At 73.4% G+C, this 56,709-nt stretch carries 52 protein-coding genes (2 of these 52 only partly in view); 28 read left to right on the top strand and 24 right to left on the bottom strand.

Translation table 11 applies throughout. From position 1 onward, the window contains the following. The 6 genes from BUE44_RS19325 to BUE44_RS19300 all read left to right on the top strand — a co-directional run. Positions 1-710, top strand: partial view of a glutamate ABC transporter substrate-binding protein gene (locus BUE44_RS19325; protein ID WP_073500129.1) — the 3' portion only. It extends 214 nt beyond the left edge of the window; only the last 710 of its 924 coding nucleotides appear in the window; its start codon lies beyond the left edge, outside the window; the stop codon is at positions 708-710. A gap of 19 nt (positions 711-729) precedes the next feature. Further along, the gene (locus BUE44_RS19320; protein ID WP_073500127.1) at positions 730-1,374 is read left to right on the top strand and encodes an amino acid ABC transporter permease; all 645 of its coding nucleotides are present in this window, start codon (positions 730-732) and stop codon (positions 1,372-1,374) included. Next, positions 1,371-2,213 carry an amino acid ABC transporter permease gene (locus BUE44_RS19315; RefSeq protein ID WP_073500125.1) on the top strand — a complete coding sequence of 281 codons (843 nt, stop codon included), beginning with the start codon at positions 1,371-1,373 and terminating at the stop codon, positions 2,211-2,213. The genes BUE44_RS19320 and BUE44_RS19315 overlap by 4 nt, the downstream gene beginning before the upstream one ends. Before the next feature lie 172 nt (positions 2,214-2,385). Further along, positions 2,386-4,224: a transketolase gene (locus BUE44_RS19310; RefSeq protein WP_073500300.1), complete on the top strand. Its 1,839-nt coding sequence runs from the start codon at positions 2,386-2,388 to the stop codon at positions 4,222-4,224. Between the two features lie 156 nt (positions 4,225-4,380). Then, positions 4,381-5,340: an SGNH/GDSL hydrolase family protein gene (locus BUE44_RS19305; RefSeq protein ID WP_235002266.1), complete on the top strand. Its 960-nt coding sequence runs from the start codon at positions 4,381-4,383 to the stop codon at positions 5,338-5,340. A 47-nt stretch (positions 5,341-5,387) separates the two neighbouring features. Beyond that, complete coding sequence (locus tag BUE44_RS19300) at positions 5,388-6,140, top strand: ZIP family metal transporter (RefSeq protein WP_073500123.1); 753 nt, start codon at positions 5,388-5,390, stop codon at positions 6,138-6,140. Here the strand turns inward: BUE44_RS19300 and BUE44_RS19295 are convergent. The 3 genes from BUE44_RS19295 to BUE44_RS19285 form a co-directional block, all read right to left on the bottom strand. Then, the gene (locus tag BUE44_RS19295) at positions 6,109-6,870 is read right to left on the bottom strand and encodes a hypothetical protein (RefSeq protein WP_073500121.1); all 762 of its coding nucleotides are present in this window, start codon (positions 6,868-6,870) and stop codon (positions 6,109-6,111) included. The genes BUE44_RS19300 and BUE44_RS19295 overlap by 32 nt on opposite strands. A gap of 65 nt (positions 6,871-6,935) precedes the next feature. Next, positions 6,936-7,493, bottom strand: a complete 558-nt coding sequence (locus BUE44_RS19290; RefSeq protein WP_073500118.1) for an isochorismatase family protein — start codon at positions 7,491-7,493, stop codon at positions 6,936-6,938. Beyond that, entirely contained in the window at positions 7,490-7,990 is a 501-nt protein-coding gene (locus BUE44_RS19285; protein ID WP_073500116.1) for a MarR family winged helix-turn-helix transcriptional regulator, read from the bottom strand. The genes BUE44_RS19290 and BUE44_RS19285 overlap by 4 nt, the downstream gene beginning before the upstream one ends. Before the next feature lie 135 nt (positions 7,991-8,125). Between BUE44_RS19285 and BUE44_RS37530 the strand changes: the two genes are divergently transcribed. Continuing rightward, positions 8,126-9,442 carry a hypothetical protein gene (locus BUE44_RS37530; protein WP_073500114.1) on the top strand — a complete coding sequence of 439 codons (1,317 nt, stop codon included), beginning with the start codon at positions 8,126-8,128 and terminating at the stop codon, positions 9,440-9,442. A gap of 51 nt (positions 9,443-9,493) precedes the next feature. Here the strand turns inward: BUE44_RS37530 and BUE44_RS37915 are convergent, their stop codons facing one another. The 5 genes from BUE44_RS37915 to BUE44_RS37525 all read right to left on the bottom strand — a co-directional run bounded on the left by BUE44_RS37915 (position 9,494) and on the right by BUE44_RS37525 (position 12,213). Next, complete coding sequence (locus BUE44_RS37915) at positions 9,494-9,661, bottom strand: hypothetical protein (protein WP_200804460.1); 168 nt, start codon at positions 9,659-9,661, stop codon at positions 9,494-9,496. 52 nt (positions 9,662-9,713) lie between these two features. Beyond that, the gene (locus BUE44_RS19275) at positions 9,714-10,070 is read right to left on the bottom strand and encodes a PRC-barrel domain-containing protein (RefSeq protein ID WP_073500112.1); all 357 of its coding nucleotides are present in this window, start codon (positions 10,068-10,070) and stop codon (positions 9,714-9,716) included. 67 nt (positions 10,071-10,137) lie between these two features. Further along, complete coding sequence (locus tag BUE44_RS19270) at positions 10,138-10,647, bottom strand: DoxX family membrane protein (RefSeq protein ID WP_073500110.1); 510 nt, start codon at positions 10,645-10,647, stop codon at positions 10,138-10,140. A gap of 53 nt (positions 10,648-10,700) precedes the next feature. After that, a complete protein-coding gene (locus tag BUE44_RS19265; RefSeq protein ID WP_073500108.1) occupies positions 10,701-11,477 on the bottom strand; it encodes a bestrophin-like domain in 777 nt (258 codons plus the stop codon). 25 nt (positions 11,478-11,502) lie between these two features. After that, a complete protein-coding gene (locus BUE44_RS37525) occupies positions 11,503-12,213 on the bottom strand; it encodes a hypothetical protein (protein WP_159450272.1) in 711 nt (236 codons plus the stop codon). Between the two features lie 367 nt (positions 12,214-12,580). On the opposite strand from BUE44_RS37525, the gene BUE44_RS19255 reads away from it, so the two are divergent. The 5 genes from BUE44_RS19255 (at position 12,581) to BUE44_RS19235 (ending at position 18,772) form a co-directional block, all read left to right on the top strand. Beyond that, positions 12,581-13,423, top strand: a complete 843-nt coding sequence (locus BUE44_RS19255; RefSeq protein ID WP_073500103.1) for a nitrilase-related carbon-nitrogen hydrolase — start codon at positions 12,581-12,583, stop codon at positions 13,421-13,423. A 4-nt stretch (positions 13,424-13,427) separates the two neighbouring features. Then, positions 13,428-14,783, top strand: coding sequence for an aspartate aminotransferase family protein (locus tag BUE44_RS19250; protein WP_073500101.1), 1,356 nt, complete (start codon positions 13,428-13,430; stop codon positions 14,781-14,783). Further along, complete coding sequence (gene hydA / locus BUE44_RS19245) at positions 14,780-16,186, top strand: dihydropyrimidinase (RefSeq protein WP_073500098.1); 1,407 nt, start codon at positions 14,780-14,782, stop codon at positions 16,184-16,186. Before BUE44_RS19250 ends, hydA begins: the two co-directional genes overlap by 4 nt. 26 nt (positions 16,187-16,212) lie before the next feature. After that, a complete protein-coding gene (locus BUE44_RS19240) occupies positions 16,213-17,226 on the top strand; it encodes a TIGR03842 family LLM class F420-dependent oxidoreductase (protein ID WP_073500096.1) in 1,014 nt (337 codons plus the stop codon). Positions 17,227-17,341: 115 nt separating this feature from the next. Next, on the top strand, positions 17,342-18,772 hold the full coding sequence (locus BUE44_RS19235) for a phytoene desaturase family protein (RefSeq protein WP_073500094.1): 1,431 nt from the start codon (positions 17,342-17,344) through the stop codon (positions 18,770-18,772). Between the two features lie 93 nt (positions 18,773-18,865). Here the strand turns inward: BUE44_RS19235 and BUE44_RS19230 are convergent, their stop codons facing one another. Next, a complete protein-coding gene (locus BUE44_RS19230; protein WP_073500092.1) occupies positions 18,866-19,174 on the bottom strand; it encodes a hypothetical protein in 309 nt (102 codons plus the stop codon). Between the two features lie 326 nt (positions 19,175-19,500). Between BUE44_RS19230 and BUE44_RS19225 the strand changes: the two genes are divergently transcribed. Beyond that, complete coding sequence (locus BUE44_RS19225) at positions 19,501-19,971, top strand: SCP2 sterol-binding domain-containing protein (RefSeq protein ID WP_073500090.1); 471 nt, start codon at positions 19,501-19,503, stop codon at positions 19,969-19,971. Between the two features lies 1 nt (position 19,972). On the opposite strand, the gene BUE44_RS19220 is transcribed toward BUE44_RS19225, so the two are convergent. Next, positions 19,973-20,476, bottom strand: a complete 504-nt coding sequence (locus BUE44_RS19220) for an NUDIX domain-containing protein (protein ID WP_073500088.1) — start codon at positions 20,474-20,476, stop codon at positions 19,973-19,975. Positions 20,477-20,598: 122 nt separating this feature from the next. On the opposite strand from BUE44_RS19220, the gene BUE44_RS19215 reads away from it, so the two are divergent. Continuing rightward, on the top strand, positions 20,599-21,750 hold the full coding sequence (locus tag BUE44_RS19215) for a glycerate kinase (protein ID WP_073500086.1): 1,152 nt from the start codon (positions 20,599-20,601) through the stop codon (positions 21,748-21,750). Positions 21,751-22,093: 343 nt separating this feature from the next. On the opposite strand, the gene pssA is transcribed toward BUE44_RS19215, so the two are convergent. From pssA to BUE44_RS19170, 9 genes are all read right to left on the bottom strand, one after another. Further along, on the bottom strand, positions 22,094-22,945 hold the full coding sequence (pssA, locus tag BUE44_RS19210) for a CDP-diacylglycerol--serine O-phosphatidyltransferase (RefSeq protein WP_073500084.1): 852 nt from the start codon (positions 22,943-22,945) through the stop codon (positions 22,094-22,096). Beyond that, positions 22,932-23,579, bottom strand: a complete 648-nt coding sequence (locus BUE44_RS19205; protein ID WP_073500082.1) for a phosphatidylserine decarboxylase — start codon at positions 23,577-23,579, stop codon at positions 22,932-22,934. The genes pssA and BUE44_RS19205 overlap by 14 nt, the downstream gene beginning before the upstream one ends. A gap of 181 nt (positions 23,580-23,760) precedes the next feature. Then, positions 23,761-24,975, bottom strand: a complete 1,215-nt coding sequence (locus BUE44_RS19200; protein WP_073500080.1) for an acyl-CoA dehydrogenase family protein — start codon at positions 24,973-24,975, stop codon at positions 23,761-23,763. A 3-nt stretch (positions 24,976-24,978) separates the two neighbouring features. After that, positions 24,979-25,485: a MaoC family dehydratase gene (locus BUE44_RS19195; protein WP_073500078.1), complete on the bottom strand. Its 507-nt coding sequence runs from the start codon at positions 25,483-25,485 to the stop codon at positions 24,979-24,981. 2 nt (positions 25,486-25,487) lie between these two features. Beyond that, complete coding sequence (locus tag BUE44_RS19190; protein WP_073500076.1) at positions 25,488-27,491, bottom strand: protein meaA; 2,004 nt, start codon at positions 27,489-27,491, stop codon at positions 25,488-25,490. Next, positions 27,491-28,936: a crotonyl-CoA carboxylase/reductase gene (gene ccrA / locus BUE44_RS19185; RefSeq protein WP_073500074.1), complete on the bottom strand. Its 1,446-nt coding sequence runs from the start codon at positions 28,934-28,936 to the stop codon at positions 27,491-27,493. The genes BUE44_RS19190 and ccrA overlap by 1 nt, the downstream gene beginning before the upstream one ends. A gap of 377 nt (positions 28,937-29,313) precedes the next feature. Next, positions 29,314-30,105 (bottom strand): TetR family transcriptional regulator, encoded by a 792-nt coding sequence (locus tag BUE44_RS19180; RefSeq protein ID WP_073500072.1) that lies wholly within the window; start codon positions 30,103-30,105, stop codon positions 29,314-29,316. Between the two features lie 91 nt (positions 30,106-30,196). Continuing rightward, positions 30,197-31,933: a 3-hydroxyacyl-CoA dehydrogenase family protein gene (locus BUE44_RS19175; protein ID WP_407640037.1), complete on the bottom strand. Its 1,737-nt coding sequence runs from the start codon at positions 31,931-31,933 to the stop codon at positions 30,197-30,199. Positions 31,934-32,428: 495 nt separating this feature from the next. Further along, complete coding sequence (locus BUE44_RS19170) at positions 32,429-33,526, bottom strand: Rv2578c family radical SAM protein (RefSeq protein ID WP_073500070.1); 1,098 nt, start codon at positions 33,524-33,526, stop codon at positions 32,429-32,431. Between the two features lie 125 nt (positions 33,527-33,651). Between BUE44_RS19170 and BUE44_RS19165 the strand changes: the two genes are divergently transcribed. Both BUE44_RS19165 and BUE44_RS19160 read left to right on the top strand, forming a co-directional pair. Then, complete coding sequence (locus tag BUE44_RS19165) at positions 33,652-34,110, top strand: SRPBCC family protein (protein WP_073500068.1); 459 nt, start codon at positions 33,652-33,654, stop codon at positions 34,108-34,110. A 317-nt stretch (positions 34,111-34,427) separates the two neighbouring features. Further along, complete coding sequence (locus BUE44_RS19160; protein ID WP_407640036.1) at positions 34,428-36,782, top strand: MFS transporter; 2,355 nt, start codon at positions 34,428-34,430, stop codon at positions 36,780-36,782. A 24-nt stretch (positions 36,783-36,806) separates the two neighbouring features. Here BUE44_RS19160 and BUE44_RS19155 read toward each other — a convergent pair whose 3' ends face one another. Then, complete coding sequence (locus BUE44_RS19155) at positions 36,807-38,411, bottom strand: MFS transporter (protein ID WP_235002262.1); 1,605 nt, start codon at positions 38,409-38,411, stop codon at positions 36,807-36,809. A 355-nt stretch (positions 38,412-38,766) separates the two neighbouring features. Here BUE44_RS19155 and BUE44_RS19150 point away from each other — a divergent pair, with 355 nt between their 5' ends. The 7 genes from BUE44_RS19150 (at position 38,767) to BUE44_RS19120 (ending at position 48,672) form a co-directional block, all read left to right on the top strand. Next, positions 38,767-41,274 (top strand): SpoIIE family protein phosphatase, encoded by a 2,508-nt coding sequence (locus BUE44_RS19150; RefSeq protein WP_073500064.1) that lies wholly within the window; start codon positions 38,767-38,769, stop codon positions 41,272-41,274. Positions 41,275-41,351: 77 nt separating this feature from the next. Beyond that, positions 41,352-42,074, top strand: a complete 723-nt coding sequence (locus BUE44_RS19145; RefSeq protein WP_073500062.1) for a class I SAM-dependent methyltransferase — start codon at positions 41,352-41,354, stop codon at positions 42,072-42,074. 29 nt (positions 42,075-42,103) lie between these two features. Next, the gene (locus tag BUE44_RS19140) at positions 42,104-42,940 is read left to right on the top strand and encodes a M55 family metallopeptidase (protein WP_073500060.1); all 837 of its coding nucleotides are present in this window, start codon (positions 42,104-42,106) and stop codon (positions 42,938-42,940) included. Beyond that, positions 42,933-44,300, top strand: coding sequence for a M20/M25/M40 family metallo-hydrolase (locus BUE44_RS19135; RefSeq protein ID WP_073500058.1), 1,368 nt, complete (start codon positions 42,933-42,935; stop codon positions 44,298-44,300). The genes BUE44_RS19140 and BUE44_RS19135 overlap by 8 nt, the downstream gene beginning before the upstream one ends. Then, on the top strand, positions 44,297-46,291 hold the full coding sequence (locus tag BUE44_RS19130; protein ID WP_073500056.1) for a prolyl oligopeptidase family serine peptidase: 1,995 nt from the start codon (positions 44,297-44,299) through the stop codon (positions 46,289-46,291). Before BUE44_RS19135 ends, BUE44_RS19130 begins: the two co-directional genes overlap by 4 nt. Before the next feature lie 313 nt (positions 46,292-46,604). Then, the gene (locus BUE44_RS19125; RefSeq protein WP_073500054.1) at positions 46,605-47,543 is read left to right on the top strand and encodes a S66 peptidase family protein; all 939 of its coding nucleotides are present in this window, start codon (positions 46,605-46,607) and stop codon (positions 47,541-47,543) included. Between the two features lie 70 nt (positions 47,544-47,613). Next, a complete protein-coding gene (locus tag BUE44_RS19120) occupies positions 47,614-48,672 on the top strand; it encodes an NAD-dependent epimerase/dehydratase family protein (protein ID WP_073500052.1) in 1,059 nt (352 codons plus the stop codon). Between the two features lie 197 nt (positions 48,673-48,869). On the opposite strand, the gene BUE44_RS19115 is transcribed toward BUE44_RS19120, so the two are convergent. Together BUE44_RS19115 and BUE44_RS19110 are read right to left on the bottom strand one after the other, a co-directional pair. Beyond that, complete coding sequence (locus tag BUE44_RS19115) at positions 48,870-50,015, bottom strand: sensor histidine kinase (RefSeq protein ID WP_073500050.1); 1,146 nt, start codon at positions 50,013-50,015, stop codon at positions 48,870-48,872. Then, entirely contained in the window at positions 50,008-50,778 is a 771-nt protein-coding gene (locus tag BUE44_RS19110) for a response regulator transcription factor (RefSeq protein WP_073500048.1), read from the bottom strand. Before BUE44_RS19110 ends, BUE44_RS19115 begins: the two co-directional genes overlap by 8 nt. A gap of 124 nt (positions 50,779-50,902) precedes the next feature. Between BUE44_RS19110 and BUE44_RS19105 the strand changes: the two genes are divergently transcribed. The 3 genes from BUE44_RS19105 to BUE44_RS38580 are packed head-to-tail and all read left to right on the top strand — an operon-like array spanning position 50,903 to position 53,003. Next, positions 50,903-51,604, top strand: coding sequence for a glycosyltransferase family 2 protein (locus BUE44_RS19105; protein ID WP_200804459.1), 702 nt, complete (start codon positions 50,903-50,905; stop codon positions 51,602-51,604). Beyond that, the gene (locus BUE44_RS38585) at positions 51,601-52,290 is read left to right on the top strand and encodes a TIGR04282 family arsenosugar biosynthesis glycosyltransferase (RefSeq protein WP_235002260.1); all 690 of its coding nucleotides are present in this window, start codon (positions 51,601-51,603) and stop codon (positions 52,288-52,290) included. The genes BUE44_RS19105 and BUE44_RS38585 overlap by 4 nt, the downstream gene beginning before the upstream one ends. Next, the gene (locus BUE44_RS38580; protein ID WP_073500043.1) at positions 52,287-53,003 is read left to right on the top strand and encodes a methyltransferase domain-containing protein; all 717 of its coding nucleotides are present in this window, start codon (positions 52,287-52,289) and stop codon (positions 53,001-53,003) included. The genes BUE44_RS38585 and BUE44_RS38580 overlap by 4 nt, the downstream gene beginning before the upstream one ends. A 124-nt stretch (positions 53,004-53,127) precedes the next feature. On the opposite strand, the gene BUE44_RS19090 is transcribed toward BUE44_RS38580, so the two are convergent. Both BUE44_RS19090 and BUE44_RS19085 read right to left on the bottom strand, forming a co-directional pair. Next, positions 53,128-53,547, bottom strand: a complete 420-nt coding sequence (locus BUE44_RS19090; protein WP_235002258.1) for a hypothetical protein — start codon at positions 53,545-53,547, stop codon at positions 53,128-53,130. Next, complete coding sequence (locus BUE44_RS19085) at positions 53,544-54,641, bottom strand: molybdopterin-dependent oxidoreductase (RefSeq protein WP_073500296.1); 1,098 nt, start codon at positions 54,639-54,641, stop codon at positions 53,544-53,546. The genes BUE44_RS19090 and BUE44_RS19085 overlap by 4 nt, the downstream gene beginning before the upstream one ends. Before the next feature lie 342 nt (positions 54,642-54,983). Between BUE44_RS19085 and BUE44_RS19080 the strand changes: the two genes are divergently transcribed. Then, complete coding sequence (locus BUE44_RS19080) at positions 54,984-56,384, top strand: glycosyltransferase 87 family protein (protein WP_079189871.1); 1,401 nt, start codon at positions 54,984-54,986, stop codon at positions 56,382-56,384. A 143-nt stretch (positions 56,385-56,527) separates the two neighbouring features. After that, a protein-coding gene (locus BUE44_RS19075) for a M14 family zinc carboxypeptidase (RefSeq protein WP_235002256.1) crosses the window boundary here: on the top strand, positions 56,528-56,709 show its 5' portion. It continues 1,048 nt past the right edge of the window; the window shows 182 of its 1,230 coding nt (coding positions 1-182); its start codon is at positions 56,528-56,530; its stop codon lies beyond the right edge, outside the window.

The raw sequence follows: 56,709 nt of genomic DNA, 5'->3' as shown, positions 1-56,709 counted from the left end.
TCGTCGGCGTCAAGGACGACCAGCCCTACCTCGGCGAGCGCGACCCCGCCACGGGGGCGTACTCCGGTTTCGACATCGAGATCGCCAGGATGGCGGCCGCCTCGCTCGGCTTCCCGGCCGACCGCATCACCTTCAAGGCCATCGCCTCGGCCAACCGGGAGACGGCGCTGGGCAACGGGCAGGTCGACTTCTACGTCGGCACCTACACCATCAACGCGCTGCGCAAACGCCAGGTGGGCTTCGCCGGGCCGTACTACCTGGCCGGCCAGGGCCTGCTGGTGCGCACCGACGAGCACGACATCAACGGGCCGCGCGACCTGAAGGGCAAGAAGGTCTGCTCGGCCGCGGGTTCCAGTTCCATCCAGCGCATCGAGGCCGACTACCCCGACGCGACACCGGTCACCTACGACACCTACTCGGTGTGCGTGGACAACCTGCTCACCTACCAGGTCGACGCGGTCACCACCGACGACTCGATCCTGCTGGGCTACGCCGCCAAGGCCCCCAAGGAGATGAAGGTGGTCGGCAGGCCGTTCTCCAAGGAGCCCTACGGCATCGGCCTGTCCAAGGGGGACACCGCGCTGCGGCTCGCGCTGGACGACGCCATCGTCGCGCACGAGCGCAACGGCGACTGGAAGCGGGCCTACGACGCCACCCTCGGCCTGTCAGGGGTGCCCGCGCCCACCCCGCCGCCGGTCGACCGCTACTGAGGGGACGAGGGAGCGACGCGTGAACGTGCTGACCGACAACTTCTCGCTCTACGGAAAGGGCCTGTGGGGCACCGTCCAGCTCACCCTGCTGGCCGGCGCCCTCGCACTGGCCGTCGGGGTGCTGATCGCCGGCTTCCGGGTCTCACCGGTGAAGGCGCTGCGGGTGTTCGGCACCGCGTGGGTGACGGTGCTCCGCAACACCCCGCTGACCCTGCTGTTCTTCGCGGTGCTGCTCGGCCTGCCGCGGTTCGGCGTCGTGCTGCCCTTCATGGTCTTCGCGGTGCTGGCCCTCGGCGCGTACACCTCGGCCTTCATCTGCGAGGCGGTGCGGGCCGGCATCAACACCGTGCCGCTCGGCCAGGGGGAGGCGGCCCGCAGCCTCGGGATGACCTTCACCCAGACGCTGTCGCTGGTGGTGCTGCCGCAGGCGGCCCGCTCGGTGATCCCGCCGATCGGCTCCACCCTGATCGCGCTGGCCAAGAACTCCGCGATCGCCGGCTCCTTCTCGGTCACCGAACTGCTCGGCACCTACAAGCCGCTCAACGAACGCGGCTACGGGATCGTGTGGACCTTCGTGTGGATCGCGGTCGGCTACCTCATCGTCACGCTCACCCTGGCCGGCGTCTTCGGCCTGCTGGAGAGGAAGCTGGGGGTGGCCCGGTGACCGCGGGCAGCGCCCTCTACGACATCCCCGGCCCCAAGGCGCTGGCCAGGCACCGGCTGTACGCCTGGATCACCACCGCGGTGCTCGTCGCGCTGGTCGGCTTCGTCGTCTACAAGCTGGTGGACACCGGGCAGTTCTCGGCCGTGAAATGGCGCCCCTTCACCTACCAGGGCATCCAGCGGCTGCTGCTGACCGGCCTCGCCAACACCCTCAAGGCCTTCGGCTGGGCCGCGCTCGCCTCGCTGGTCTTCGGGGTGGTCTTCGCCGCCGGGCGGCTCTCGGACCACCGGGTGGTGCGCTGGACGAGCACGCTGGTGGTGGAGTTCTTCCGGGCGATGCCGCTGCTGGTGATGATCTTCTTCATCTTCATCGCGCTCAAGCTCGACCCGATGCTCGCGCTGATCATCGGTCTGACCCTCTACAACGGCTCGGTGCTCGCCGAGGTCTTCCGCGCCGGGGTGAACGCGGTGCCGCGCGGCCAGCGGGAGGCCGCCTACGCGCTCGGGATGCGCAAGACCCAGGTGATGCCGTACGTGCTGGTGCCGCAGGCGGCCAGGGCGATGCTGCCGGCGATCATCAGCCAGCTGGTGGTGGCGCTGAAGGACACCTCGCTGGGCTACCTCATCACTTACCAGGAGTTCCTCTACTCGGGGAAGCTGATCGCCACCAACCTGGACTACGACCTGCCCTTCATCCCGGTGGTGATGGTGATCGCCCCCGTCTACATCGGCATGTGCGTGCTGCTGTCCTGGTCCGCCAACCGGATCGCCAGGCACGAGCGGCGCAGTCCCAAGGCCAAGGGCGTCACGGTGACGACGGCGCTGCCCGAGGAGATCTGAGTCCCGCCTGTCCCGATGCCGGCTTACCGGGGGTAAGCCGGCGGTGTGCGACCGGTGGGGCGTGATCCCGGTTTGTCCCGCGCGGGGTCGGGCACCCGCTCCGGTGGGACGGATCCGACCCCGCGAGGAAAGAGACGGCGCCATGAAAGACACGATCACCCACGCCTCGGCCATGAGCGACACCGACATCGTCGAGCTGGGCCAGCAACTGCGGGTGGACTCCGTGCGGGCGGCCGCGGCGGCCGGCTCCGGGCATCCCACCTCGTCGATGTCCGCCGCCGACCTGATGGCCGTGCTGCTCGCCCGGCACCTGCACTACGACTTCGACCGGCCCGACCACCCCGGCAACGACCACCTGATCCTCTCCAAGGGCCACGCCTCCCCGCTGCTCTACTCCGCCTACAAGGCGGCCGGCGCCATCAGCGACGAGGAGCTGCTCACCTTCCGCAAGTTGGGCAGCCGCATGGAGGGCCACCCCACGCCCCGGCTGCCGTGGGTCGACGTGGCCACCGGGTCGCTCGGCCAGGGCCTGCCCGTCGGCGTCGGTGTCGCCCTCGCCGGCAGCCGGCTGGACCACCTGCCGTACCGCACCTGGGTGATCTGCGGGGACAGCGAGATGGCCGAGGGCTCGGTGTGGGAGGCCTTCGAGCACGCCGGCATCGAGGGCCTCGACCACCTCACGGTGATCATCGACGTCAACCGGCTCGGCCAGCGCGGCCCCACCCGGCACGGTTGGGACCTGGACGCCTACGCGCGCAGGATCCGTGCCTTCGGCTGGCACACCGTGGAGATCGACGGCCACGACATCGCGGCCATCGACGAGGCCATGACCACCGCCGCCACCACCCGCGGCGCCCCCACCGCGATCATCGCCCGTACGCGCAAGGGCCGTGGCGCCAGCGAGGTCGAGGACCGCGAGGGCAAGCACGGCAAGCCGCTGTCCGACCCGGACGCCGCCATCCGCGAACTCGGCGGGGTGCGCGACCTGCGGGTGCACGTCCAGTCACCGCCCGACGTCGAGCCGCCCGCCCGCGGTGGCGGCGACCCGCACACCGCGCTGCCGCGCTACGAAACCGGCGGAGACCCGGTGGCCACCCGTACCGCCTTCGGCGAGACGCTCGCCGCGCTCGGCTCGCTGCACGACGACGTCGTGGTCCTGGACGGCGAGGTCGGCGACTCCACCAAGGCCCAGCTCTTCTCCGCCGACCACCCCGAGCGCTACATCGAGTGCTACATCGCCGAGCAGCAGATGATCGCCACCGCCGTCGGGGTCGGGGTGCGCGGCTGGACCGCCTACGCGTCCACCTTCGCGGCCTTCCTGACCCGGGCCCACGACTTCCTGCGGATGGCCGCGATCAGCCGCTCGGCGATCAACGTGGTCGGCACCCACGCGGGCGTCTCGATCGGCGAGGACGGGCCGTCCCAGATGGCGCTGGAGGACCTGGCGATGATGCGGGCCATCCACGCCACCACCGTGCTCTACCCCTGCGACGCCAACCAGACCGTCCAGCTGGTCACCGCGATGGCGGACCAGCCCGGCATCACCTACCTGCGGGCCACCCGCGGTGACAGCCCGGTCATCTACGGGCCCGGCGACGCCTTCCCGGTCGGCGGCAGCAAGGTGCTGCGCTCGCACCCCGACGACCAGGTCACCCTGATCGGCGCCGGCGTCACCGTCCACGAGGCGCTGGCCGCCGCCGACCAGCTGGTCGCCGACGGCATCAGGGCCCGGGTGATCGACCTCTACTCGGTCAAGCCGGTCGACACGCAGACGCTGCGGACCGCTGCCGCGGACACCGGCCGCTTCGTGATCGCCGAGGACCACCACCCCGAGGGCGGCCTCGCCGACGCGGTCATGGGGTCCTTCGGCAACGGCCACCCCACCCCGCTGCACACCCGGCTCGCCGTCCACACCATGCCGGGCTCCGCGACGCCCGCCGAGCAACTGGACGCGGCGGGCATCGACGCGTCCGCGATCGCGGCCGCCGCCCGCAAGCTCGTCGCCACCTGACCGCCCCGCGGAGGCCAGCCCTGCGCACGCCCCTTCGTACGCCCCGCTCGAACGAGAAGTGACGCCCGGGTAACTTTGCGGCGTCCGGCCCATTGACACCGCTCCCCACGGCCCCGAGCCTGATCGACGTCAGCGTCGACGCAGGGGAGGGGCCACATGGCCGCCAGGTTTGGCATGGGCAGCAGCAGGAGCGGGGTACGGGGCGCGGGGGTGCGCCGCAGGGCGGTGGGGCTGGGGGCGGCGGCGCTCGGCGGAGCCCTCGCGCTGACCGCCGCGGCCGTCACCCCGGCCGCCGCCCACCCCGCCGGGCACCAGGGCGACGGGCACGGCAAGGCCGTCCACTACGTGGCGCTCGGCGACTCGTACACCTCGGGCCCCGCCATACCGACCCAGGTCGACGCGAACTGCGCCAGGTCGAACGAGAACTACCCGTCCCTGGTCGCCGCCGCCGGGCGGTACGCGAGCTTCACCGACGTCAGCTGCGGCGGCGCCACCACCGTCCAGATGTGGCAGGCACAGGGCACAAACGGCCCGCAGCTGGACGCCGTCACCCGGGACACCACCCTGGTCACCGTGCAGATCGGCGGCAACGACATCGGTTTCGGCTCGATCATCGCCACCTGCGCGGGGCTGAGCGTCACCGCCCCCGCGGGCAGCCCCTGCAAGGACCACTACCGGGCGGGCGGCTTCGACCAGCTCACCCTCAACGTGGTCAAGACCGCGCCGAAGATCGCCGCGGTGCTGCGGGCCGTGCACCGCCAGGCCCCGCACGCCCGGGTCGTCGTCGTCGGTTACCCCGACCTGCTGCCCGACGACGGCGTCGGCTGCTTCCCCGCCGTGCCCTTCGCGGCCGGCGACTTCCCCTACCTGCGGGACACCGAGAAGCAGCTCAACGCCATGCTGCGGATCGAGGCGCTCTTCGGCGGCGCCGAATACGTCGACACCTACCGGCCGACCGTGGGCCACGACATGTGCAAGGCACCCGCGGACCGCTGGATAGAGCCGCTGGTGCCCGCCTCGCCTGCCGCGCCCGCCCACCCCAACGCCACCGGCGAGCGGGTGATGGCGCAGGCCGTGGCCGCCCAGGTCGCCGACGCGGACCGTTCCCGCAGGTAAGGCGACCCTGAGTCGCGGGCGCGCGCGGCGTCATGGATCATCGATCCATGCCGGTCCTGATAGCCGCGTGCGCCTTCGCGATGACCCTCGTCGGCGGAGTCGTCGCCCAGCGCATCGGGGACCGCCGCCACCTCGTCCTCGGACTCGCCGCCGGGCTGATGCTCGGCGTCGTCGGATTCGATCTGCTCCCCGAGGCGCTGCAGACCCAGCCGAGGGTGGTCTTCGGGGTGCCCTCGGCGCTGCTGATGTTCGTCGCCGGCTTCCTCGCGCTGCACATCATCGAGCGCTCGGTCGCCATCCACCGCGCCCACGAGGGCGAGTACGCCCCGCACGCGCACGGCCACGGGCACGCGCACGACCCGGTCAAGGGCATCGGGATCACCGCGGCCGCCGCACTGGTCGGGCACAGCGTCATGGACGGCTTCGCGATCGGCGCCGCCTTCCAGGCCGGCAACACCGTCGGCATCGTGGTCGCCATCGCCGTCGTGGCACACGACTTCGCCGACGGCTTCAACACGTACACGATCACCCGGATGTACGGGAACGGCAGGCGCCGGGCGCAGATGCTGCTCGGCGCCGACGCGATCGCCCCGGTGGCCGGGGCGGCAGTGACGCTGGCCTTCACCATCCCGTCCGGGGCACTCGGCCTCTACCTGGGCTTCTTCGCCGGGTTCCTGCTCTACCTGGCGACCTCCGACATCCTCCCGGAGGCGCACAGCCCGCACCCGTCCACATCCACGCTGCTGTGCACGGTCGCCGGCACCGGCATCATGTGGCTGGTGATCGGTCTCGCTGACTGAACTTCCTGGACGTCCCGACGGCCGGCTTGGTCACGTCGGCCACCAGCTCCACCACGTCGGAGCCGTACGCCTGGGAGTTCACCACCCGCAGCAGCAGGCAGAAGGTCGCGTCCACCCCGTGCTTGCGGGCCAGCCGCACGTGGTGCCTGGCCAGGTACCTGACGGCGGCCTGGTTGGCGATACCGCGCTGGCCCGACGACAGGAAGACCGGGCGGTCGTTGCCGGTGTCGCCGGCCGACGCCAGCCGGGCCAGCAGGACGTGCTCGACAGCGCCCTTCTCCAGCCGGTAGGTCTCGCCGCCGACGGTTATCGCGCCCTGCTCGGGACCGGGCGCCGGATCGACGTTGATCTCGACGCCCGGCAGCATGGAGCGCAGATGGGCCGCGAGCCGCAGGTTCTCCGCGGGCCCGCCGATGCAGAACTCGGTGCGCGCACCGAAGCCCTGCCAGGCCGTGTCGTGCGCGAGCACCTCCGAGTGCGCCCCGCAGTCGCCGATCACCGCGGCCAGTTCGAGCAGGGCGAAGGCGTCGTGCCGCGCCACGCTCCAGCCCCGCGACCCCGGGTCGCGCGGCACCACCAGCAGGCACTCGGAGTCCTTGGGGAGCCCGAAGAAGCGCTGCTTGCGGTGCAGCCTGCGCTGCCACAGGTAGCCGCGGGCGAACCAGCCGAGCGCCACGCAGACGGCGGCAGCGGCCAGGCCAAGGACGAGGTTGCGGAGGTCGTCGCTCATGGCGCGGCATCGTAGCGGTGTTCGAGCGGTGCCGACTACGGTGGGGCCGCGCCGCGAGCGGCCGGTCAGGCCGGGAGCAGGGCCAGGATGTCCGCGGTGCTGCCCGTCTCGCCGAGCCGCGGGAAGATCGTCGCGACCGAGCGCTCGTGCGCGGCGGCGTCGGTGTCGGTCACCGCGTCGGTGGCCACCGTGACGTTGTAGCCGTGCTCGTACGCGTCACGGGCGGTGGACTCCACCCCGATGCTGGTGGAGATGCCGCACAGCACGATCTGGGTGACGCCGCGGCGGCGCAGCTCCAGGTCCAGCCCGGTGCCGTAGAAGGCGCCCCACTGCTGCTTCGAGACGGTGATGTCGGACGGCTGCCGGTCCAGCTCGCCGACCAGGTCGGCCCAGCCCTCGGGGAAGGCGACACTGCCGCCGGGGCCGCCGTCGGTGCGACCGGGCGCCATGCCGGTGACGTTCACCAGCACCACCGGCAGCCCCGCCTTGCGGAAGGCGGCGGCCAGCCGCGCGCTGCGGGCGACGACCTCGTCCGCCGGGTGGGCGGTGGGCAGGGCGACGATGCCCGCCTGCAGGTCGATGACGACCAGGGCGGTACGGGGGTCGAGGGTGGTGGCGCTCATCGCGGGACATCTCCTGTGGGATCGGGGTGGTGCGGGTGGTGCGGTGGGTCGTGCCGGGGGGCGTGCGGCGACTCCACCAGCCGGCGGAGCAGCGGGAGCGCGCAGGCCAGGGCGCGGTGCTCGTCCGGGGTGAGCCCGGTGTCGATCGCCTCCGCCAGCCAGCCGCGGCGGGCCGCCCGGCCGGAGCCCAGCAGGCCGGCGCCCTCGGTGGTCAGCGAGAAGACCACCTGCCGGCCGTCGGTCGGGTGCGGGGCGCGCGCGACCAGCCCGCGCTCCTCCAGGGCGGCAAGCGTCAGCCGCATCGACTGCGGCCTGACCAGCTCGTCGCGGGCCAGCCCGGCCGTGGTCGCCGGACCCTGACGTCCCAGCCGCCCCATCACCGACTGCTGCGAGGGGGTCAGCTCGGCCGCCGCGGACGCCGCCCGCAGCCGCCTGCCGAGCTGGGCGACCAGCGTGGTCAGCTCGTCCGCGGTGCGCGCGGGGTCGGTTCTCGGCATGCCCCCACCGTAGGAGTCCGACAGGACAACTGACAAGTTTGCCTGTCGATCGGCGGCGGATTCTGTCACCGCCCGAAAACCGTCCGTAGCAGCGCCGTAACGCACCGGGTGTCCAATGCCGGTCGGGAGGCTTCGGTGACGGCGGATTTCACGTACTACTTCCGGTCCCTGGTGGCGGCGCTCGGCGAACGGCCCGGCTGGTACGGCCTGTACGCCCAGCGTGAACCCGGCGCCGCCCGCGACCACGAGACCGGGCGGGAGATCCCGCCCTGGGACGTGGTCAGGACCATCCTGCGGGACCTCGCGGTCAACTCCGGTGCCGGCGACATCGACCCGTCCATCGCGGCCAGGGCGTACGCCCTGCACCGCGCCGCCCTCGCGGCCGAGGACGCCGCGCCCGGCGCCGCCGCCCGGCTGCGCTCCCGCCTCGACGAGGCCACCCGGGCCCGCGAGTCCGCGGCCGCCCGCGCGCGCGAGTCCGCCCGCGCCTACGCCCGCCACCCCACCTCCGCCCGAGCCCAGTCGCTCGCCTGGACCCGGGACGACCTGACTCGTACCACCGCACGCTGCACGGCCCTCCACCAACGGCTTGCCGCCGTCGCTCCACCCGCCCCCGCCCCGGTCGAGCCACCGGGTGCGCCGACGCAGTCGGCGCCGCGCGGTGCGCGTTTCGCCGGGGCGCCGCGGTCGGACGCGCGGCCCGCGCCCTCGGGTGCGGATCCCGCGGCGCCCCCGGCGGGGGAGTACGACGGGTCCGCCGCCGCGCCGCGGGGTGCCCGCTTCGCCGGTGCGCCCCGGTCGGACGCGCAGCCCGCGCCCCCGGCCGCCGGCTCCGCCGTACGCGAGGCCCCCGCGGCCCGGATGCCGCGCGGGGCCCGCTTCGCCGGTGCGCCGCAACCGGCGCCGGAGCCCGTGAGGCCGGCCGACGACCCCCGGTGGACCGCCGAGGCGCGCGCCGAGGCCGCCAGGCTCGGCCAGTTGCGCCGGACAGGGGAGAGCGGTGCCGCCTACCTCGTCCTGGCCGCGGCCGCGGAAGGCCCCGCCGACCGCCTGCCCTACGTCGTACGGGAACTGGAGCGCACCGGCCTCGCCGCGGACGTGGCGACCCTGCTCTGGGAGATCGCGGCGCTGCCGCCGCAGCCGGTCGCGGAAGCGGTCAACGCGCTGGCCGCCGCCGGGCGCGGCCCGCACTCCCGCACGCTGCTGCACCAGGTCGCCGCGCGCGCGGCGGGAGACGTCGCCGTGGTGGCCGACCTCCTGCACAGCGGCGGCCGCACGGCCGAGGCCGGCGAGCTCCTCGAAACCGTGGCCCGCGGCCGGAGCGCGGAAGCGGCGGCCGCGGTGGCCCGCGCCCGCCCGGCCCTCACCGACCCGCTGCTGGCCGCGGCCGCCCGCGTCTCCCCGCCCTGCCACCGCGACCTGGCGGCGGCCCTGCACCGCGGAGGCCGCTGAGAGCCGGGGGTGGGCCCTGGAGCCGACCGGGCGGGACCTGCCGGACAGGCCTCAGCGCACGGGGCGGCGGCCCGGACCTCGGACGAGGCGGGCGAGATAGGCGAGGTCGGCGACGAAGACCAGGATGCCGATGACCAGCAGGTAGAGCAGGCCGTTGACGACGGCGCCGATCAGGCCGAGCACCATCGCCACGATGATCAGCAGCAGGAAAAGAACCACGACGCGGACACCTCCTCGGTGCGTCCCGGCGCGGGCACGGCCCGCGGCGGGGTCAGCGGCGGGCGAGCTGCCGCTCGCCGTTGGCCCCCGGCTTGTAAGTGAGGCCATAGTGCGAGAAGACCGCGGGCTCGTCCTCGGCGGGCAGGACGTCGTCCGTGCCGATCGACGGCGCGGACTTGACCAGCTCCCTGTCGTAGCCGACCTTCACATAGCCCGGCCCGACCTGCGCGTCGTCCAGCGGTACGAAGACCAGCCGGTGCCGGGTGGGCATCCCGACCCGGACGGTGGCCATCGCGGGCTCGTCGGTGCTGGTGTCCACGTAGACGGACTCCAGGATCCCGATCCTGTGGCCTGCGGGATCGACGACTTCTTCGTTGCGCCACTCGCGGATGTCCCCGATATGGATCATGCTTCGGTCCCTTCGCCCGGCCGGACCGCCCCGGCTTCTGCTCCCAGCCTTCCCCGGACCGCCCGGCTCAGCTGATCGGGAGCCTGTCGCGTACGCCGCCCGCCAGATCCCGCACGCCGTCCGCGAGACCGTCCGCCGCGTGCCGGGTGCCCTGCCGGGTCCGGTAGGCGAGCGAGGGCTTGCCGTGCGTGTCGGCGGCGGCCAGCAGCACCCCGCCGAGCGCCGACAGGACGGCGAAGAACCGGGCGCGCTGCCGCGCCCGCTCGTCGGGGTCGTCGATCGTCCACCACGGCTCGACCGCCAGGACGGCCGGCAGCAGGCTGACCGACAGCGCCAGCGCCGCCGCGCGGGGCAGCCGGCCGAGCGCCAGCAGCCCGCCGGCACCCAGCTGCACGGCGCCGGTGATCCTCACCAGCTGCTCGGCGTCCTGCGGCAGCCGCAGCACACGTTCGGTGAGCGGCAGCGCGGTCGGCGTCACGTCCGGCGCCTGCGCGTCGGGGCTGCGCAGCGCCGCATACCCCCCGACGACGAAGGTCGACGCGAGCAGGGGGCGGGCGAACTTCCTCAGTACGGCCATACCGATCGTCTTCCCCGGCGGCGCCCCCCGACACGTGGCTGCCCCCATACGGCTCACCGCTGCTGGCCGTCCATCTGGTCGAAGCGGGTCTCGGCGAAGGCGAAAGCCGTGCTGGTGACGCCGAAGGGCTCGCGGAACGGGTGGTTGAGCTGGGCCGCCAGCACGATCGCGAAGGCGACCGCGGCGCCGGCGAAGGAGTGGGCGGCGAGGTGGCGGGCGGTGGCGGTGAGGCCGAGGACCGCGGGGAAGGCGATCAGGAACGCGCCGGAGAGGACCATCGCGAGCCAGATGATCCGGGGTATGCCGGCCTTGACCGCGGCAGCGCGATCGGTGCGCGTTTCGTACACGGTCGCCAGCGCGGACTGGGCCGCTGCCTTCGCCACCTGCTGGTCAGGGCGGGGGGCGGCCGCGGTGCGCACGGCCGCGCGGACCCGGTCGAGCGCCTGCCAGGCCGCCGGGCTGGTCCGCCCGTGCGCCAGCTCGGGGAATTCCGCGGTGCGGACGTCCGCGGTGTACTGCCGCAGCAGCCCGCGCACGGCCGTACGGTCGGCGGCGGCGAGCCCGCCCGCGGCCCAGTAGGTGTCGGTGAGCGCCCGCTCCTCGTCGTACGTACCGCTGCGCGCGCTGCTGAGCGCCGACCAGCTCCCCGCGACCTGGAAGCCGGTCAGCAGGATGAAGGAGCTGAGCAGCACCGCACCGATCAGGGACAGCGCCTGCCCGCCGTACTCCCCGTCGGTGGTGACGCGGCCAGTGCCCAGGAAGCGGCCGAGGCAGAAGGCGAAGGCGGCGCCGCCGAGGGTGGACAGCAGGGGGAGGGTGTAGGGGGACATGGGGCTCCCAGGGGTCGGTGGGGCTTCAGCGCCGGCGCCGGACGTGGCGGTGCGGGAGTGCCGCGAGCACGGCGGGCAGGACGACGACGGCCATCGTCAGCAGCCACCAGCGCGCGGTGTCGCCGGACGCACGGTCGTACGGCTCGCCGGCGAGCGGTGGTGGCGCCTGTGCCTGCCCGGCGGTGCCGGCGGAGCCGTGCGGGGCGGACGGCGGCGGGCCGCTGGTGGCGGCGGCGGTGGGCGCGGCGGTGGGCGCGGCGGTGGCGGAGGCGCCGGCGGTGGCCGGGTGCGGCGAGGTTCTCGCGGCGGGCTCCGCGGTGCGGGCCGCGACCGGCGGTACGGGCCGCGACGGCGCCGCCGGAGTGGCGGACGGCGCGGGGGCCGTACTCGGCGCCGTCGCGGAAGGCGCCGTCGTGGGCGCCGTCGAAGGCGGCGGGGGAGGGGTCATGGGAGGGGGAGGCGGCGGCGCCGTCGCCACCCCGCACGGCCCCCCGACGGCCACCGTCACCAGCCCGATCGGCAGCACCGGCACGGCACTCAACCGCACGACGGCCGTCACGCGCCCGTCAGGCCCGCAGCTGACCACCAGGACCCCGCACCCGGCGCCCGGCGCGCAGCCGACGGTCACCGTCGCCCCGCCGGTGGCCGTCGCGGGCCCGGCCGGCAGCAGCGCCAGCAGCGGCGCCGCCAGGCCGGCGGCAGCCAGCAGCATCCGCGTACGACGTCCTGCTTTCACGACCAGTACGGTAAATGGGCATATCCCACCAGGTCAGCCGAATGGCGGACTTTGGCGGGAAGTACGCATCGGCCAGCGGCCGCCGTTCGATTCGCGCCGCCCGTCCCGGCGCGGCCCGCCGTGGTCCCCCACGCGCCCCGGCCGTCGCAGGAGCCTCCCCTCGAACGCCCGCCGCCGGCGGCATGAGCGGGTTCAAGCCACCGGCCCGCCAGTGCGCCGTATGGGTCGGGCGCGGCCGAAACATGGGTGACGTCAGGCGGTAACGGCGGGGGCCTTGTCAGAGTGGGGCAAGGGATTTACGTTCGTCGGACGGCGGGGATCTACGTGCGTAGAACCGACGTGACGTCACGTCAGAGGAGCTGCTGTCATGAGCAATGTCGTGCGTGCCGCGCTGGTCCAGGCGACCTGGACCGGTGACACCGAGACGATGATCGCCAAGCATGAGGAACACGCCAGGGCCGCCGCCGCGCAGGGCGCGAAGGTGATCGGCTTCCAGGAGGTCTTCAACGCCCCCTACTTCTGCCAGGTGCAGGAGGCCGAGCACTACCGCTGGGCGGAACCGGTGCCGGACGGGCCGACCGTGCTCAGGATGCGGGAACTGGCCCGGGAGACCGGCATGGTGATCGTGGTGCCGGTCTTCGAGATCGAGCAGCCGGGCGTCTACTTCAACACCGCCGCGGTCATCGACGCGGACGGCAGCTTCCTCGGCAAGTACCGCAAGCACCACATTCCGCAGGTGACCGGCTTCTGGGAGAAGTACTACTTCAAACCGGGCAATCTCGGCTGGCCGGTCTTCGACACCGCGGTCGGCAGGATCGGCGTCTACATCTGCTACGACCGGCACTTCCCCGAGGGCTGGCGCGCGCTGGGCCTCGCGGGCGCCCAGCTCGTGTACAACCCGAGTGCCACCAGCCGCGGCCTGTCGGCGTACCTGTGGCAGCTGGAGCAGCCGGCCGCCGCTGTCGCCAACGAATACTTCGTCGCCGCGATCAACCGGGTCGGCCGCGAGGAGTACGGCGACAACGACTTCTACGGCACCAGCTACTTCGTCGACCCGCGCGGGCAGTTCGTGGACGGCACCGCCTCCGACACCAAGGAGGAACTGCTCGTCCGCGACCTGGACTTCGGCGTGATCGACGAGGTGCGCCAGCAGTGGGCCTTCTACCGCGACCGCAGGCCCGACGCCTACGGCGACCTGACGGAGGCCTGAGCCGATGGCCACCGAGACCGCAGGCGCGCACGCCGCGCTGCACGCCAGGCACCGCGCGGTACTGCCCGACTGGCTGGCGACCTATTACGCGCAGCCGATCGAGCTGACGCACGGCGAGGGCCGGTACGTCTGGGACGCCGAGGGCAACCGCTACCTGGACTTCTTCGGCGGCATCCTCACCACGATGACCGCGCACGCCCTGCCCGAGGTCGCCGCGGCCGTCGCCGAGCAGGCCGGCAGGCTGCTGCACTCCTCGACGCTGTATCTGAGCAGCCAGGCCGTGGAGTTGGCCGAGCGGATCGCCCGGCTGTCGGGCATCCCCGACGCCCGCGTCTTCTTCACCACCTCCGGCACCGAGGCCAACGACACGGCCCTGCTGCTGGCGACGTCCTACCGCCGCTCCAACCAGATCCTGGCGCTGCGCAACAGCTACCACGGCCGGTCCTTCAGTGCGATCGGCATCACCGGCAACTCGGCCTGGTCGCCGACCAGCCTGTCCCCGCTGCAGACGCTCTACGTGCACGGCGGGGTGCGCACCCGCGGGCCGTACGCGCACCTGTCGGACGCCGAGTTCATCACCGCCTGCGTGGCCGACCTGGAGGACGTGCTCGGGCAGGCGGGCGGCCAGGTCGCCGCGCTGATCGCCGAACCCGTGCAGGGCGTCGGCGGTTTCACCATGCCGCCCGACGGGCTGTTCGCGGCGTTCAAGCAGGTGCTCGACCGGCACGGCATCCTGTGGATCACCGACGAGGTGCAGACCGGCTGGGGCCGTACCGGCGAGCACTTCTGGGGCTGGCAGGCGCACGGCAAGGCCGGGCCGCCCGACATCCTCACCTTCGCCAAGGGCGTCGGCAACGGCATGTCGATGGGCGGGGTGGTGGCCCGCGCCGAGGTGATGAACTGCCTGACCGCCAACTCGATCTCCACCTTCGGCGGCAGCCCGGTCACCGCCGCGGCGGCGCTCGCCAACCTCGGCTACCTGATCGAGCACGACCTGCAGGGCAACGCCCGCCGGGTCGGCGGCCTGCTCAAGGCCCGGCTCGAGTCGGTGGCCGCCGGCCTCGGCGTGGTCCGCGAGGTGCGCGGGCGCGGCCTGATGCTGGCCGTCGAACTGGTCGTGCCCGGCACCGACCAGCCGTCCGCGCAGGCCGCGGGACTGGTCCTGGAGGCCGCCCGCGAGCAGGGCCTGCTCATCGGCAAGGGCGGCAGGGCCGGCAATGTGCTGCGGATCGCCCCGCCGCTGTCGCTGAGCGTCGCCGAGGCCGAGGAGGGCGCCGCCGCACTCGAAGCGGCGCTGAAGGCGGCGCAGACCGCACTGGAGAGCCCGCAGACCACCGGCACGGGAGGCGTCACCCTATGAGCACCGGCACCCGTACCGTCGTCCGCGGCGGCCTGGTCGTCACCGCCGCCGACGAGATGCACGCCGACGTCCTGATCGAGGGCGGCAGGATCGCCGCGCTCGCCGCCCACGACAGCGACACCGCGGCCGGCTGGATTGCGGACACCGTCATCGACGCCACCGGGAAGTACGTCATCCCCGGCGGCGTCGACGGGCACACCCACATGCAGATGCCCTTCGGCGGCACCACCGCCTCCGACACCTTCGAGACCGGCACCAGGGCCGCCGCCTGGGGCGGCACCACCACCATCGTGGACTTCGCGATCCAGAGCGTGGGCGCGTCGCTGCGGGCCGGACTCGACGACTGGCACGCCAAGGCCGACGCCCAGTGCGCCGTCGACTACGGCTTCCACATGATCGTCGCCGACGTCAACGACAAGACGCTCGCCGAGATGGACACCCTGGTCGAGGAGGGTGTCACCAGCTTCAAGATGTTCATGGCCTACCCGGGGGTCTTCTACAGCGACGACGGGCAGATCCTGCGCGCCATGCAGCGCGCCTCGGGCAACGGCGGCCTGGTGATGATGCACGCCGAGAACGGCATCGCCATCGACGTCCTGGTCCAGCAGGCGCTCGCCGCGGGAAGGACCGATCCCCGCTACCACGGCGAGGTGCGCCACGCGCTGCTGGAGGCCGAGGCCACCCACCGCGCCATCCAGCTCGCCCGGGTGGCCGGCTCGCCGCTCTACGTCGTGCACGTCTCCGCCGAGCAGGCCGTCGCCGAACTGGCCGCCGCCCGCGACCTGGGCCTGCCGGTCTTCGGCGAGACCTGCCCGCAGTATCTGTTCCTGTCCACCGACAACCTGGCCGAGCCGGACTTCGAGGGCGCCAAATACGTGTGCAGCACGCCGTTGCGGCCGCGCGAGCACCAGGCCGCGCTGTGGCGGGGGCTGCGCACCGACGACCTCCAGGTGGTGTCCACCGACCACTGCCCGTTCTGCTTCTCGGGGCAGAAGGAGATGGGCAGGGGCGACTTCTCGAAGATCCCCAACGGCATGCCGGGGGTGGAGCACCGGATGGACCTGCTCCACCAGGCCGTGGTCGACGGGCAGATCACCCGCCGCCGCTGGATCGACATCGCCTGCGCCGCGCCCGCCCGGATGTTCGGCCTCTACCCGCGCAAGGGCACCATCGCCCCGGGCGCCGACGCCGACGTGGTGGTCTACGACCCGCACGCGGAGCAGACCGTCTCCGCGAGCACCCACCACATGAACGTCGACTACTCCGCCTACGAGGGCCGCAAGCTCACCGGCCGGGTCGAGACCGTGCTCTCCCGCGGCGTCCCGGTCATCGAGGGGCGCACCTTCGTCGGCAGGGCCGGGCACGGCCAGTACACCCCGCGCGGCATCTGCCAGTACCTGTAGCCACCCGTCACCTAAGGAGTGCGGCCATGGACTTCGGCCTCGTGCTGCAGACCGACCCGCCCGCGTCCGACGTCGTCGAGCTGATGCGGCGCGCCGAGCGCAACGGCTTCACCCACGGCTGGACCTTCGACTCCGCCGTGCTGTGGCAGGAGCCCTTCGTCATCCACAGCCGCATCCTGGACCACACCGAGCGGCTCACCGTCGGCACCATGGTCACCAACCCGGGCACCCGCACCTGGGAGGTGACCGCGTCCACCTTCGCCACCCTCAACTCGATGTACGGCAACCGCACGGTCTGCGGCATCGGCCGCGGCGACTCGGCGATGCGGGTCGCGGGCCGCCCGCCCAACACGCTGGCCAGGCTCGGCGAGGCCATCACCGCCATCCGCGACCTCGCCGAGGGGCGGGAGGCCACGGTCGACGGCACCGCGCTGCGGCTGCCGTGGGTCGAGGACGGCAGGCTGCCGGTGTGGATGGCCGCGTACGGGCCCAAGGCGCTGGCCATGGCGGGGGAGCTGGCCGACGGCTTCATCCTGCAACTCGCCGACGTCTACCTCACCGAGTGGATGGTCAAGGCGGTGCGCGCCGCCGCGGCGGCCGCGGGCCGCGACCCGGCGGCCGTCACCGTCTGCGTCGCCGCCCCCGCCTACGTCACCGCCGACGACTCGCCCGACGCGCTGGCGCACGCCCGCGAGCAGTGCCGCTGGTTCGGCGGCATGGTCGGCAACCACGTCGCCGACCTGGTCGGCCGCTACGGCGAGCACTCCGCGCTGGTCCCCGACGAGTTGACCGCGTACATCAAGCAGCGGCACGGCTACGACTACGCCCACCACGGCCGCAGCGGCAACCCCGACACCGCCTTCGTGCCCGACGACATCGTGGACCGCTTCTGCCTGATCGGGCCGCCGCAGGCCCATGTCGCCAAGCTCAAGGCACTGCGGGACCTGGGCGTCGACCACTTCGCCGTCTACGACATGCACGACGCCAAGGAGTCGACGATCGACGCCTATGGCGAGCAGGTGATCCCGGCGATGTCATGAGGGCGGCGGCCGTACGGGGTGCGGAACCACAGTGCCCCGGCGTCTGGTTGGATGGCGCCATGGGCAACGGAGTCGGTGTGCAGGACAACCCGGCCGGCCGGACGGCGGCCCGGCCGTGAGGCGGGCCGTCGTCGCCGACGCGGTCGTCGTCGGAGCGGGACCCAACGGGCTGACCGCCGCGGTCGAACTGGCCCGCGCGGGCCTGAGCGTGCAGGTCTACGAGGCCGCCGACACCGTCGGTGGCGGTGCGCGCACCGAGGAGCTGACGCTGCCGGGCTTCCGGCACGACCCGTGCTCCGCCGTGCACCCCTTCGGCATCGGCTCGCCCGCCTTCAAGGCACTGCCGCTGGCCCGGCACGGCCTGGAGTGGCTGCAGCCGGAGGTGCCGATGGCGCACCCCTTCCCCGACGGCACCGCCGCGGTGCTCGGCCGTACGGTCGGCGAGACCGCCGCGTCCCTCGGGCCGCGCGACGCGGGCACGTACCGCAAGCTGATGGCGCCCTACACCGGCCACTGGGACGCCATCGCCGCCGACTTCTTCCGCCCGCCGTGGGCCGGCATACCCCGCGACCCCTACCGCTTCCTGCGCTTCGGGCTGACCGGGACCCCGCCGGCCGCGCTGCTGGCGCTGCGCTTCCGGGACGCCAAGGCCAGGGGGATGCTCGCCGGGCTCGCCGGCCACGCGATCTCGCGGCTGGGCCAGCCCTTCACCGGCGCGATGGCAATGATGTTCGCGCTCGCCGCCCACGAGCGGGGCTGGCCGGTGGCCCGCGGCGGCTCGCAGTCGATCTCCGACGCGCTGGCCGGCTATCTGACCGAACTGGGCGGCGAGATCCGCACCGGCGTGACCGTGCGCAAGCTGGACGAGCTGCCGCCGGCCCGCGCCTATGTCTTCGACACCTCGCCGACCGCGCTGGCCAGGATCGCCGCGCTGGGCGACGCCTACCGCGGCTACCGCTACGGCCCCTCGGTCTTCAAGATCGACTACGCCCTCGACGGCCCCGTGCCGTGGACGGCGGAGGCGGCGCGGCGGGCCGGCACCGTGCACATCGGGCCGACGTACACCGAGATCGGCGACGCCCTGAACCGGGCGGTCACCGGGCGGCCGCCGCACACCCCGTTCCTGATCACCTCGCAGCCCAGCGTGGTGGACCCGGCCAGGGCGCCGGAGGGCAAGCACGTCTTCTGGGCCTACGGCCACGTCCCGCACGACTGGCACGGCGACGCCACCGACGCCGTCGAGCGGCAGATCGAGCGCTTCGCGCCGGGATTCCGCGACCTGGTGCTGGCCCGCGCGACCACCGGGCCCGCCGGGCTCGCCGCGCGCAACGCCAACTACGTGGGCGGCGACGTGGCCTGCGGCGCCTTCGCGGGCCTCCAGGCGGTGCTGCGCCCGCGGCTCGCCGCGGTGCCCTACGCGACCCGGCGGCCCGGGGTCTTCCTGTGCTCCTCGGCGACCCCGCCCGGTCCCGGGGTGCACGGCATGAGCGGCCACAACGCAGCCCGTGCCGTCCTGCGGCACCTGCGCGCCACGGCCAGGCGCTGACACCGCTGCCGCGCGCGCCGCCCCTGGCGGGAGGCGGCGCAGGACCGGCGGCGGCTCAGGTCGGAGCAGCGCAGGACCGGGTGGCGGCTGCGGTCAGGGCGCGTACGGCGACGACTGGGCGCCGGCCGGCGCCGCGTAGCCCTGCGGGGCGGCGAAGCGCACCTCGGACAGCGCCTTCTTCACGATGATCTTGTTGAAGTAGCCGGCACCGAAGAAGATGCACTGCACGACGTACCAGAACTTCTCGGCGCCGGTCATCTCGACCAGGCCGTACTCGCTGAGCGCCTTCTTGCCCGGGACCTTGGAGAGGTAGGCGGCGCCGAAGTAGATGCAGCCGAGGACGTACCAGAACTTCTCCCACGAGGTGTTCTGGCCGTTGCCGAGGGTCTGGGGCTGGGACATGGGACACGTGCCTTTCGATGGTGGAACGGGAGCGGTGGGAACGGGCAGCCCGGCAAACACGACATGCGGCCGTCGCGGGCCGCAGTGGGGTGGGGGGCATGCCGAAGAGAGTGCGGCTCAGGCCGCAAGGCACCCGTTTCCGCAGGCAGTTACGGATGCCGAACCGGAAGCATAGGGGTAAAGGTTGCTCTGTGTCGCAGCTTTCCGCACCATTCGTGGATCTTCCACGGGATCGGTCACCTCCGCCGGGTGCGGGTTGTCACCGAGGCGTACGGAAACTAGGCTTACTCGCCGGTAAGTTTACGCTGGAGTAAGGACGGTGGCCGATGCCCGCACTGGACGATCTCGACCTGGAGACCCTGGACTTCGGCTCGGTCGAGCCCGTTGAATTCGCCCGGATCGTCAGGGGCACGCCCAATCGGCAGATCACCGAGCTGATGAGCGGCGAGCAGCGCCGCCGGGTGCTCGACGAGGTCTTCGGCCGGATGCACACCCTCTTCAAGCCCGACGCCGCCGCCGGCAAGGACGCACTGATCCGCTGGCGCATCACCGCCGGCGACGGCGGCGAGGACGACGTCTACGAGACCCACATCGGCGGCGGCACCTGCACGGTGACCCCCGAGCGCACCGACCGCGAGCCGCAGCTCAGCCTCACCATGGCCGCCCCCGAATTCCTCCGCCTCGTCTCCGGCAACGCGTCCGGCCCCACGCTCTTCTTCACCCGCAAGCTCAAGGTCAAGGGCGACATCCGGCTGGCCGGCGGCCTGACGTACTACTTCGACATCCCCAAGCCCTGAATCACCCCTCCGCGACCGCCGGGCGGCCGTTGACCAGCTCGGCGGCCCCGGCGCCCGCGGCCAGCGCCGCCAGGGCGGCCCGCAGCCTGCCGACCTGGCCGGGCGAGAAGAAGCGGTCCAGCTCCGCGGGAGCGGCCAGCCGCCACGAGTCCAGCTCCTCCTCCTGCAACCGGATCGCGGCCAGCTGCTCCTGCGACAGCACCCCGCCGTCGAAGAGGAAGCTCACGGACGGCGGCCGCCCCGGCCCCGAGGACCAGTCGACCACCAGCAGCGCGCCCGGCACCACGTCGAGCCCGATCTCCTCCAGGGTCTCCCGCCGCGCACCCTCCCGCGGTGTCTCCTCGCGGTCCGACTCGATCGTGCCGCCGGGCAGCGTCCACGTCCCGTCGTCGCGGTAGTTCGGCTCCACGATCAGAATCCGCCCGTCCGCCGAACGGCACAGCATGCTGGCGCCGGCGAGGATCTTGGGCAGGCCGGCGATGTAGGTCGCGAAGTCCATGGTCATAACGCCAATTTACGGTGCCGGGCGCGCCTGCGGACCGTGTTCGCCCCGGCACCGGCGGCGTCGCCGATGGGCACGGCGGCCGGGCCGGGATAGGGTCCGAACGGCGCGACGTTCCGTACCGGATGGAGAAGACCAGGGTGTCCGACACCACAGGAAGTTCGACCGGGCGTGTGCTGATCGCCGCCGACAAGTTCAAGGGTTCGCTGACCGCGGTGCAGGTGGCCGAGCACGTCACGGCCGGCCTGCGCTCCGTCGTACCCGGCCTCGACGTGGCCGCGCTGCCGGTCGCCGACGGCGGCGACGGTACGGTCGACGCGGCGGTCGCCGCCGGTTTCGACCGGCGGACGGTACGCGTCACCGGGCCGCTCGGGGAGCCCGTCGAGGCGGCGTACGCGCTGCGCGACGGCACCGCCGTGGTCGAGATGGCCGAGGCCTCCGGGCTGCGGCACCTGCCGCCCGGCGTCTTCGCACCGCTCACGGCCACCACGTACGGCACCGGCGAGCTGCTGCGGGCCGCGCTCGACGCCGGGGCCCGCACGATCGTGCTCGGCGTCGGCGGCAGCGCCACCACCGACGGCGGCGCCGGCATGCTCAGCGCGCTGGGCGCCCGGCTGCTCGACGCCGCCGGCGCGCCGGTCGCACCCGGCGGCGCCGCGCTCGCCGGCCTGGCCACCGCCGACCTCGGCGGGCTCGACCCGCGGCTGGCCGCCACCGACGTGGTGCTCGCCGGCGACGTCGACAACCCGCTGCTCGGACCGAAGGGCGCGGCGGCCGTCTACGGCCCGCAGAAGGGCGCCTCCCCCTCCGACGTCGCCGTCCTGGACGCGGCCCTCGCCCGCTACGCCGAGGTGCTCGACGCCGCCGCGGAGGCCGAGGCGCCCGGCGCCGGTGCCGCCGGCGGTATCGGCTTCGGCGCCCTGGTCGGCCTGCGCGCGGCCTTCCGGCCCGGCATCGAGGTGCTGCTCGACGTCCTCGGCTTCGAGGCGGCCCTCGACGGCGCCACGCTCGTCATCACCGGCGAGGGCTCCCTCGACGAGCAGACCCTCCACGGCAAGGCCCCCGCCGGCGTCGCCCGCGCGGCCCGCGCCCGCGGTATCGACGTCGTGGCCGTCTGCGGCCGCCTCACCCTCCCCCCGGCCGCCCTCGGCACCGCCGGCATCCGCCGCGCCTACGCCCTCTCCGACCTGGAGCCCGACCCCACCCGCTCCATGTCCCAAGCCGGCCCCCTCCTGGAACACCTCTCCGCCAACCTGGCCCACGACTTCCTGACCTAGCCCCCGGGGGGCGGGGCCCGAGCCCCCAGGGGCGCGTGGGGGTACCCCCAGGCGAAGCGCTGGGGGAGAACTGCCCGCCCAGCCGTCGCGTGCCGCAGGTCGCCACTGCCCCGTGGGGGCTGTCCCTGCCGTCCCCTGCCCCGGGCCGGGTGGCTGGGCCTCGGCGGCAGCCGAGCCCCCAGGGGCGCCGGGAACGGCGCGCCCGGCCGTCGACGGGCGGACGTCGCCACCGCCCCCGCCCCCCGCAGGGGATCGGCGAGCCCCACGCAAAGCACCCCCCGGCCGCGGGAAGCGGCGGAGGGTGCCAGGCAGAGGGTCCCGGGGGAACCCCGGGCACGCGGGACTAGCGAATGGCCTCGGCCCGCGCCTCGCGGCGATTGGCCCGCATCGTGTTCACCCGCCGCGTCGTCGCGAAGCAGGGAATGACCGCCGCGGCCAGGCACTGGAGCGCCGCACCGGTCTGGAGGAGCTGGTGGCCGCCGGGGGCGTCCAGCGTCCAGGCGGTGAGGCAGCCCATGCTGACCAGGATCCAGGCCAGCGTGACGACGGCCAGCCGCCCGCGCGGCTTGGGGTACTCGACCCGGCTCACCATCAGCCAGGCCACGCCCACGATCGCCGCGATGGTCGGCACGAAGGGGAGTTCGAGGAGCACCACGGACACCACGGTCATCGCCCCGAAGGGGCTGGGCATGCCCTGGAAGACGCCGTCCCGCAGCGTCGTGCAGGAGAAGCGGGCCAGCCGTAGCACCACCGCGAGCACCACGAGCACCGCGGCGACCGCGGACACCTTGCCGTAGGCGTCGTCGGCGACCAGGCCCCAGACGACCACGAAATACGCCGGGGCGAGCCCGAAGCTGATCAGGTCGGAGAGGTTGTCCAGCTCGGCCCCCATGGCCGAGCTGCGCAGCTTGCGCGCGACGAGCCCGTCGAAGAGGTCGAAGACCGAGGCGAGCAGCATGAGCGTGACCGCCGTGGCGGCACTGTGCTTGGACATGCCGCCGTCGCTCGTACCCATCAGGTGCGGCACCAGCACGCCCGTGGTGGTGAAGTACACCGCCATGAAGCCGCAGATCGCATTGCCGAGGGTGAGCGCGTCGGCGATGGACAGCCGGGTCGACAGGGGGAGGTCGTCGACCTCGTCCTGCAGCTCGGAGACCCACGTGGACTGCGTCGTGTCGTGATCAGTCACGGTCAAGGCGTGTCACCCCAGCCGTGGTGGTCTGCCCGACCTCGACACCCGCTTCGATCCCGGCCGGGAGGTAGACGTCGACCCGGGAGCCGAAGCGGATCAGCCCGATCCGCTCGCCCCGCTCGACCTTGCAGCCGCGCGGCACGTACGGCACGATGCGCCGCGCGACCGCCCCGGCGATCTGCACCATCTCGATGTCACCGGCCTCGGTGTCGAAGTGCCAGACCACCCGCTCGTTGTTCTCGCTCTCCTTGTTGAACGCCGGTACGTATCCGCCGGGAATGTGCTCGACGGAGGTGACCGTGCCGGTGAGCGGCGCCCGGTTGACGTGCACGTTCAACGGGCTCATGAAGATCGCGACGCGGGTGCGCCCGTCCTTCCACGGCATGACGCTCTGGACCACGCCGTCGGCCGGGCTGATCACCCGGCCGTCGGCGATCTCCCGCTCTGGGTCGCGGAAGAACCACAGCATCCCGGCCGCGAGCACCGTGGCGGGGACGGCCACGGTTGCCCAGCGGCCGGAGCGCCGCGCCTTGGCGAGGGAGACCGCGGCGGTGGCCACGGTCGGCAGGAGCCACGGAGATGCGCCACGTGCGAGGCGGACCTGGCCGCGTGGAGCAGGGGAATGGCTGTGGGGCATGGAAGACCTTCGTAGCGGAGGATGCCGCGAATTACTTCTGGGGACGGCGGCTTTGCTCGATGGTATCGGCTGACACCGGCAACTGGGCAAGCGCAAGGGCGAGTCGATGGCTGGTTCCGGTGGCGTCGGGCATGACACAGTGTGACCTTCGCCTCGGTTAAATCATCATAAACAGGGACATTCAGCCCTGGATCCGGTACTCCTCCAGGAGACGCCTGCCGATGATCATTTTCTGGATCTCTGCTGTTCCCTCGCCGATCAACAGCATCGGAGCCTCCCGGTAGAGCCGCTCGATCTCGTACTCCTTGGAGAAGCCGTAGCCGCCGTGGATGCGGAAGGCGTCCTCGACGACCTCTTTGCAGAACTCCGACGCCAGATATTTCGCCATCCCGGCTTCCAGGTCGTTGCGCTCGCCGGAATCCTTCTTGCGCGCGGCATTGACCATCATCTGGTGCGCCGCCTCCACCTTGGTGGCCATTTCGGCGAGCTTGAACTGGATCGCCTGGTGCTCGGCGATGGCCTTGCCGAAGGTGTGCCGCTGCTGCGCGTAGGAGATGCCCAGCTCGAAGGCCCTTCTGGCGACACCGCAGCCGCGGGCGGCCACGTTGACCCGGCCCACCTCGACCCCGTCCATCATCTGGTAGAAGCCCCGCCCGCCGGCCCCGCCCAGCACGCGGTCGGCCGGCACCCGTACGTCCTGCAGGATCAGCTCGGTGGTGTCGACGCCCTTGTAGCCCATCTTGTCGATCTTGCCGGGCACGGTCAGGCCGGGGACCGTGGGGTTGGGCCCGAAACCGGGCTCCTTCTCGATCAGGAAGGTCGTCATCGACCGGTGCGCGGGCGCGTCGTCCGGCTGCCCCTCGTCGGTGCGGCACAGCACCGCCACCAGGTTCGACGAGCCGCCGTTGGTCAGCCACATCTTCTGCCCGTTGACGACGTAGTCGTCCCCGTCGCGTACGCCCTTGGTGCGGATCGCCGAGACGTCCGACCCGAGGCCCGGCTCCGACATCGAGAAGGCGCCGCGCACCTCTCCGGTCGCCATCTTCGGCAGGAAGTAGTCCTTCTGCTCCTGCGTGCCGTGCTGCTTGATCATGTACGCCACAATGAAATGCGTGTTGACGATGCCCGACACGCTCATCCAGCCGCGGGCGATCTCCTCCACGGTAAGCGCGTACGTCAGCAGCGATTCCCCGAGGCCGCCGTACTCCTCGGGGATCATCAGGCCGAAGATGCCCAGATCCTTGAGTCCCTCGACGATGTCGGTGGGATATTCGTCACGGTGTTCGAGTTCGGTGGCGACCGGCAGGATCTCCTTGTCCACGAAACTGCGGACGGTGGAGAGGATCTCCTGCTGGACGTCGGTCAGCCCGTCGGTCTGCGCGAGTCGGTCGGCCATCTCTCAGTTCCCCTCCGGCTGCGGGCGCCCGGGCTGTTCCCCGCCCCGCTGCTCGATGTACGTGGCGGTGGGCACCATCACCTTGCGGCGGAAGACGCAGACCAGGGTGCCGTCCTGGTTGTGCCCGCGGGTCTCGACCTGGACGATGCCGCGGTCGCTCTTGGACTTCGACGGCCACTTGTCCAGCACCGTCGTCTCGCCGTAGACGGTGTCGCCGTGGAAGGTCGGCGCCACGTGCCGCAGCGACTCGACCTCCAGGTTGGCGATGGCCTTGCCGGACACGTCGGGCACCGACATGCCGAGCAGCAGCGAGTAGACGTAGTTCCCGACGACCACATTGCGGCCGAAGTCGGTCGCCTTCTCCGCGTAGTGGGCATCCATGTGCAGCGGGTGGTGATTCATGGTGAGGAGGCAGAAGAGGTGGTCGTCATATTCCGTGACCGTCTTTCCGGGCCAGTGCTTGTAGACGGCACCGACCTCGAACTCCTCATATGTGCGGCCGAACTGCACAGTCATACCTCCAGCTTGTTCGCGAGCCGGATCTCGTCCACGATCCGGCCGATGATCCCGGTGATACCGAAGTCCTTGGGTGTGAACACCGCCGCCACACCGGCCGCCTTCAACGCGATCGCGTCCCCGGCCGGAATGATGCCGCCGACGACCACCGGGATGTCGTCCACCCCCGCCCTGCGCAACCGCTCCAGCACGTCGGGCACCAGCGCGGCGTGCGACCCGGACAGGATCGAAAGGCCCACGCAGTGCACGTCCTCGGCCACCGCGGCCGACACGATCTGCTCCGGGGTCAGCCTGATCCCCTGGTAGACCACCTCGAAGCCGGCGTCCCTGGCGCGTACCGCGATCTGCTCCGCGCCGTTGGAGTGCCCGTCGAGGCCCGGCTTGCCGACCAGCAGCCGCAGCCGCCCGCCGCCCAGCTCCTTCGCGGTCGCCGCGACCTTGCGGCGCACGTCCGCCAGCGGGCTGCCGTCCTGGGCGGACACCGCGACCGGCGCGGCGCCGACCCCGGTCGGGGCGCGGTATTCGCCGAAGACGTCCCGCAGCGCCCACGACCACTCGCCGGTCGTCACGCCCGCCCGCGCGCAGTCCAGCGTCGCCGCCATCAGGTTCTCCGTACCGGCCGCGGCCGACCGCAGCGCCTCCAGCGCGGCCTGCGCGCGCGGCTCGTCGCGGGCCAGCCGCCAGTCGTGCAGTGCGGCCACCACGCGCGCCTCGTTCGCCGGGTCGACCGTCATGATCGCGGTGTCCAGGTCGGCCGTCAGCGGGCTGGGCTCGGTGCTCTCGTGGATGTTGACGCCGACGATCTTCTCCTCACCCGACTCGATCCTCGCCCGGCGCGCGGCGTGCGAGGCCACCAGTTCGGACTTCAGATAGCCGGACTCGACGGCCGCCATCGCGCCGCCCAGCTCCTCGATGTGCGCCATCTCGGCGGTCGCCTGCTCCACCAGCTCGGTGACCTTCGCCTCCACCACATGGCTGCCGTCGAAGATGTCGTCGTACTCGAGCAGGTCGCTCTCGTGCGCGAGCACCTGCTGGATGCGCAGGCTCCACTGCTGGTCCCAGGGCCGGGGCAGGCCCAGCGCCTCGTTCCACGCGGGCAGCTGGACCGCCCGCGCGCGGGCGTCCTTGGACAGCGTGACGGCCAGCATCTCCAGCACGATGCGCTGCACGTTGTTCTCCGGCTGCGCCTCGGTCAGGCCCAGCGAGTTGACCTGCACGCCGTAGCGGAAGCGCCGGTGCTTGGGGTCCTGGATGCCGTAGCGCTCCCGGGTGACGGCGTCCCAGATGCGCCCGAAGGCCCGCATCTTGCACATCTCCTCGACGAAGCGGACGCCGGCGTTGACGAAGAAGGACATCCGGCCGACCACCTCGCCCCTGCGCTCCTCCGGCACCTGCCCGGACGCGAAGACCGCGTCGAGCACCGCGACCGCGGTGGACATCGCGTACGCGATCTCCTGTACGGGCGTGGCCCCGGCCTCCTGCAGGTGGTAGCTGCAGATGTTGATCGGGTTCCACCGGGGCATGTGGTGGACGGTGTACGTGATCATGTCCGTGGTCAGCCGCAGCGACGGCACCGGCGGGAAGACATGCGTACCGCGGGACAGGTACTCCTTGACGATGTCGTTCTGGGTGGTGCCCTGCAGCGCGGCGATGTCCGCGCCCTGCTCCTCCGCGACCACCTGGTAGAGCGCCAGCAGCCACATCGCGGTGGCGTTGATGGTCATCGAGGTGTTCATCCGCTCCAGCGGAATGTCCTCGAACAGCCGCCGCATGTCGCCGAGATGCGCGATCGGCACCCCGACCCTGCCGACCTCGCCGCGGGCCAGGACGTGGTCGGCGTCGTAACCGGTCTGGGTCGGCAGGTCGAAGGCCACGGAGAGCCCCGTCTGGCCCTTGTCGAGGTTGCTCCGGTAGAGCGCGTTGGAGGCCTCGGCGGTGGAGTGCCCGGCGTAGGTCCGCATGAGCCAGGGGCGGTCCTTCCTGCCCGGTGCGGCGGTCATCAGACGCCCCTGCCCTGCTGGTCGCTCGGCCCCGCTGACGCGTCGCGGCTGTGCTGGTCGGTTCGCCCCGCTGGCGCGTCGCGGCTGTGCTGGTCGGTTCGCCCCGCTGGCGCGTCGCGGAACAGGTTGATCGCCGACAGGTGCTGCTCGCGCAGGGCCGGGTTCGTCACGCCCATGCCCTCCTCGGGAGCCAGTGCCAGGACGCCGACCTTGCCCTGGTGGAGGTTGCGGTGGACGTCGTAGGCGGCCTGGCCGGTGTCCGCCAGGCTGTAGGTGCGCGACAGGGTCGGGTGGATCTTGCCCTTGGCGATCAGCCGGTTGGCCTCCCACGCCTCGCGGTAGTTGGCGAAGTGCGAGCCGACGATCTTCTTGAGGCTCATCCACAGGTAGCGGTTGTCGTACTCGTGGGTGTAACCGCTGGTGGAGGCGCAGGTGACGATGGTGCCGCCCTTGCGGGTCACGTAGACCGAGGCGCCGAAGGTCTCCCGGCCGGGGTGCTCGAAGACGATGTCGACGTCCTCGCCGTCGGTCAGCTCGCGGATACGGCCGCCGAAGCGCTTCCACTCGCGGGGGTCCTGGGTGTGCTCGTCGCTCCAGAAGCGGTAGCCCTCGGCGCTGCGGTCGATGACCGCCTGCGCGCCCATGCGGTGGCAGATCTCCGCCTTCTCCGGGCTGGAGACGACGCAGATGGGGTTGGCGCCGCCGGCCAGCGCGAACTGGGTGGCGTACGAGCCGAGCCCGCCGCTGGCACCCCAGATCAGGACGTTGTCGCCCTGCTTCATGCCGGCGCCGTTGCGGGAGACCAGCTGGCGGTAGGCGGTGGAGTTGACCAGGCCGGGGGCGGCGGCCTCCTCCCAGCTCAGGTGCTCCGGCTTGGGCATCAGCTGGTTGGACTTGACCAGGGCGATCTCGGCCAGGCCGCCGAAGTTGGTCTCGAAGCCCCAGATCCGCTGCTCGGGGTCGAGCATCGTGTCGTTGTGGCCGTCGGCCGACTCCAGCTCCACGCTCAGGCAGTGCGCGACGACCCGGTCGCCGGGCTGCCACTTGTTCACCCCGGGCCCGGTGCGCAGCACGACGCCCGACAGGTCGGAGCCGATGACGTGGTAGGGCAGGTCGTGCCGGCTGGCCAGCGGCGACATGCGGCCGTAGCGCTCCAGGAAGGCGAAGGTCGAGACGGGCTCGAAGATCGAGGTCCAGACCGAGTTGTAGTTCACCGAGCTGGCCATCACCGCGACCAGGGCCTCGCCGGGGCCGATCTCCGGCACCGGCACCTCGTCGAGGTGCAGCGAGCTGCGCGGGTCCTTGTCCCGGGTGGCCAGGCCGGCGAACATCTCCGCCTCGTCCTTGTGCACGGTGACCGCGCGGTACGACGCGGGCAGCTTCAGCGCCGCGAAGTCGGCGGCCGTGCTGTCGGTTGCGAGGATCGCGTCCAGGATTTCCTTCATATGACTCGCCTCCGGCGAAGCGTTCCGCGTGCACACCGGTGGTGCGGGGCTGTGTGCCGTGGTGTGCGCGGGAACGCGGGGGTCGGGTGGGATGGAGGTGCCGTCGTCGGTCCGGCAAGGGCCTGACGGTGGAGCGAAGGGCCGCGCGGTGGCGCGGAGTGCCTGTGACGCAGGCGTCCGGGCCTGGGGGACAGCCGGCCTGCGAGGGATCACCGCATGCCGTCCGCCCGGACTGGGGATACCGTATGGCACCGCGTGCCAGTCGTAAAGACACTGCGTGCCATTTTTTCTTCTCAGTGTCACCCCGCGGCGGTAAATGGGCAACAGCGGCCACCCGGAAGGCCGGACGGCCGCTGCTCAGGCGGTGGGGAGGGTGCTCAGGCCTTGCGCAGCGCCTCTTCGATGCTGCGCAGGATCTGCGCGGGTGAGGCGTCGGTGCGTGCCACCGCGACCACCACCTCGCCGTGCCTGGACACCGTCGCCGGAGTCGTGGAGGCGGCCCTGGAAGGTATGCGCCCGGCTCCGATACCGGTGCCGAAGGTGGCCTTGATGACGTCGAAGGCGTGGTCGAGCTGCGCCTCGACGTCGCCCTTGCCGTCCGCCCGCAGCCAGCGCCGCAGCACGTGGTTGTGCGCGGCGACCACCGCGGAGGCGGCGACCTCGGCGAGCAGCGGGTCGTCGTCGCCGTAGCCCTGCGCGCCCTCGTCGAAGTGGCCCAGCAGATAGCGCGTGAAGAGCCGCTCGTAGCGGGCCACCGAGGCGATCTCGCGCTCCCGCAGCGTCGGCACCTCCCGGGTCAGCCGGTAGCGCTCCACCGAGATCTCGGGCACCTGCGCGTACATCCGCAGAACCTCGGTGATACCGCGGCAGACGGTGTCCAGCGGGTGCTCGTGCGGGTCGGCGGAGTCCAGCACGGCCTGCACGCGCACCAGCGTGTCGTCGTGGTCGGGGAAGATCGCCTCTTCCTTGGACCGGAAGTGCCGGAAGAAGGTCCGCCGCGCCACACCGGCGGTCGCGGCGATCTCGTCGACCGTCGTCTCCTCGTAGCCCTGCGTCGCGAACAGGTGCATCGCGGCCGACGCGAGGTCCTGCCGCACCCGGTGCCGCTGGGCGGCGGCGCGGCGGACGGTCGCGGTCTCGGGGACACCGGACTTCGCGGACTGGGACATGTGGGGAACGTAACACGACGGACCCGCCCGTCCGGCGGCCGGGGGAAAACCGCCCCAGCCCGCCGCACGGGCGCCGCGACCGGCCGGCCGCTCAGCGGCGGGCATACTCGCGGAAGCCGCGGCCGGTCTTGCGGCCCAGGCAGCCGGCGGACACCAGGTGTTCGAGCAGCGGGGCGGGCGCGAGCCCCGGATCGCGGAACTCCTCGTGCAGCACCTGCTCGATGGCCAGCGACACGTCCAGGCCCACCACGTCGAGCAGTTCGAAGGGCCCCATCGGGTAGCCGCCGCCGAGCTTCATCGCCGCGTCGATGGCGTCCACGCTCGCATAGTGGTCCTGCACCATCTTCACCGCGTTGTTCAGGTACGGGAAGAGCAACGCGTTGACGATGAAGCCCGCCCGGTCGCCGCAGTCCACCGGGTGCTTGCGCAGCACCCCGCACACCTGGTGGACGGTGGCCCGCACGTCGTCGGCGGTGAGCACCGTGTGCACCACCTCGACCAGCTTCATCGCGGGCGCCGGGTTGAAGAAGTGCATCCCGACGACGTCCTGCGGGCGCTCGGTGGCCCGGGCGATCGCGACCACCGGCAGCGAGGAGGTCGTGGTGGCCAGCACCGCGCCCGGCTTGCACACCTTGTCCAGGACCCGGAAGAGCTCCTGCTTGACGAAGAGGTCCTCGGCGACCGCCTCGACCACCAGGTCGGCCTGCCCCAGGGCGTCGTAGGAGGCCGCGGGCGTGACCAGGGCGACGGCGGCGTCGCGCTGCTCCGCGCTGAGCCGTCCCCGCGCCACCGAGCGGTCCAGCGACTTCGCCAGCCGCGCCACCGCCTGCTCGGCCTTCTCCGGGCTGCGCGCGGCCAACTGCACCGGGAAACCGGCCTTCGCGAAAACCTCGGCTATACCCGTCGCCATGGTCCCCGAACCGGCCACCCCGACGCTGCCGACGTCACGGACCCGCGCCGGCACCCGGTCCTGCGCCGGGGTCTCCGCGTCGGGCACCACCGTGGAGCCGCCCGGGGCCTCGTAGCTGTAGAAGCCGCGGCCCGACTTGCGGCCGAGCAGCCCGGCCGCGGTGAGCTGCCGCAGCACGGGCGCCGGGGCGTGCAGCCGGTCCTTGCTCGCCTCGTACATCGCGTCGAGGACGGTGGTCGCGGTGTCCACGCCGATCAGGTCGAGCAGGGCCAGCGGCCCCATCGGCAGGCCGCAGCCCAGCCGCATCGCCGCGTCGATGTCCTCCCTGGTGGCATAGCGGGCTTCGTACATTGCCGCGGCCTGGTTCAGATACCCGAAAAGCAGCCCGTCGGCGATGAATCCCGGCCGGTCGCCGACCGGCACCGGCTCCTTGCCGAGGCTGCGGACCAGGGCCGTGACGGCCGCGGTGGTCTCCGGCGAGGTCAGCACGGTGGACACCACCTCGACCAGCTTCATGGCCTGCGCGGGCGCGAAGAAGTGCAGGCCCAGCACCCGGTCGGGGCGGCCGGTCTCGGCGGCGAGCCGGGTCACCGACAGCGCGTTGGTGCCGGTGGCCAGGATCGCGCCCGGCTTGACGATCCGGTCGAGCGCGGTGATGACGTCGCGCTTGGTCTCGTAGCGCTCGTCCACCACCTCGATCACCAGGTCGGCGGCCGCGGCGGCCTGCAGGTCGGGGAAGGTGCGGAAGCGGGCGAGCACGTCGTTGCGCTCCGAGGCGGTGCAGCGGCCGCGCTCCACCGCACGCGCCGTGGAGGCCTCCAGCGCGGTGACCGCGCGGCGGGCCGCCACGGCGTCCAGGTCAACGCCGATCACCTCGTGGCCGGCCCTGGCCATGATCTCGGCGATGCCGGAGCCCATGGTGCCCAGGCCGATCACGGCGATGACGGACGGGGGAGTGACGGCGGTCTCGGTTGACGGCGCCGCGGACGGCGCTGCGGCGGGGGCTGCGGATTCCGGGGCTGCTGAGGGACGGTCCATCGCGTGACTCCAGACGCTGAGGAGACCGGGCGCGGCGGTGCGCGCACGGCTGGGAGGCGGTGGTGTGGCGGAGTCGCGGGCCGGTCGCGAAGATGTGCGCGCCCGCGTGGGATACCGGCGGGCCCTGTCCCGGGGCCGCGCCGTCATGATGCCGGACCGACGTGGTGCTACGAGTGCGCGGCGGCTGCGTCACCAGGCCGCCGTACACGGTGCCTTCGAGCGTAACTGGCGGGTAACTTCCGCGCCACCCCTGCGCGCATGTGATCTGCACCGCCGACAGATGAGCGCGAACGGCTCCCGGCGGCGGGCGGTGATCTGCCGGCCGTACGCCCCCGTGGAGTACGGCCGGCAGAAGATGCGGCGTGCGCGGTCCCGTCAGAGCAGGGTCAGCTGGGTGTCCCCCGGCTCGGCGGTCGGGCGGGACGCCGGTGCCGCGGCGGGCGGCTGCCGCTCCCTCCCCTGCTCCTGTCCCGGTTCCTGCGCCCGCCCCGGCCCCCGGTCCTTCCCCGGGTCCTGCCGGAAGCCGCTGCGGCGGGCCGGGCCGCAGCCGAACTCGGCCGCGAATTCGTGCACCTGGCGGGTGATGCGGCGCTGATACCACGTCGGCGCGTACGACCCGGCCCCGTACAGCGCCTCGTAGCGCCGCACGAGATGCGGGTGGTTGCGGGCCAGCCACGCCATGTACCACTCCCGGGCGCCGGGGCGCAGGTGCAGCACCAGCGGGGTGATCGACCCGGCGCCGGCCGCCGCGATGGCCCGGACCGTCTCCCGCAACTGCTCGGGCGAGTCGCTCAGAAAGGGCAGCACCGGCGCCATCAGCACCGAGGACGGTATGCCGTTCTCGCTGAAGGTGCGGCAGACCGCGAGGCGCGTCTGGGGGGAAGGCGTGCCCGGTTCCACGCTGCGCCACAGCTCGCCGTCGAGGAAGCCGACGGACAGCGCGACGGACACCTCGGTGACGCGCGCGGCCTGCCGCACCAGTTCGAGGTCGCGCAGGATCAGCGAGCCCTTGGTGAGGATCGAGAACGGGTTGGCCCGGTCCCGCAGCGCCGCCAGGATGCCGGGCATCAGCTGATAGCGGCCCTCCGCCCGCTGGTAGCAGTCGACGTTGGTGCCCATCGCAATGTGCTCGCCCTGCCAGCGGGGAGCGGCCAGTTCGCGGCGCAGCAGCTCCGCGGCATTGGTCTTCACCACGATCTGGGTGTCGAAGTCGTGCCCGGTGTCCAGGTCCAGATAGCTGTGCGTTTTGCGCGCGAAGCAGTAGACGCAGGCGTGGCTGCACCCGCGGTAGGGGTTGACCGTCCACTCGAAGGGCATCCGCGACGCACCCGGCACCCGGTTCAGGATCGACCGGGCCCGCACCTCGTGGAAGGTGATGCCGCGGAATTCGGGGGTGTCGAAGCGGCGGGTCACCGCGTCGGTGCCGAAGAGCGCGGCCGTGGCGTCGTCCCGGCCCAGCTGGTCCCAGCGCATCGCGCCCTCCTCCGGTCGTCGGGTGTGCTGTCACGGTCCACAATAGAACACAGATTCGAAAAGCGGGTGTGGTTGGCTTGGGCGGCGCGTGAACGACGTGCACGGACACCGACCGAGGAGAATTCATGGCGCTGGTCGAGGCCACCACCGAGCGGATCGTCGCGGCGGAGCCGGAGCGGGTGTACGACGCCCTCGCCGACTACGCCGGCACCCGCGCCCGGCTGCTCCCTGAGCAGTACAGCGAGTACGAGGTGCGCGAGGGTGGCACCGGCGCGGGCACCGTCGTGCATTGGAAGCTGCAGGCCACCAGCAAGCGGGTGCGGGACTGCCTGCTCGACGTCACCGCCCCGGCCGCGCGGCAGCTGGTCGAGACCGACCGCAATTCCACGCTCGTCACCACCTGGACGGTCAGCCCTTCGGGTGCGGGCGCCAGCAAGGTCGTCGCCGCCACCCGCTGGCAGGGCGCCACCGGCGTCGGCGGCTTCTTCGAGCGCACTTTCGCCCCCAAGGGCCTCAACCGCATCTACGACGAGATCCTGGCGGCGCTCGCCGCCGAGGTCGAGGGCGGTGCGCCCACCGCGTAGCACCCGGCACCGTCACCCGGTTGGTTTCATGATCTTTCACTGAAAAGGGTGGTTTTGCCTACTTCCTGAGAATCGCCGCGCCACTGCTTCGTTGTCGCCTCATGCGGGAGACGGTGGCGCAACAGGTGTGACGAGGGGAGTGAAGGGTGGCTGGCAGCACGCTGACCGACCGGACGGCGGCACTGACCGAGGACGGAGGCGACGGAGGCGGGCGCGGCGGTGGAGCCGGCGCGGGTGTCGCCCAGGCCGGGGGCACGGCGAAGGCCGGGGCGGCCGGGCCCCCGGCCGACGCCGGCACGCCCGGCGGCGCACCCGGTCTGACCCCCCGCCGGGTCCGGCTGGTCTTCCTCGGCCTGATGCTGGCGCTGCTGCTGGCCGCCCTCGACCAGATGATCGTGGCCACCGCCCTGCCGAAGATCGTCGGCGAGCTGCACGGCCTCGACCAGATGTCCTGGGTCGTCACCGCGTATCTGCTGGCCTCCACCATCGGCCTGCCCATCTACGGCAAGCTCGGCGACCTCTTCGGCCGCAAGGGTGTCTTCCAGTTCGCGATCCTGACCTTTGTCGCGGGCTCCGCGCTGGCCGCCTGGTCGCGCTCCATGAACGAGCTGATCGCCTTCCGCGCGGTCCAGGGCATCGGCGGCGGCGGGCTGATGATCGGCGTCCAGGCGATCATGGCCGACATCGTCCCGCCCCGCGAGCGCGGCCGCTACATGGGCATGATCGGCGCCGCCTTCGGCCTCGCCTCGGTCGCGGGACCACTGCTGGGCGGCTTCTTCACCGACCACGCCTCCTGGCGCTGGTGCTTCGCCGTCAACATCCCCTTCGGCGTGGTCACCCTGATCGTCATCACGCTGGTGCTGAAGCTCCCCAAGCCCACCGCCCGCCCCCGGCTCGACGTGCTCGGCGCCCTCCTGCTGGCCACCGGCTCCACCTGCCTGGTGCTGATCACCACCTGGGGCGGCTCGACCTACGACTGGCAGTCGAAGCAGATCCTCGGCCTCGCCGCCGGCGCGGTCGGCTGCGCCCTGCTCTTCCTGCTGGTCGAGCGCTTCGCCCCGGAGCCGGTCATCCCGCTGCGGCTCTTCCGCGACGGGGTCTTCAACGTCACCGCGGTGATCGGCTGCGTCGTCGGCATCGCCCTCTTCGGCGCGGCCAGCTACCTGCCGACCTTCCTGCAGATGGTCGACGGCGCCAGCGCCACCGGCTCCGGGCTGCTGATGCTGCCGATGATGCTCGGCGTCGTGGTGGCGTCCATCGTCGGCGGCCAGCTCATCAGCCGCACCGGGCGGTACAAGATCTTCCCCATCCTCGGCGGCGCCCTGTCCGCGGCCGGCATGTGGATGCTGTCGCTGATGGATGCCGACACCCCGCAGCTCACCTACAGCGTCTACATGGCCGTGCTGGGCCTCGGTATCGGCCTGGTGCTGCCCGTCCTGGTGCTCGCCGTGCAGAATTCGGTGAGCCCCGCCGACATCGGGTCCGCCACCAGCGCCAACAACTACTTCCGGCAGATCGGCGGATCGGTCGGCGCCGCCGTCTTCGGCACGCTCTTCGCCGACCGGCTCGGCAAGCGGCTGGCCGTCGAACTGCCGCACGGCGCGCATCTGCCCGACCCGCAGTCGGTCACCCCGCAACTGGTCCGCACCCTGCCCGCGGCGGTGCGCGACGGCTATGTGCAGGCGTACGCCGACGCCATGCCGCGGATCTTCCTCTACCTGGTGCCGGTGCTCGTCCTCGGCTTCCTCTTCGCCTTCCTGCTCAAGGAGAAACCCTTGGTCACCCAGCACGGCCCCGCCGCCGCGAACGCCGCCACGACCGCGTACGACGCACCCGCGACGGACCATCTCGACGGCACCGCGGCCGACGCGCCGCTGCCCGGCGCCCGCCGGATGCCCACCCCGCCGCAGCACCGCGGCGTCGCCGTCTGCGGCACCGTCCAGCACTCCGACGGCAGCAGCGTCGGCCGGGCCGCGCTCACCCTGATCGACGGCACCGGGCGGCAGATCGGCCGCGGCGCCACCGGGGAGGACGGCCGCTACGCGCTGAGCACTCCGGGCGCCGGCAGCTACGTCCTGATCGCCGCGGCCGGCGGCCACCAGCCGCAGGCGGTCAGCGTCACCGTCGGCGACCACCCGGTCGACCTCGACGTCGTCCTGGGCGGCGCCGGCCGCCTCGCGGGGGCGGTGCGCACCGCCGACGGCACACCGGTGCGGGACGCCATCGTGACCCTCACCGACGTGCGCGGCGACGTCGTGGCCACCTCACGCAGCGGCCGCGAGGGCGCGTACGTCCTGGCGGAGCTGGTCGCCGGCGAATACACCCTGGCCGCCAGCGCCCCCGCCTACCGCCCCGCCGCCCTGCCCGTCACCGTCCAGGCCTCCCGGGAGACCCGCCAGGACGTCGAACTGGCCGGCGGCGCGGTCCTGCGCGGCACCGTCCGCGCCCCCGCCGGCCGCCTGGTCGAGGACGCCCGCGTCACCCTCCTGGACGCCGCGGGCAATGTCGTCGACTCCGTCACCACCGGCGCCGACGGCCACTTCCGCTTCGTCGACCTCGCGGCAGGCGAGTACACCGTCATCGCGGCGGGCTACCCGCCGGTGGCCACCGTCCTCCAGGTCGCCGGCGGCGGCCGCACCGAACGCGACCTGCAACTCGGCCACCCCGACTAGCCCCTCCGGGGGCCTCCGGGGGCCCTACGGGGTCTTGGGCTTGGCGCACTGCGTGCCCCGGATCGACGAGTAGGTACCGCCGATCCGGTACGTGCCGGCGGCCGGGGCGTTCAGCCGCGTCCACTCACCGTCCGGCGTCAGGCATCCGTGCCGGTTGTCGTCGGTGCCCTCAACGCCCAGCACCGGGGACCAGGGGATGCGCAGCAGCACGGAGCCGGCGGCCGGCATGGAGACGGTCAGCTCGGCCGGGCCGGCCTCCTGGACGGTGGCCGGCGGGTCGGCCAGCGGGTCGACGTCGCCGGAGACCTTGAAGACCTGCCAGTTCTCGTCGTGCCACACCGGGACCAGCCAGTCCGGCGCGGAGCGCACGACCTTAGCCTCGGCCACGGCCGCGCCGTCCGGCTCGTCGGACGGCAGCACCACGTAGTAGACGCTCCAGTGCTCCAGCCACTCCCGGTAGCTCTCGGCGGTCAGCGTGCCGTCGTAGAAGAGCGGGTTGCGCTCGACGTCGGCCTGCCGGTTCCAGCCGCGGGCCAGGTTCACGTAGGGCGACAGGCCGGACGCCTCCCAGTGCGAGCGCAGCGGCACGACCTCGACGCGGCCCTTGTCCGCGTGCACCTTCTGCAGCTCGGCGATCAGCGGCGGTGCGTGCCGGACGGTGGAGCTGACCGCGGAGGTGTTGACCTGGTCCACGATCGGCTTGGTGATCTGCCACCCCGCCACCCCGGCGAAGGCCAGCCACAGGACCAGCAGGCGCCGCCCGGTCCAGTGGCTGCCGCGGGCCACGAGCAGCAGGACGGTGCCGCCGAAGAGCAGCGCGAGGCGTTCCACGTTGCTGCCGATGGGGGAGGGGATCACCCAGGTCAGCGCGACACCGGCGGCGTAGACCCAGGACCCGGCGCGCAGCTCGCGCCAGGACCTCGGCACCACCAGGGCGGTCACCACCGCGATGGCGAAGGGGATGATCGCGAAATACCAGTTGAAGGGCTGTACCCCGTAGAAGGGGAAGAGCAGCGAGGTCGCGCCGACCACGAGCGGCGGCGTCACGGCCAGCACGTAGCAGTCGGCCCTGCGGCCGGTCAGGAACAGCGCGGCGGCGACCACCAGCATGAAGAGCCCCGCGACGGGGCTGCACATGGTGGCCAGCGCGGTCATCACCACCGCCGTGGCCAGCCGCGGCGAGCGGCCGCGCAGGTTCGCGGCGCCAGGGAAGAGCGCGAGGGCGGCGACCATCGCGAAGAGCATGCCGAGCGCGAAGGTGACCCGGCCGGACACAACGTCACACCAAAGGGCGAACGTCGTCCACAGCGCCGGCACCATCGGACGGCGGATACCGCCCCGCATGAGTAGTGCAGCGCCGACCGTCGCCGACAGTGTGCCGGCGATCACCGCGGTGGTCCGCACACCCAGCGCGGCCATGATGTACGGCGACAGGATGCTGTACGACGCGGGGTGCATCCCGCCGTACCAGGACAGGTTGTACGAGGCCGAGGGATGGGCCCGTATGAAGTCCGTCCAGGCGTACTGCGCGGCCATGTCGCCGGAGTCCTTGGCCAGGAAGAACGCCCACAGCACGTGCAGCACGAAGGCGACCGCGGTCGCGACGACGACCGGGTGGCGCAGATTCACCGGGCGAAGCAGTGCCCTCTGCTTCCTGGGCTCGGAAACACGCGCAGGCTGCCAGGTCGTCACAGAGCCTCTTCCGGTGGCGGGGCGATGCGGATGGCCCGGCCGGCTGACACCCGGCGGGCATCGAACCCCCACCCGCGAGCGGCTCGGATCAGAGTTCGAACACAGAGTTTGGACGCTAGCACGGCTCGCGCGGTTGCTCGCGCCCGGGCGTGCGCCCGGATTTCCGCTTTGCCTCCCCCGGAACCCGGCCCGGCCGTACCGTGGTAACGGCACCGCAGACCCTGCGCCGGACGGGTGTTCCCACCCGCCGGAACGGGGTCCTCGGCTGCCCGTGGAAGGAGCCCAACGAACCATGGACCGCCGCAATCCCGCAGGGCTTTCCGGCCGGATCCCGCTCGCGGTGATCGTCGTGGACGCCGCGGGCCTGGTGTCGCACTGGAGTACGGGGGCGCGCAAGCTGTTCGGGCGTTCCCGCCAGGAGGCCGTCGGCCGCCCCGCTGTCGATCTGCTCCCGGTGGTCGGCGCCCTGGAGGGCACGGCAGGGCCGGACGCCGGCGGCGCCCCCGCGGCGGCCGGAGCGGCCTATCCGTCCGAGGAGGACTACGGGCGGGGCCTTGAGGCGTCGCTGGCGGGCGCTGCCGCGTATCCCACCGCGGGCCGTGCCCGGCTCTTCGAGCCGCCGCGGGACCCGTCCGCGGGCGGGCGTGAGGACGGCGGCGGGCGTGAGGACAGCGGCGACGGCGTACCGGACGTCCTGGACGTCCTGTGGTGGGCCTACCCGCTGGTCGGCCCGGGCCCCGAGCGGCTGCTCGTGCTGGCCGCCGACGCGGCGCGGCTGCGGCCCGGCGGAGCGGAGGCCCCGGCAGACGCCTTCGAGCGGATCGCCCCCGGCTTCGCCCTGCACACCGAATTCGCCGGCGCCGACGGTCTCGCCAAGCGGCTCCCGGAGATCCTGCCCAGCATGAATCCGCTGGACAGTGCGCGGATCGTGGCGCAGGTGCTCGACCTGGGCTATCCGGTGCTGGAGATCAGCCAGCACGACCGGGTGCCCGTCACCCCCGACTGGGGCGTGCCACGCAGGGCCGAGCGGCAGGCCAGGCGGCGGGCCGCCGAGCAGGCCGCGGCGCTCGACCCGGAGTCGGTGCCGGCGGGGGAACTGGCGCCCGACCTGGAATACGCCGCGGTGCGCGAGCATCTCGAATTCCTCAACGAGGTCAGCGGCCGGATCGGCACCTCGCTGGACCTGGCCCGCACCATCGAGGAGGTCAGCGCGGCCGTCGTGCCGCGCTTCACCGACGTCGCCGGCACCTACCTGCGCGAGCAGGTGCTCGCCGGCGAGGGCTTCCCCGACGGCCCGCCCGACGTCACCACCATGTGGTATCGCGTCGCCCTCGAGCACACCGACGAGCCGGGGCGCTGGGACGACGTCGTGCCGGTCGGCGAGTCGATGCCCTTTCCCGCCCGGACCCCGTTCTTCCAGTGCATGACCACCGGCGAGCCGGTCATGGTGCCGCGCATCAGCGAGGATATGGGCCATGCGATCGCCGCGCAGTTTCCCAAGCGCGACATCAGCCCGCTGATCACCGACCGCTCGATGCTGGTCGTGCCGCTGAAGGCGCGCAATGTGGTGCTGGGCTTCATGATCCTGCTGCGGCACCGCGAGCGCCCGGACTTCAACGACATGGACCGCGTCACCGGCTCCGAACTGGCCGCCCGCGCCGGGCTGGTTCTCGACAACGCGCGGATGTACACGTACCAGGAGAATGTCGCCGACACCCTCCAGGACAGCATGCTGCCGCACATCGCGCCGCGGATGCCCGGCTGCGACGTGGCGACGCGCTATCTGCCGGGCACCCGGCTCGGCAGGGTCGGCGGCGACTGGTTCGACAGCATCAAACTGCCCGGTTCGCGCCTCGCCCTGGTCGTCGGCGACGTCATGGGCCACGGTTTGAACTCGGCCGCCATGATGGGGCAGTTCCGCACCGCTGTGCAGACCATGGCGCAGCTCGGCCTGCCGCCCGCCCAGTTGCTGCGGAATCTGGACGACCTGGCGCAGCGGCTCGGCGAGCAGTATCTGGCCACCTGCCTCTACGCCGTCTACGACCCGGTCGAGTCCGAGGTGCTGATCGCCAACGCCGGGCACATCCCGCCGGTCCTGGTCCGCGCAGCCGACGGCCACAGCGAACTGCTCGACGTGCCGACCGGGGCGCCGCTGGGCGTCGGCGGGGTGCCCTTCGAGACGGTCAGGATCCCGGTCTCGCCCGGCGACCGGCTGGTGCTGTGCACCGACGGCCTGGTCGAGGTCCGCGGCCAGGACATCGGCGCAGGACTCGCCGCACTGTGCGAGAGCGCCGCGCACCCGGCCGCGTCCATGGACGACGCCTGCGACACGATCATCCGCGCCCTCAACCCGCGCGGCGGCCGCAAGGACGACGTGGCCTTGCTGATGGCCCGCCTCAACGGCATCCCGCGTGAGGACGTCGCCGCCTGGGAGCTGGCCGCCGACCCCGCCGAAGTGGCCAGGGCCAGGTCCCTGGTCCGCGAGACGCTGCGGGAGTGGGAGCTGGCGGACGTCGCCGAGACGGCGGAGCTGCTGGTCGGCGAGGTCGTCACCAACGCCGTACGGCACGCGCACGACCGGCCGGTCGGACTGCGCCTGGTGCGCGCCGACGCACTGCTGGTGGAGGTGTCCGACGACGACCACGGGGTGCCGGTGCTGCTCAGCGCCGGCCCCGAGGACGAAGGCGGCCGCGGCATGCGGATCGTCAGCCGGCTGGCTCGCGAGTGGGGCACCAGCCGGTCGGCGCAGGGCAAGACCGTGTGGTTCGAGCAGGCCCTGCCGGTGCGCCGCAAACGCTGACACCGGCCCCTTCCGGCCGGCCCCGGCGGGCCGCCGGCCTTTCCGTACGATCACGACGTGGGGAGTGGTGAGTACGTGTGAACGTCTCCAGCGGGTACGCACATGCGTGGGAGAGCTTCTGGGAGGACGCTCCGTACGAGCCGGGAGGCGTCCTGTGGGACGCGGAAGCGGCACTGACGGCGCAACGGCACCTGGCCTTCTTCGAGGAGTATTTCGACCCCGGGCTGCCGCTGGTGGACCTGGGCTGCGGCAACGGCACCCAGACCCGCTTCCTGGCCGGCCGCTACCCGTCCGTCGTCGGGGTCGACCTGTCCCACGCGGCCATAGCGCGTGCCAGGAGGGACGACCCGCACGGCCTCGCCGGCTACCAGCAGCTCGACGCCGTCGACACTGACGCGGTCCGGGCGCTGCACGCGGAATTGGGCGACGCCAACGTCTACATGCGCGGCGTGCTGCACCAGTGCGAGACCGCCGACCGCAGCCGCCTCGTCGACGGCATCGCCACCCTCATCGGGCAGCGCGGCAGGGCCTTCGCCGTGGAATTGTCCGAGGCCGCCAAGGGCGTGCTCATGGGCCTGGCCCAGGGCCCCACCGGGCCGCCGCCGAAGCTCGGCGCGGTCTTCGCGCACGGCATCGCGCCCGGCGAGGTCCACGACGCCGCGGTGCCCGGCTACTTCACCTCGGCGGGACTCGACGTGCTGACCGCGGGCGAGGAGCCGCTGCTGACCACCGAGTTCCGCCCCGACGGGGCACGTATAGAGATCCCGTCCCGATGGCTGGTGGCGGGACTGGCGGCATGATCCGCACCGGCCGCGTAAGGTGATTCCGCATGCGGAAGATCCTCATCTCGGCCGACATGGAGGGCGCCACCGGCGTGACCTGGCCGGCCGACGTCCTGCCCGGCACCGAGCAGTGGCAGCGCTGCCGCCACATGTTCACCTCCGACGTCAACGCCGCCGTCGCGGGCTTCCTGGACGGCGGCGCCGACCAGGTGCTCATCAACGAGGCGCACTGGACGATGCGCAACCTGCTGCTCGAGCAGCTGGACGAGCGCGCCCAGCTGCTCACCGGGCGGCACAAGGAACTGTCCATGGTCGAGGGCGTCCAGCACGGTGACGTCGACGGCGTCGCCTTCGTCGGCTACCACACCGGCGCCGGCACAGAGGGCGTCCTGGCGCACACCTACCTCGCCAACTCCATCACCGGCGTGTGGGTCAACGGCGAACCCGCGAGCGAGGGCCGGCTCAACGCCCTGGTGGTCGCCGAATACGGCGTCCCTGTCGTCCTGGTGACCGGTGACGACCGCACCGGCGTCGACGCGCGGAGCTACGCGCCGCGGGCCCGTACGGTCGCCGTGAAGGACTATGTGTCCCGCTACGCCGCCGTCTGCCGGCCGCCGGCCAGGACCGCCGCCGACATCCGGGCAGCGGCCCAGCAGGCCGCCGAGCTGGCTGTACGGCACGAGCCCGTACAGGCCGGGCCCTTCACCGTGGAGCTGGAGTTCGACGCCTGGCACCTGGTCGGCGCCGCCACCGTCGTCCCCGGGGTGGAGCAGACCGGCGAGCGGCGGGTGGCGTATACCCTGCCGACGATGTACGCGGCCCTGCGCGCTTTCAAGGCCGTGACCACACTCGTTTCCCAGGCGGTGGAGGAGCAGTATGGCTGAGCGGTCCATGACGTCGACCCGCGGGACCGGCGCACCGGTGGTCGACGACCAGGCGCTGGACGAGGTGGTGCGCTTCACCTCCGACCTGATCAGGCTCGACACCACCAACCGCGGCGGCGGCGACGGCAATGAGCGGGCGGCGGCCGAATACGTCGCCGAGCGCCTCGCCGAGGCCGGCATCGAACCGGCCGTACTGGAGAAGGCGCCCGGGCGCAGCAACGTGGTGGCGAGGATTCCCGGCACCGACCCGTCGGCCGACGCGCTGCTGGTGCACGGGCACCTCGACGTGGTGCCGGCGCAGGCCGCCGACTGGACCGTGCACCCCTTCTCCGGCGAGATCCGCGACGGCGCCGTCTGGGGCCGCGGCGCCATTGACATGAAGAACACCGACGCGATGGTGCTGGCCTGCGTCCGCGCCTGGGCCCGCGCCGGCAGGCGCCCGCCGCGGGACATCGTGCTGGCTTTCACCGCCGACGAGGAGGACAGCGCCGCCTACGGCGCCGGCTACCTCGTCGCCGAGCACCCCGACCTCTTCGCCGACTGCACCGAGGGCATCAGCGAGTCCGGCGCGTACACCGTCCACGCCGACAACGGCCTGCGCCTCTACCCGGTCGCCGCCGGCGAGCGCGGCACCGCGTGGCTCGAACTGACCGCCGAGGGCAGGGCCGGCCACGGCTCCAAGATCAACCACGAGAACGCCGTCGTGCACCTGGCCGCTGCTGTCACCAGGATCGGCGAGCACCGCTGGCCGGTCCACCTCACCGCCACCGTCGAGGCGGCCCTCACCGAACTCGCCGCGCTCTACGGCGTCCCCGCCGACCTGGACGACGTCGACGCGCTGCTCGACCGGCTCGGCACCGCCGCGGCCTTCGTACGCCCCACCGTCCGCAACAGCGCCAACCCGACGATGCTGCAGGCCGGCTACAAGGTCAACGTCATCCCCGGCACCGCCACCGGATACGTCGACGGGCGCATCCTGCCCGGCGGCCAGGACGAATTCACCGCCACCATGGACCGGCTCACCGGGCCGCACGTGCACTGGGACTACCACCACCACGAGGTGCCGCTCGAAGCACCGGTCGACTCGGCGTCCTTCGCGGCGATGCGCGAGGCCCTCGAGCACTTCGACCCCGGTGCCCGCGTGGTGCCGTTCTGCATGTCGGGCGGCACCGACGCCAAGCAGTTCTCCCGGCTGGGCATCACCGGCTACGGCTTCTCGCCGCTGCGCCTGCCGCCGGGCTTCGACTACCAGGCGCTCTTCCACGGCGTGGACGAGCACGTCCCCGTCGACGCCCTGCACTTCGGCGTCCACGTACTGGACCGTTTCCTGCGTGGAGCCGCGGGGGAGGAGACCGCATGACCGCCACCACGCAGCAGGACACCGGCTACGGCAGCTGGACCTCGCCCGTCGACGCGGCCACCGCCGCCGCCCACGACGGCAGCCCCGACTGCATCGGCGTCGTCGGCGATGACCTCTGGTGGACCGCGCCCCGCCCCGCGGAGGGCGGCCGCCGCGCGCTGATCAGGCGCCGCCCCGACGGCACCGAGGAATGCCCGCTGCCCGAACCCTGGAACGTCCGCGACCGCGTCATGGAATACGGCGGCACCCCCTGGGGCGGCGCGCTCGTCGACGGCTCCCCGCTGATCGTCTTCGCCCACCACGCCGACCAGCGCCTCTACGCCTTCCGCCCGGACCGCCCGCAGGACCCGCCCTATCCGCTCACCCCGGTCTCCACCGTCGGCGGCGGGCTGCGCTGGGCCGAGCCGTCCGTGCGCACCGAGCGCGGCGAAGTGTGGGCCGTACTGGAGGAATTCACCGGCGAGGCGCCCGGCGACCTGCGCCGAATCCACGCCGCCGTCCCGCTCGACGGCAGCGCCGCCGAGGACCGCGCGGCCGTACGCGAACTGGCCCCCGCCGCCCATCGCTTCGTCACCGGCCTGCGCCTGTCACCCGACGCCGGGCAGGCCGTCTGGCTGGCCTGGGACCACCCCCGGATGCCCTGGGACGGCACGGAGGTGCGCTGCGCCGACGTCCGGTCCGACGGCACCCTCGGCCCGGCCCGCACCCTCATCGGGGGCCCCGAGGAATCCGTCGTCCAGGCCGAGTGGGCCGCCGACGGCACCCTGCTCGCCGCCACCGACCGCACCGGCTGGTGGAATCTGCACCGCGTCGACCCGGCGACCGGCGAAGCCGTCAACCTGTGCCCGCGCGAGGAGGAATTCGCCGGACCGCTGTGGAAGCTCGGCCAGCGCTGGTTCGCCCCCCTCGACCACGGCCTGATCGCCGTCCTGCACGGCGTCGGGGCCGCCAGGCTCGGCCTCCTCGACCCCGCCACCGGGCAGCTCACCGACGCCGCCGGCCACTGGACCGAGTGGAGCAGCACCCTCGCCGCCACCGGCAGCCGCGTCATCGGCCTCGCGGCGAGCGCCCACAGCTCGCCGGAGATCGTCGAACTCGACGCCGCCACCGGCCGCACCCGGGTCATCGGCAACCCGCACCACGACACCGTCGACCCGGCGTACATCCCCCGGGCCGAGGCACGCGTCTTCACCGGACCCGGCGGCCGCGACGTCCACGCCCACGTCTACGCCCCGCGCCACCCCGACCACACCGCCACCGGGCCCGCCCCGTACGTCATCTGGGCGCACGGCGGCCCCACCAGCCGCACCCCCATGGTCCTCGACCTGGAAATCGCCTACTTCACCTCCCGCGGCATCGGCGTCGCCGAGGTCAACTACGGCGGCTCCACCGGTTACGGCCGCGCCTACCGCAACCGGCTGCGCGAGCAATGGGGCATCGTCGACGTGGAGGACTGCGTCGCCGTCGCCGAGGGCCTGGCCGCCGAAGGCGCCGCCGACCCGCGGCGGCTCGCCATCCGCGGCGGCAGCGCGGGCGGCTGGACCACCGCCGCCGCCCTGACCACCACCTCGACCTTCGCCTGCGGCGCGATCAGCTACCCCATCCTCGACCTGGCCGGCTGGTCACCGGCCGGCGGCGAGACCCACGACTTTGAATCCTGGTACCTCGAATCCCTCATCGGCCCCCACACCGAGGTCCCCGAGCGCTACCACGACCGCTCCCCGGTCCACCACGCCGACCGCATCACCGCCCCCTTCCTCCTGATGCAGGGCCTCGACGACGTCATCTGCCCCCCTGCCCAGTGCGACCGCTTCCTCGCGGCCCTCGCCGGCCGCTCCGTTCCCCACGCCTACCTCGCCTTCCCCGGCGAAAGCCACGGCTTCCGCCGCCTGGACACCCTGGTGACCTGCCTGGAAGCCGAACTCTCCCTCTACGCCCAGGTCTTCGCCTTCACCCCGCCGGGCATCCCGGTGCTGGACCTGACGCCGTGAGGCGCGCCGAGCCGGGCGCCGGGCGCGTGCCTCGGGGCTCCTCCCGGGGGAGGGTGCCCGCGCGGGCGGGTGTGTCCGTCGGGGGCGCCGGGGTTGGGCGGGCGGGTGTGGCCACGCCTGGTCGCGTCGGTCCCGGCGCCGGGCGGGGCCGCGGGCGTGGCGTCGCGGGTGGGGGAGTGGCGCGAGCCGGTGTGGCCGTGCCTGGTCGGGTCGCTCCCGGCGCCGGACGTGGCGTCGCCCGTGGGGGAGTCGTGCGGGCCGGTGGGTTCGCGGCCGCGCGGGTCCGCCACCGTATCGACGGTGGCGGGGCCAGGTGACCGCGGCTGCCGTGTCCGCGCTGGTCAGGCCGCCGCGGCTGGTCGCGGGTGACCGGGTGGGTGTCGTCGCGCCCGCGGGACCGGTGCCGCCCGCGATGCTGGAGGCCGGGCTCGACGTCCTGCGGGACTGGGGGCTGAAACCGGTCGTCGCCCCGCACGCGCTGGACGCTCACCCGTCCGGCTATCTCGCGGGCGCCGACCGGGCCAGGGCCGACGACCTGCTGGACGCCTGGTGCGACCCGGCGCTGGCCGCCGTTCTCTGCGCCCGCGGCGGCTACGGCACGCAGCGCATGGTCGACCTGGTGGACTGGGACGCCATGCGGCGGGCCGCCCCGAAGGCCTTCGTCGGCTACAGCGACGTCACCGTGCTGCACGAGGCCTTCGCCACCCGCCTCGGCCTGGCCACCCTGCACGGCCCGATGCCCGGCACCCCGGCCTTCCTCGCCGACACCGCCGGCCGCGACCACCTGCGCCGCACCCTCTTCACACCCGAGGACGTCCAAGTGCTGCGCGCACCGGCCGCCCGCGCACTCGTGCCGGGCCGGGCGGCGGGCGTCACCCTGGGCGGCTGTCTCAGCCTGCTCGCCTCCGACATCGGTACGCCCACGGGCCGTCCCTCGGCCGCGGGCGGCATCCTGCTGCTGGAGGACACCGGCGAGGAGGCGTACCGCCTCGACCGCTTCCTCACCCAGCTGCTGCGCACCGGCTGGCTCGACGGGGTCGCCGGGATCGCGCTCGGCTCCTGGGAGGGCTGCGGCCCCGACGACGAGGTGCGCGCCCTGCTGCTCGACCGGCTCGGGCCCCTCGGCGTCCCGATCCTGGAGGATCTGGGCTTCGGGCACTGCCTGCCCGCCCTCACCGTGCCGCTCGGGGTGCCCGCCGTCCTCGACGCCGACGCCGGCACCCTCACCGCCGAACTGCCCGCGCTCGGCTGATTCTTACCGACCCCTGACAGGGCGGCGGCCCGCCCGCCGCACGGACCGCCGCGGCCGTACGGTCGGCCCCATGCAGATCCTCGTCACCGGCGGCGCCGGCTTCATCGGCTCGCACGTCGTCACCGCCCTGCACACCGTCGGGCACCGCGTCCGGGTCCTCGACGCGCTGCTGCCGGCCGCGCACGGCCCCGACCCGGCGCCCCCCGTACTGCCCGACGGCGTCGAATGGCGGCACGCCGACGTCCGCGACCGGGCGGCAGTCGACGCGGCCCTGCTCGGCGTCGACGCCGTCTGCCACCAGGCCGCGATGGTCGGCCTGGGCAAGGACTTCGCCGACGCGCCGGACTACACGAGCTGCAACGTCCACGGCACCGCCGTCCTGCTCGCCGCCATGGCCGCGGCCGGCGTGCCCTCGATGGTGCTCGCCGGGTCCATGGTCATCTACGGCGAAGGCCGGTACGAGTGCCCGCGGCACGGCGTCGTACGCCCCGGGCCCCGGCTCGCCGCCGACCTCGACGCCGGCCGCTTCGAACCGCCCTGCCCCCGCTGCGGCCAGCCCCTCGCCCCCGGCCTCGTCGACGAGGACGCGCCCGCCGACCCGCGCAACGTCTACGCCACCACCAAACTCGCCCAGGAGCACCTCGCCGCCGCCTGGGCCCGTGACACCGGCGGCCGCGCCGTCTCGCTGCGTTACCACAACGTCTACGGCCCGGGCATGCCCCGGGACACCCCTTACGCGGGAGTCGCCGCCCTCTTCCGCTCCGCCCTGGCCCGCGGCGAGGCCCCGGACGTGTACGAGGACGGCGGCCAGCGACGCGACTTCGTCCACGTCACCGATGTGGCCACGGCCAACGCGGCCGCCCTCGACGCCCTCCCCGACGTCCCCCCGGGCACCCTGCGCCCCTACAACGTCGCCACCGGCGCCCCCCACACCGTGGGGGAACTCGCCACCCTCCTCGCCACCACCTGCGGCGGCCCCGCCCCCCGCATCACCGGCGCCTACCGTCTCGGCGACGTCCGCCACATCACCGCCTCCACCGCCCGCATCCACACCGACCTCCCGTGGGCCCCCCAGGTCCCCTTCCACACGGGCATCCCCGCCTTCGCCCACTCCCCCCTCCGCCGCTAGGGAGGCGGAGGCTCAGCGGTCCCGGGCAACCGCGCGCCCGGCCGCGACGAAACCCCCGTGCGGCAAAGGACACCCCAGGGGCACGCGCCGATCCCCCCTCCAGGCGAAGCCCTGGGAGTGGACGGAGCGTCCTCCGACCCGCCCGCACCGCCGGCGGATCCCCGGGCACCCGCCATGCCCGGGTCTGCGGACACGCCCTAAAGCCTCCCCGGCGAGGGAGCGGCCGCGGGCAGCACGACCTCGAAGCGGCATCCGCCCGGCACATTGCGCACCGCTGCCCGCCCGTGGTGCGCCTCCACGATCCCGCGCACGATCGCCAGCCCCAGCCCCGCCCCCGCCGAAGGCGTCATCGTCGGGGTGCGCGCCCCGCTGCCCCGCCACCCCGTGTCGAAGACCCGGGCGAGATCCGCGGCCGGAATCCCCCCGCACCCGTCCGTCACCGACACCACGACCGCCCCGGACGTGGCATCCCGCAGCGCGGACACCGCGACCGTGCCGTCCGCCGGTGTCCGGTGAATGGCGTTGGTCAGCAGATTCGCCAGCACCCGCGTCATCTCCCGGCCGTCGACCTCGATGGGAATCCGCTCGACCCGCTCCCCGACCAACCGCACGCCGTGCTCGGCGGCGAGCGGATCCGCCCCGGCTATCGCGTCGCCGACCAGGTCGTAGACCGACATCCGGGAGGGGCTGAGCGCCAGCACCCCGGCCTGGATGCGGGACAGCTCGAACAGGTCGCCGACCATCCCGCTGAGCCGGTCGACCTCGGTGCGGATCTGCCGGTGGTAGCGGGCGGGGTCCTCCGCTATCCCGTCCTCCAGCGCCTCGGTCATGGCCCGCAGCCCGGCCAGCGGGGTGCGCAGGTCGTGGGAGATCCAGGCGACCAGCTCGCGCCGGGACGCCTCCAACGCGCGCTCCCGCTCCCGGGAGGCCTCCAGCTTGGCACTGGTGGCGGCCAGCTCGCGGCCCAGCTCGGCCAGTTCGGCCGTGGGCGCGCCGGCGGGCGCGGCGAAGGCGTCGCCGTCGCCGAAGGCACGGGCGGCCGCGGTGAGCGCCCGGCTGCCGGCGACCACCGTGCGGCCGAGCAGCAGCGCCACCGCGAGGGAGACGGCCGCGGCTATCGCGCACACGGTGGTGACGACACCGAGGTCGTGCTCCGACAGGAACATCGCCCAGGCCACGGACAGGGTCCCGGCGAGCATCGCGCACACGGCGACCACGACCACCACGGCGAGCGACATCGCGACCGAGCGGTGGCGCAGCAGGCGCAGAGCGGCGGCACCGAGCAGCCCGACGAGCGCCGCGCCCGCCGCGGCGTACGCGGCGATGACCACCACGTCACTCATCGCCGCCACCGCCGCCCGCCGGCTCGCCCACGTGGCCGTCGGCGTCCCCGGACGCCTCCGGGTCGAAGCGGTAACCGACGCCCCACACCGTGCTGATGAGACGCGGCCTGGCCGGATCGTCCTCGATCTTCTCGCGCAGCCGCCGCACGTGCACGGTCACCGTCGACAGGTCGCCGAACTCCCAGCCCCACACCCGCCGCATCAGCTCCTCGCGGCCCAGCACCCGCCCCGGGTGCCGCAGGAAGAAGGCCAGCAGGTCGAACTCGCGGATCGTCAGCGGCAGCTCCTCCCCGTCCCGCAGCGCCCTGCGCGCGGCCGGGTCGAGGGCGAGCGTGCCCGACCGCAACCACGGCCCGGGCGGGGGCGCCGCGCCCGCGCGGCGCAGCACCGACTCGACGCGCAGCACCAGCTCGCGCGGGGAGAACGGCTTGGTCACATAGTCGTCCGCCCCCACCTCCAGACCGAGGATGCGGTCGTCCTCGTCGCCCCGCGCGGTGAGCATGACCACCGGCAGCGGCCCGTCCTCCCGTATGACGCGGCAGACTTCGAGGCCGTCCATGCCCGGCAGCATCAGGTCGAGCACGACCAGGTCAGGCCGTGCGGCGGCGGCGCGGGCGACCGCGGTCGGGCCGTCGGCGGCCCGGTCCACGGCGAAGCCGGCTCGGTCGAGGTAGCCCGCGACAACCTCCGCGACGGTCGGATCGTCGTCCACGACGAGGATCCGCCGGCGCGGCGGCGGTACGGACACGGGTGCGGTGCTCATGGAAAGAGTCTGGCACCCGCCACTGACAGTGACCATCGACCGGTGGTCCGCGGCCGCCGGCGTCCGTGTTTCGTAAGGATCCGCTTCCCCTGTCTGCCACCTCCGGCTTCGTAGGGTGAGCTTCGTGACTCTGACACCGCCGGCTGTCGCCGATGTCGTCCTGCCCTGCCTCGACGAGGCCGCCGCCCTGCCCGGGGTGCTGGCGCGTATCCCGCCCGGCTGGCGGGCCGTCGTGGTCGACAACGGCTCCACCGACGGCTCGGCCCGCATCGCCGCGGACCTCGGGGCCCACGTCGTCCGCGAGCCGCTGCGGGGTTTCGGGGCCGCCTGCCATGCCGGACTGCTGGCCGCGACCGCCGACCTCGTCTGCTTCTGCGACTGCGACGGCTCCCTCGACCCGGCGCTGCTGCCCGCGCTCGCCGCGCCGGTGCTCGCGGGGGAGGCCGACCTCGTGCTCGGCCGCCGCAGGCCCACCGCCCGAGGTGCCTGGCCGCCGCACGCGCGGCTCGCCAACCTCGAACTCGCCCGCCGCGTCCGCCGCCGCACCGGCCTGCCGCTGCGCGACCTCGGCCCGCTGCGGGCCGCCCGGCGCACGGCCCTGCTGTCACTGGGGCTGACCGACCGGCGTTCGGGCTACCCGCTCGAAATGGTGGTGCGCGCCGCCGACGCGGGCTGGCGGGTCAGGGAGACCGACGTGCCGTACGTGCCGCGCGAGGGCCGCTCGAAGGTCACCGGCACCTGGCACGGCACCTGGCAGGCGGTCCACGACATGAGTGCTGTCCTGGCCGTGCGCCCGGCGGCGGGGCACCCGCGGGCGGGGCGGTGAGCGCGGCCACGGGTGGGGCCACCACGTTGCTGGTCATCGCCAAGTCCCCGCTGCCCGGGCGGGTGAAGACCCGGCTGACGCCGTGCTTTTCGCCCCTGCAGGCCGCCGCGCTGGCGGAGGCGGCACTGAGTGACACCCTGGCGGCCGGGCTCGGGGTCGCGGCAGGGCGCCGCGTGCTGGTGCTCGACGGGGCGCCGGGGCCATGGCTTCCCGCAGGCTACGAGGTCGTCCCGCAGGCCGCGGGCGGTCTGGACGGGCGCCTGGCGGCGGCCTTCGAAGGCTGCGCCGGTCCCGCGCTGCTGGTCGGGATGGACACCCCGCAACTTGTCCCCGAGCTGCTGGCCGTGCCGTTCGGCCCCGGCGGGTGGGACGGCTGCCACGCGTGGTTCGGCCCGGCGGCCGACGGCGGCTTCTGGGCGCTGGGCCTGGCCGATCCCGCCCGTGCCGGCCTGCTGCGGGGCGTGCCCATGTCCACGCCCCGCACCGGCGCCGTCCTGCGCGCCCGGCTGACCTCCGCGGGTCTGCGGGTCCGCGACCTGCCCGCGCTGCGGGACGTGGACACGCCCGCCGACGCCGCCGAGGTCGCCGCCCTCGCCCCGCACACCCGTTTCGCCCGGACCTTCCGCACGCTGGGCACGCCCGTGCCCACCCCCGCGGGCCCGGGCCTGACCGCGGAGAGCCGGTGACGGCCCCCGCGGCCGTCGCGGCGGAAACCGGCTGGGCCGCCGACCCGTACGCGTGGGCGATCGCCCGCGGCAGCGGACCGCTGTTCCTGCGCCGGACGGACGGCTGGCTGCTGCCCCTTGAGGTGGAACGCTGGTGCGCCCCGCCGGACGCCGCGGACCGTACGCTGCTGCGCCGCTGCCGCGGGCCGGTCCTCGACATCGGGTGCGGGCCGGGCCGGCTGGTCACGGCGATGGCCGCGGCCGGCACACCGGTGCTCGGCCTCGACGTGAGCCCCGCCGCCGTCGCCCGCACCCAGCGCTCCGGGGGAGCGGTGCTGTGCAGGTCGGTCTTCGACCGGCTGCCGGCCGAGGGCAGATGGGGCACCGCACTGCTGGCCGACGGCAACGTCGGTATCGGCGGCGACCCGTACGCGCTGCTGCGCCGGGTACGCCGCCTGCTCGCCCCCGGCGGCCGGCTCCTGGCCGAGGCGGCACCGCACGAGGTCGACGAGCGGGTGACCGTACGGGTCGAGGACGCGCACGGCCGCCGCGGCGGCGACTTCCCCTGGGCCAGGCTCGGCCCGTCGGCACTGGCGGCCGCGGCCGGCGCGACCGGCTGGGCGGTGGAGGAGGAGTGGACGGCCGACGGGCGCCGATTCCTCGCGCTCGCGGCGGCCGGCCTCAGCGGGTCGCTCCTGCAGCAGCCCGCGGTGTACGCCCGAGGGGGGCGGTGAGCGGGGCCAGCGCGCCGGGCCGCGCCGGCGGCCCGCCACCGCCGTCAGTGCCGCGGTGCGATCAGTGGCGGCTCCCGCACCGCAAGGGCCGGCGGCCGCTCCCACCACCGCGGGCGATGCCCCGTCAGCGGCGGCGCCTGCGGGCCGCCGCCCAACGCCAGGCCTCCCATGCCACGGCCGCAGCCCCCACCACGAGGACGCAGACCGCCCAGTTCCGCGGGTAGTCCAGCGGCCGGACGGAGGGGTTCGCCGCGGGCCCCGGGGCCAGCAGCACCGGCAGTGCCGCCGCGGTCAGCGACCCGGCCACGACGAAGGCCCAGCGCAGGCGGCGCCGCAGCCGGGCGCCGAGCAGCGCGCCCAGGCAGAGCACCAGCGGTACCAGGACGCCGTCGTGCAGCACCACGGCCGCGGCCAGCCACTCCAGCACCCCCGTCCAGCCCGCCACCCCCGGGTCCGTCACCAGTTGCACCGCGCCGAAGCCCATCGCCGACAGCCCGACGGCGCCCACACCGCAGCGCAGGACCATAAATCGATGTGTCGTCATGTCGTCACCTCCAGGCGGGCCACCCATTTGGTCTGGAGCACGCCCGGGCGGTTCGGCGCGATGATCCGGGCAGGGAAGCCGTGGTCGGGCGCCAGGGGCGCGCCGTTCAGGTCGAGCGCCAGCAGCGTCAGTGGATCGCGGGCGTAGCTCGCGCCCAACTCCGTCACCGCGTATGCGCCGTGCTGCTGCAACGACACGACACGCACGGTGGCGGAGTGCGGCGCGCCCGCCGCGTCCAGCAGGTCGCGTATCCGCACACCCGACCAGTGCGCGGTCCTGCTCCAGCCCTCGACGCAGGCGATCGGCAGCACGGCGGAATGCACTGGCAGGGCGCGCAACTGGGCCAGCGTCAGCTCGTACGGCCGCGGGCCGCGCACCGCCAGGCGCCAGCCGGCCAGCCGCTCCGCGGTGATGCCCGCGGCGGCGGCCGTACGGTTCACCGGCAGCTGCTGGGGGCCGTGGTCCGGATGGCGGGGCGCCAGCAGGTCCAGGTCACGCAGCGGGGTGAAGGACTGCCCGACCGTGGTCACCGTCACCGCGCCCACCGCCGCCCCGACGGTAGCCAGGAAAGCCCGCCTGTCCCGGCCGTCCGCCGTGGCCAATTGCCGAGTCGCCGGTGAAGAGCGCCGCCAGTGCGCCGCGATCACCGGGGCCTTGACGGCGACGTGCAGGGCCAGCGCGCCCACCACCACCCACGCGAGCGCCCAGTGCGCGGGCCGGAAATTCCACGGCCACGGATACCACTGCACCGTGTTGAGCAGCCCGGTGGCCAGTTGCAGCAGGGTCGCCGACACCAGCACCGCGATCGACAGCCGCTCCAGCGCGTGCGCGACCGACCGCAGCGGCGGCCATGCGAAGAGCCGCGGGTAGACGGTCCACAACTTGGCCAGCACCAGCGGGATCGCGGCGATACCGCTGGCCACGTGGAGCCCCTGGGTGACGCGGTATCCCCACAGCGGCCGGCTCGGCAGCAGGTCCACCGCCCAGCCGGGCGGCTGCTGGAGGTAGTGGCTGACCAGCCCGGTGGCAAAGCACGTCACCAGTGCCACGCCCAGCACCCGCCCCAGCGACACCGCGGTCCGCGCGTCGTGCAGCCGCCCCCTGAAGCCCCCCTCGCGGAGCGGCCCGACCCGCGCCCGGTCACCGAGCCCCGTGAGGCGCGGGCGCACCACGCGGGCGCTCGGCAGGCGCCGTGCCGTGGCCGGGCGCGGCACGGCAGGGACGTTCGCCCGCGCACGCGCGGCGGGGACGCGGTCGTTCGGAACGGGCGGGCGCGGGCGTCGGGAGTCCGGCCCTTCCGGCGGTCGTGGGGCTGCTGGCATGGAGCCCATCCCACCTCCGCGCGGGCCCGTGCGGGGCCCGTGACTCCTTACGGAACGCGGACGCCCGCCCGCCGCACGGCCCGTGCGGGCGGCGCCGGTGCGAGCGTGTGACCTGTGCCGACCTCCACCACCTCCACCTCGCCCCCCGCCACGAACGCGGGGGAATCGCGCCCGCCCGCCCCATGGCCGACGGCGCTCGCCACCGCCCTGATCTGCCTGCTGGTCGCGGTCGTCGCGGCGACCGTCGCCGTGGGCGGGACGAGCGGCGACCCGGGGCGGCTGCCGTACTGGTACGCCGCCGGCTGGCTGCTCTTCGCCGCGGGTGTCGCCGTCCTGCGCCATGTACCGCGGCGGACCGCCGTACGCCTGGTGGCGGCCGGCAGCCTCGCCCTCGCGCTGTGCGGGCTCGCGGCGGCGCCGAGGACCAGCACCGACATGTACCGCTACGCATGGGACGGCAGCGTCCAGGCCGCGGGAATCTCCCCGTACGCCTATGCGCCCGACGCCCCGCAACTGGCCGCGCACCGCGAGACCTGGCTGTTCAGGCCGGAGCCGCCCGGCGGCTGCGTCCACTGGAAGGAGCGCCTGACCACGGGAGACGCCTGCACGGTCATCAACCGGCCGGCCGTGCACACCATCTACCCGCCCGTCGCCGAAGGCTGGTTCCTGGCCGTGCACGCCCTGTCACCGCCCGGCGCCCGGCACAAGCCGCTCCAGGTGGGCGGCGCGCTGCTGGCGGTGGCGACCACCGGCGCCCTGCTGCTCGCGCTGCGCAGGCGCGGCGCGGAACCATGGCGCGCCGCGCTGTGGGGTTGGTGCCCGGTGGTGCCCGTCGCAGCGGTGAACGACGCCCACGTGGACACCCTGGGCGTGCTGCTGACCGTGCTGGCCTTCGGCGCCGCCGGCGGCCTGCGCGGCCGCGGCGCGCTGCTCGGCGCCGCCATCGCCGTCAAGTTGCTGCCGGGCCTCGCGCTGCCCGGCGCACTGTCCCGGCGCACCCCCCGGGAGGCGGTCCGGATCGTCGGGACCGCCGTCGTGGCGGTCGCCCTCGCCTATCTGCCGTATGTCCTCGCCTCGGGCAGTGGGGTGCTGGGCTACCTGCCGGGCTATCTGCACGAGGAGGGCTACGAGCCGGGCAGCGTACGCCGCTTCGCCCTGTTGCTGCTGGTGCTGCCCGACAAAGCGGCCGGGCCGGTCGCCGCCGCGCTCATCATTGCCACGGCGGCGTACATGGTGCGGCGCGGCGACCCGCGCCGCCCGTGGAGCGGCGCCCTGGTGACGACCGGCACCGCTCTGCTGCTGACCTCGCCGTCGTATTACTGGTACGCGTTGCTGGTGGTCGCCCTGGTCGCACTGGACGGGCGTTGGGAATGGCTCGGGGTGCCGCTGGCCGGTCTCGCCCTCTACACCGGCAACGAGATGGGCGCCCACGGCACCACACTCCAGGCGGCCGCTTACGGTGCGGCCGCGGCGGGTGTGATCTGCGGTGCCTGGCTCCGGCGCCGCGCCCGCTAGGGCCCGCGTAACAGCCGCGGTAGCACCGTTGACACCTCCGCGGCGGCCGTGTCGTACTAACGGGATCGAACTCGATGTCGTAATACGGCCCCGGCCTTCCGCGCCCGGGCACCTGGGGGATTGCGGTGGCGAGGATGGCGGGGATGCTCTATCCGACGACCGACGAAATAACAGCGGACGCCAGGGCTCTGACGCTCTGTTACCCGGGGATCTGCCGGCTGGGGAGAGTCGGCAGATCGCGGGCGGGCCGCCCGCTGCTGATGCTGACGGTGGGCGAAGGCAGCCGCAATGTGCTGGTGGTCGCGGGCCCGCACGCCAACGAGGC

The sequence above is a fragment of the Actinacidiphila paucisporea genome (genome assembly GCF_900142575.1).
GTDB lineage: Bacteria > Actinomycetota > Actinomycetes > Streptomycetales > Streptomycetaceae > Actinacidiphila > Actinacidiphila paucisporea.
Note: the sequence above shows the minus strand (reverse complement) of the source record. Positions and strands in the feature narration are given on the sequence as shown.

What these genes read in the sequence shown, in the direction of transcription:
- BUE44_RS19310 (WP_073500300.1), top strand. Translation starts at nt 2,386, where the DNA reads ATGAGCGACACCGACATCGTCGAGCTGGGCCAGCAACTGCGGGTGGAC.
- BUE44_RS19305 (WP_235002266.1), top strand. Translation starts at nt 4,381, where the DNA reads ATGGCCGCCAGGTTTGGCATGGGCAGCAGCAGGAGCGGGGTACGGGGC.
- BUE44_RS19300 (WP_073500123.1), top strand. Translation starts at nt 5,388, where the DNA reads ATGCCGGTCCTGATAGCCGCGTGCGCCTTCGCGATGACCCTCGTCGGC.
- BUE44_RS19295 (WP_073500121.1), bottom strand. Translation starts at nt 6,870, where the DNA reads ATGAGCGACGACCTCCGCAACCTCGTCCTTGGCCTGGCCGCTGCCGCC.
- BUE44_RS19290 (WP_073500118.1), bottom strand. Translation starts at nt 7,493, where the DNA reads ATGAGCGCCACCACCCTCGACCCCCGTACCGCCCTGGTCGTCATCGAC.
- BUE44_RS19285 (WP_073500116.1), bottom strand. Translation starts at nt 7,990, where the DNA reads ATGCCGAGAACCGACCCCGCGCGCACCGCGGACGAGCTGACCACGCTG.
- BUE44_RS19275 (WP_073500112.1), bottom strand. Translation starts at nt 10,070, where the DNA reads ATGATCCATATCGGGGACATCCGCGAGTGGCGCAACGAAGAAGTCGTC.
- BUE44_RS19270 (WP_073500110.1), bottom strand. Translation starts at nt 10,647, where the DNA reads ATGGCCGTACTGAGGAAGTTCGCCCGCCCCCTGCTCGCGTCGACCTTC.
- BUE44_RS19265 (WP_073500108.1), bottom strand. Translation starts at nt 11,477, where the DNA reads ATGTCCCCCTACACCCTCCCCCTGCTGTCCACCCTCGGCGGCGCCGCC.
- BUE44_RS19255 (WP_073500103.1), top strand. Translation starts at nt 12,581, where the DNA reads ATGAGCAATGTCGTGCGTGCCGCGCTGGTCCAGGCGACCTGGACCGGT.
- BUE44_RS19250 (WP_073500101.1), top strand. Translation starts at nt 13,428, where the DNA reads ATGGCCACCGAGACCGCAGGCGCGCACGCCGCGCTGCACGCCAGGCAC.
- hydA (WP_073500098.1), top strand. Translation starts at nt 14,780, where the DNA reads ATGAGCACCGGCACCCGTACCGTCGTCCGCGGCGGCCTGGTCGTCACC.
- BUE44_RS19240 (WP_073500096.1), top strand. Translation starts at nt 16,213, where the DNA reads ATGGACTTCGGCCTCGTGCTGCAGACCGACCCGCCCGCGTCCGACGTC.
- BUE44_RS19230 (WP_073500092.1), bottom strand. Translation starts at nt 19,174, where the DNA reads ATGTCCCAGCCCCAGACCCTCGGCAACGGCCAGAACACCTCGTGGGAG.
- BUE44_RS19225 (WP_073500090.1), top strand. Translation starts at nt 19,501, where the DNA reads ATGCCCGCACTGGACGATCTCGACCTGGAGACCCTGGACTTCGGCTCG.
- BUE44_RS19220 (WP_073500088.1), bottom strand. Translation starts at nt 20,476, where the DNA reads ATGACCATGGACTTCGCGACCTACATCGCCGGCCTGCCCAAGATCCTC.
- BUE44_RS19215 (WP_073500086.1), top strand. Translation starts at nt 20,599, where the DNA reads ATGGAGAAGACCAGGGTGTCCGACACCACAGGAAGTTCGACCGGGCGT.
- BUE44_RS19205 (WP_073500082.1), bottom strand. Translation starts at nt 23,579, where the DNA reads ATGCCCCACAGCCATTCCCCTGCTCCACGCGGCCAGGTCCGCCTCGCA.
- BUE44_RS19200 (WP_073500080.1), bottom strand. Translation starts at nt 24,975, where the DNA reads ATGGCCGACCGACTCGCGCAGACCGACGGGCTGACCGACGTCCAGCAG.
- BUE44_RS19190 (WP_073500076.1), bottom strand. Translation starts at nt 27,491, where the DNA reads ATGACCGCCGCACCGGGCAGGAAGGACCGCCCCTGGCTCATGCGGACC.
- ccrA (WP_073500074.1), bottom strand. Translation starts at nt 28,936, where the DNA reads ATGAAGGAAATCCTGGACGCGATCCTCGCAACCGACAGCACGGCCGCC.
- BUE44_RS19180 (WP_073500072.1), bottom strand. Translation starts at nt 30,105, where the DNA reads ATGTCCCAGTCCGCGAAGTCCGGTGTCCCCGAGACCGCGACCGTCCGC.
- BUE44_RS19175 (WP_407640037.1), bottom strand. Translation starts at nt 31,933, where the DNA reads ATGGGCTCCGGCATCGCCGAGATCATGGCCAGGGCCGGCCACGAGGTG.
- BUE44_RS19170 (WP_073500070.1), bottom strand. Translation starts at nt 33,526, where the DNA reads ATGCGCTGGGACCAGCTGGGCCGGGACGACGCCACGGCCGCGCTCTTC.
- BUE44_RS19165 (WP_073500068.1), top strand. Translation starts at nt 33,652, where the DNA reads ATGGCGCTGGTCGAGGCCACCACCGAGCGGATCGTCGCGGCGGAGCCG.
- BUE44_RS19150 (WP_073500064.1), top strand. Translation starts at nt 38,767, where the DNA reads ATGGACCGCCGCAATCCCGCAGGGCTTTCCGGCCGGATCCCGCTCGCG.
- BUE44_RS19140 (WP_073500060.1), top strand. Translation starts at nt 42,104, where the DNA reads ATGCGGAAGATCCTCATCTCGGCCGACATGGAGGGCGCCACCGGCGTG.
- BUE44_RS19135 (WP_073500058.1), top strand. Translation starts at nt 42,933, where the DNA reads ATGGCTGAGCGGTCCATGACGTCGACCCGCGGGACCGGCGCACCGGTG.
- BUE44_RS19130 (WP_073500056.1), top strand. Translation starts at nt 44,297, where the DNA reads ATGACCGCCACCACGCAGCAGGACACCGGCTACGGCAGCTGGACCTCG.
- BUE44_RS19120 (WP_073500052.1), top strand. Translation starts at nt 47,614, where the DNA reads ATGCAGATCCTCGTCACCGGCGGCGCCGGCTTCATCGGCTCGCACGTC.
- BUE44_RS19115 (WP_073500050.1), bottom strand. Translation starts at nt 50,015, where the DNA reads ATGAGTGACGTGGTGGTCATCGCCGCGTACGCCGCGGCGGGCGCGGCG.
- BUE44_RS19110 (WP_073500048.1), bottom strand. Translation starts at nt 50,778, where the DNA reads ATGAGCACCGCACCCGTGTCCGTACCGCCGCCGCGCCGGCGGATCCTC.
- BUE44_RS19090 (WP_235002258.1), bottom strand. Translation starts at nt 53,547, where the DNA reads ATGACGACACATCGATTTATGGTCCTGCGCTGCGGTGTGGGCGCCGTC.